This is a genomic window from Pseudophaeobacter leonis, from assembly GCF_002087335.1.
GTDB classification, from domain to species: domain Bacteria; phylum Pseudomonadota; class Alphaproteobacteria; order Rhodobacterales; family Rhodobacteraceae; genus Pseudophaeobacter; species Pseudophaeobacter leonis.
The window spans coordinates 1-57,671 of sequence record NZ_MWVJ01000008.1; the positions used below are offsets into that span (position 1 = coordinate 1).

Sequence of the window (57,671 nt, forward strand, 5' to 3'; positions counted from 1 at the left end):
CTGGTCCCTGGGTGTTTTTCTCCATGACCTGCCCGGCCAGCCATGCTAGGCGGGGCTATGAGCCGTATACCCTCCAAGGCCGAGATCCTCGATTGGATCAGTGCCCACCCGACCCAAACCGCGAAACGTGACATTGCCAAAGCTTTTGGCATCAAGGGCGCTGACCGCATTGATCTCAAGCGCCTGCTCAAAGAGCTGGAGGCCGAAGGTCATCTGCAAAAGCGCAACAAGACCTATCGCGACCCCGAGCAATTGCCGCCCGTCACCCTGTTGCAAATCAAAGCGCCTGACGACAATGGCGACCTGTATGCAGAGCCGATGGAATGGCACGGTGAGGGGGTTGAGCCTGTCGTTCTGTTGGTCACCGCAGCGGGCGGGCCTGCGTTGGGTCAGGGCGATCGCATTCTGGCCCGGCTCAGCAAGGTTGAGGGCACGGATCACCACTATGAAGCCCGCCTTATCCGACGCATTGGCGTCAATCCCAAGCGGGTGATCGGCATTTTCCGCAAGGGGGCCGAGGGCGGCCGCATTGTTCCTATCGACAAGTCCTCTTCCAACGAGTGGACCGTGGCGGCAGATGTGATGCAGGGCGCCCGCGATGGCGAGTTGGTCGAGGCAGAACAGGCTGGCCCCAAGGGCCGCATGGGCCTGCCACGTGCCCGGATTGTGGCCCGTCTCGGGGATCCCAGCGCGCCAAAGGCGGTGTCGCTGATTGCGATCCACCAGCACGGCATCCCGGACGCGTTCCCAGATAAGGTGGTCGCCGAGGCAAATGCCGCCAAACCCATGGGCCTTACGGGCCGCGAAGATCTGCGCGAGATGCCCCTGATCACCATCGATCCGGCGGACGCGCGCGACCATGATGACGCCTGCTATGCCGAAGCCGATTCCGATCCCAAAAACCCCGGTGGCCATATCATCTGGGTCGCCATCGCCGATGTCGCCGCCTATGTGACCCCCGGCAGCGCGCTGGACCGCGAAGCGCGCAAACGCGGTAATTCCTCTTATTTCCCCGACCGGGTGGTGCCAATGCTGCCGGACCGGCTGTCTGGCGATCTGTGCTCTTGGCACGAGGGCGTGCCGCGTCCCTGTCTGGCCGTTTGCATGCAGATCGACGCTGCGGGCAACAAAATCTCGCACCGCTTTGTGCGGGCTCTGATGCAGTCTGACGCCTCGCTGCATTACGCCGAGGTGCAGGACGCCATGGACGGGCAGCTAACAGAGCGCACCGAGCGCTTTTTGGAGCCGGTGATCAAACCGCTCTATGCCGCCTATGAGGCCCTAAAGCAGGCCCGCGCCGAACGCGAGCCGCTGGACCTGGATCTGCCTGAGCGCAAAATCATCCTGAGCGACAGTGGCGAGGTCACTTCGGTGGCCTTCCGCGACCGGCTGGATGCGCATCGCCTGATCGAAGAATTCATGATTCTCGCCAATGTGTCAGCCGCAGAAACCCTGATCAAAAAGCTCTCGCCACTGTTGTTCCGGGTTCACGAAGAACCCGCCCCACAAAAGCTGGAAGCGCTGCGCGAAACCGCCCTGGCCGCCGGGTTGCCACTTGCCAAGGGACAGGTACTGCAGACCAGGCACCTCAATGCGCTGCTCAATAGCGCGGCGGGGACCGATGACGCCGAGCTGATCAATATCTCCGCCCTGCGCTCGATGCAGCAGGCTTATTATACGCCAGAGAACTTTGGCCACTTTGGCCTCGCGCTGCGCAACTATGCGCATTTCACCTCGCCCATCCGGCGCTACGCCGACCTCATCGTGCACCGCTCACTGGTCTCGGCCCATGGCTGGGGCGATGATGGGTTGTCACCGGCTGAGATTGACGGGTTGGACGAGACTGCCACCCATATTTCCGAGACCGAGCGCCGTTCGATGATCGCAGAACGCGACACCACGGATCGCTATCTAGCGGCCTATCTGTCGGAACGGGTTGGCAATGAATTCACCGGACGCATAAGCGGCATTGCGCGCTTTGGTGCCTTTGTGAAGATGGATGAAACCGGCGCTGACGGTCTGGTTCCGGTACGCACCATTGGCCGCGAGTATTTCAATTTCGACGCCGATGCCGGAGCGCTGATTGGTGTCGACACCGGCCTCACCCTCTCGATTGGGCAACGGGTTACCGTACGCCTCACCCAGGCCGCGCCAGTCACCGGCGGGCTGGAGCTGGAACTGTTGGCGATTGAGGGCGAAGGCCTGCCAAAAGGCCGCAGTGGCAGCGGTCGGCGCAGCCCAGCCGGGCGCCATATCAAGCGCAAGAGCAGCAAATCCAAGCACAAGGCCGCCAAGGTGAAACGCAAGGTAGAGCGTAAACGTTAGCCCTGACACTGGGACCATCAGACACTGGGACCATCAAAGAAACTGACTACTCGCATAAAAAAGGCCCCGAAAATCCTCGGGGCCTTTTCTTTATGATCTCAGGCAGCGCCTTAGCTGGGGCTCATACCGCGCAGACGTTCCGAGCGGCGCCGCAGCATCTCAACCGTTGCCAGCAGCATGATCGAAATCGCCACCAAGAGGGTCGCCACCGCCAGAATGGTGGGTGAAATCTGCTCACGCAGGCCGATGAACATCTGCCAGGACAGCGTCTTTTGGCCGGCAGAGCCAACAAACAGCACCACCACCACCTCATCGAACGAGGTGATAAAGGCAAACAGACCGCCGGAAATCACGCCCGGCAGGATCAGCGGCATCTGAATGCGGAAGAAGGTGGTCACGGGGTCAGCCCCCATATTGGCCGCAGCACGCGTCAGCGAGCGGTCAAATCCCACAAGCGTTGCGGTCACAGTGATGATCACAAAGGGGATACCCAATGCCGCATGCGCCAGAACCACACCAAAATAGGTGCCCTGCAGACCAATCCGGCTATAGAAAAAGTACATACCGGCGGCCGAGATGATCAGCGGCACGATCATGGGCGAGATCAGAATCGCCATGATTGCGCGGCGGAAGGGCACATGTGGCTGGCTAAGACCGATTGCCGCCAGGGTGCCAAAGGTCACCGAGACCAGCGTCGCCATCGGCGCGATCTTCAGCGAGTTCCACATAGAGCTCTGCCAGGAGTCATTGCTGAAGAAATCGCGGTAGTGCTTTAGCGAAAACCCTTCAGGATCGAGCCGCAGCATTTCCGGCGTGAAGGTAAAGAAGTCCTGCGCATTAAAGCTCAGAGGGATGATGACGATGATCGGCGCAATCAGGAAGAAAAAGATCAACCCGCAGATTACCCGAAAAGAGTAGTACCAAACCCGTTGGCCGGTTGTCGCATATGGAGGAAGTGCACTCATTGTCGGTTACCCCAGCTTCACGTTGTCGATGCCGACAATCTTGTCATAGACCCAGTACAGCAGCAGAACCACCACCAGCAAAATTGCTCCCAGTGCGGCGCCCAGCCCCCAGTTGCCCGATGTCGAGATGTGATAGGCGATCAGGTTAGAGATAAAGGTGCCCTTGGTGCCACCAACCAGCGCGGGGGTGATGTAGTAGCCCACAGCAAGGATGAAGCAGAGAATGGATCCCGCGCCAATACCTGGAATTGACTGCGGGAAGTAGACCCGCCAGAAGGCCGTCCAGTTGGTGGCGCCCAGCGATTTTGCCGCCCGCAGATAGGTTGGCTGAATTGTCTGCATCACCGAATACATCGGCAAGATCATAAAGGGCAGCAGGATATGGGTCATCGCAATGATGGTGCCCAGCTCGTTGTTGATCAGCACAAGTCGGTTGTCGTCCGCCACAAGACCAATCCAGACCAACACGTCATTGATGACACCCTGCTGTTGCAGCAGGATTTTCCAGGACGAGGTTCGCACCAGCAGCGAGGTCCAGAAAGGCAAAAGCACCAGGATCATCAGCAGGTTGGCGGTTCGGGTCGGAAGATTGGCCAGCAACCAGGCAACCGGATAGCCAAGCAGGATACAGCTGAACATGATGATCAGGGACATCCGCATGGTCCGGATCAGCATGGTATTGTAGATGCGCTCGGTCTCGGGGCGCACCTCGACACCGTCGGAGCCCAGTTTCAGATCCACCGCGTTGAGGAAATAGCCCATGGTTCGAAGGCCGGAATAGGTTTTGATGGTCCGCCAGAGCTCAATATCGGCCCAGCCATCGTTGAGCTCAATCAGGCGCTCCTTGTAGGGGCCTTCATTCTCAACGTCCCATTTTTTGATTTTACGGCCAGATTTACGAAAAACCGAGGAAATTCCGGGATTCTCATAGTTCAGGCGTTTTGCAACTTTGGTGTGGCCCTTGGCCTCGGCCGCGGCCTTCAGATCAACGGCCAGGGCGGCGAAAACCGCCTCATCGGGCAGCTCCGGCGAGGCCGGATCCCAACTCTCGAGCGCCTTTACAGTCTGCGGCAGAACCTCCTGAACGATGCGATTGTCCACCGAACGGAACAGCATGTCGCCAACCGGCAGGATGAAGGTCACAAGAATAAGCAAGAGCAAGGGTGCGATCAGCATCAGTGCCCGGATCTTCTGCATCCGCAGTGCCTTTGCGAGGCTACGCTTCAGAGGCGTGCCATCAGCGGCCAGCACTGGGCCGTTTTGGGTGGTATCACTCATGGTGGGGGTCCCCGTCGGGTCTTTTTGTTTGTGGAGAAGGGGCCCGGCACTGGGGCCGGGCCCTTTCCCAGTCTCACAACGAGGTCAGATTACTTGACCAACCAGGCCTGGAACTTTCCGTCCAGATCGTCACGGTTGTCTGCCCACCACTCATAGTCATAGGTGTGCACGTTAGCCGAGTTTGCAGGATCGGTAGGCATATGGGGTGCCATGTCGATGCCCAGCTCAGCGTGCTTACCAACCAGAGGCGCCGAAGAGGCACGGGCCGGGCCGTAAGAGATGTAGGCCGCCTGATCCGCAAGACGCTGCGTGTCGGTTGCGAACTTCAGGAAGTCCATGACGCGGGCTTTGCGGTCAGCAGGCAGACCGGCGGGAACGATCCAGCCGTCCAGGTCAAAGGACTGCATGTCCCAGAGCATACCAATCGGCTGGTTCTGCTCGGCAATGGCCGAGAACAGACGGCCGTTGTAGGTCGAAACCCATGATAACTTCGCCATCGGCCAGCAGCTGGGGTGTTTCCGCACCAGCAGACCACCAGACAACGCTTTCCTTGATGGTGTCGAGCTTGGCCAGGGCCTGCGCTACACCTTCGTCGGTGCCCAGAACGTCATAGATGTCGTCCTTGGCAACGCCGTCGCAATACAGAGCCCACTCAAGGTTGTCGATTGGACGCTTTTGCAGCGCACGTTTGCCGGGGAACTTTGCCAGGTCAAACACGTCACAAACGGTGGTCGGCGCTTCGGCGCCAACCAGGTCGGTGCGGTAGCCAAAGGTGGTCGAGTAAACGATCTGTGGCACAAAGCAGTCGGAAACCAACAGGTTGCCAAAGTCGTCGGAGGCCGAGGTGCCATCGGGGGCTGCGGCCAGATCTGCGTCATGGTCGATTTCATCGGCCAGACCTTCGTCGCACAGGCGCATGGCGTCAGAGGCAACCGCGTCAACCAGATCCCAGGTTACATTGCCGGTTTCGTTCATGGCGCGCAGTTTCGCAACAGCTTCGCCCGAGCTTTCGTCCCAGATGACCTTCAGGCCAGGGTTCGCCGCAATATAGGGCTCAACATAGGCTTTGTGCTGGCTGGCCTGATAGGCACCGCCCCAGGACACCAGGGTCAGTTCGTTAGACATGTCTTCGGCAAAGGCCGCAGGCGCGCAAAGCGCCGTGGTCATCGCCAATGCTGACAGTTTTGTCATCTTCATGAGGGTTCACTCCTTGTTATACAATCGTTCGGAAACTTTTGTCCCCCCGGTCATGATCGCCAGAGGTTATGCTTATGTGCCGCCCGGATCAGGCGTCCGGATCAGGCGTCCAGGGCGTGGCAGTCACTGGGCAGCCAGCCGATTTCAATCTGCTGACCGGGCTTCAGACGCTCCTGATCGGGGGCATTTCGTGTCTTGATGACGAATTCTTCATTGCCAGCAACCCGCAGACGGGTGCGGAAGATATCGCCCATGTAGATGAATTCGAGCACTTCGGCCTTCAGGGTGTGGACCCCCTCAGCAAGACGCTCTTTGTTGTATTCAACGCGCTCGGGACGAATGGACACGCGGGTGCGCTCGCCGGGTTTGCTGACGTTGACCGGCCGACAGTCGATCAGCTCTCCGCCGTCCAGCTGGACCAGAGCAACACCATTGTTGATCTCTTTGACGGTGCCGTCGAGGGTGTTATTTGCACCGATGAACTGCGCCACAAAGCTGTTTTGTGGTTCTTCATACAGCTTGTCTGGCGGCGCCAGCTGCTGAATGCGGCCATCTTCAAACACCGCAACGCGGTCCGACATGGTCAGGGCTTCTGTCTCGTCGTGGGTCACATAGACCACGGTGATGCCCAGACGATGCGCCAGGTGGGTGATTTCGAACTGCATCTTTTCGCGCAGCTGCTTGTCCAGCGCGCCAAGGGGTTCATCCATCAAAACCAGTTCAGGTTCAAACACCAGTGCGCGGGCCAAAGCAATACGCTGCTGCTGACCACCAGAAAGCTGCGAGGGACGACGGCCGCCAAAGGCGCCCATTTCCACCATATCCAGCGCCCGCTTCACCTTTGCCTCACGATCCGACTTGCCAATCTTGCGGACCTCCAACGGGAAGGAAAGGTTCTCGGCGATCGTCATATGCGGAAACAAAGCGTAGTTCTGAAACACCATGCCGATGCCGCGTTTGTGCGGTGGGATGTTGTTGATCGAGGTGCCACCAAGACGGATATCGCCATGGGTTGCAGTCTCAAATCCGGCCAACATCATCAGGCAGGTTGTTTTGCCAGAACCCGAGGGGCCCAACATGGTGAGGAATTCACCCTTGGGCATAGTGAGGTTCAAATCTTTTACGACAAGGTTCTCACCATCGTAACTCTTCTGCACGCGTTCGAATTCCACGAACGCGTCGGCGTTTGACGCATCAGCCAAATCAGGCTCCCCGTTTGTATAATCGGCAGATTGGTTCTGCGCTTCTTCTTTAATGTAAGCACACCCTTGGTGCGGTATGCAACCGGATCATCAGAATAGGTATTTTAACCAGCTTAGGATCATATAGTAGCTGACTTAGACTGTCTGCGACACCCCCGATCAGATTTGCGACAGATTTAGCGGTTTTCGCTGCTGTTGCGACAGGCAAACCTTAATCAGCACAAATTGGAGGCGAAATGCAAAGACGCCCCGCACCTGACAGGCGCGAGGCGAAATTTCCGCTCAGCAAAAAAATGCGGCGCGATCCGTCCCGTTCATGAGAAATTACGCGCTGTGCAGCAAATCCTGCTCCTGCAGAATCGCGTAGCATTCATCCAGCGACTTGCGCGCGCGCGCGATCAACACATCAATGTCTGCGGGTTCAATCACCAGCGGAGGCGAGATGATCATCCGGTCTCCCACGTGGCGCATGATCAGATTGTTGGCAAAGCAGCGCTCGCGGCAGATATAGCCGATGGTGCCACCAGCGGCGGCAAACGCTGCACGGGTGGCCTTGTTGGGGGTCAGGGCAATCGAGCCCATCATACCAACAATTCTGGCTTCCCCAACCAGCGGATGATCCGCGAGGGCCTCCCATTTCTCTTTCAGATAGGGGCCAGCCACGTTTTGAACATGGCCAACAACGTCTTCTTCTTCCAGAATACGCAAGGTTCTCCAAGGCGACAGCCGAGGCCACGGGATGGCCGGAATAGGTGTAGCCATGGTTGAACTCATCCGAACCAATCACCGCGGCGACCTCGTCAGATACAATGGATCCGCCGATGGGCGCATAGCCCGAGGAAAGGCCTTTGGCGATGGTCATGATGTCAGGTCGAATGCCTACGGTTTCAGAGCCAAACCAGTTGCCGGTCCGGCCAAATCCGCAGATGACCTCATCGGCGATCAACAGGATTTCATACTTATCGCAGATGCGCTGGATTTCCGGCCAATAGGTGGCTGGCGGCACGATGACACCCCCGGCGCCCTGCACCGGCTCTGCGATAAAGGCGGCAACGCGATCTTCGCCCAGCTCCAGAATGGCCGCTTCCAGCTCCTGCGCCCGCGCCAGACCAAAGTCATCCTCAGGGGTGTCGCCGCCCTCAGCCCACCAATGGGGCTGGTTGATGTGGTGAATATCCGGGATCGGCAAGCCACCCTGCTCGTGCATCGCGCTCATGCCGCCCAATGAGCCACTGCCAACAGTTGATCCGTGATAGGCGTTCTTACGGCTGATAAGAATGGATTTTGTCGGCTTGCCCTTCAGCGCCCAATAGTGCCGCACCATGCGGATATTGGTGTCATTTGCCTCAGAGCCGGACCCGGCAAAGAACACATGGTTCAGATCGCCCGGCGCCAGTTCAGCGATTTTGGCCGCCAGCGCGATGGCCGGGGCGTGGCTGGTCTGAAAGAAGGTGTTGTAATAGGGCAGCTCGCGCATCTGACGCGCCGCGACATCGGCCAGCTCATCACGGCCATAGCCGATATTGACGCACCAAAGCCCGGCCATCGCATCGAGGATCTCGTTGCCTTCGCTGTCGGTCAGCGTAACGCCGCTGGCGCGGGTGATGATACGCGTGCCCTTTTCGGCCAACTCACCATTGGCGGTAAAAGGATGCATATGGTGGGCGGCGTCCAGAGCCTGCAATTCGGCCGTGGGCATGTGATTGGTGATCGCGTTCATCGGGCTGACTCCATCCGTAAGAGGTTGCCATCAGAATATGATCAAATTTCGCCTTGTCAATCGAATCAGTTGGCGCGGCCCAGGCCCTGGCTCACCTGTTCCATGCCCTGTGCCACGTCTTTTTCCATCGCCAGCGCAACTTTTTCTGGCTGCCTTTGTCGCATGGCCTCAAGGATGTCTTTATGGCGGTCCGGAAAGCTCTGGGTGCCGAAGCGGCCGCGACCCACCCGCAGGGAGGGGCCAAAGCGCAGCCAGAGACGATCAGCAAGGTCCGCCATGATCGGCGCATTTGCACAGGCATACAGCCCAGAGTGGAAGCTGTAGTTCTGCACCAGATAGCCCGCAACATCGCCGGCAGATATCGCCTGATCCAGGGCCGTATCTATCGCCTCAAGCTGGTCAATCTGATCATCCGTGATATGCAGAGCGGCCCGGCGGGCCAGCTCGGACTCTATTGTTTTCCTGACAAAACCCAGCTCATCAATGTCTTCAGAGCGCAGCAGCGGCACCGAGACACGGCGGTTGCCCTGAAACACCAAAGCCCCATCTGAAATCAGCCGGCGAATGGCCTCACGCACCGGCGTCATGCCAGCATTCAGCGCCTCTGTCAGACCCTGTATTGTGACCGCTTGCCCTGGCGCCAACTCTCCAAAAAGTATCTGCGCCCGCAGCTGTTGATAGACGGTTTCATGGGCGGGCAATTTGGCTCCCTCACCTGGGGCTCCCTGAGTTGCTGAATTGGTCACCGACACTGGGGCTTTTCCTCCTAATTTTTGGGCAGCTTGCACGAAGTTCTGCCCGGTGGAAACATAAACAGTATTGCCGAACGAGGCAAAACTTGATCAAATCCAGCATAGCCGGGCTGACACCGGTACCCACAGGGAGATATTCATGACACTCAAAATGATGACAACCACCGCCATCGTCGCCTTGCTCGGCTCCGCCGCCATGGCAGAAGAAGTGCGCGTCTACAACTGGTCCGACTATATTGACGAAGAGCTGCTGGCAAAGTTCGAAGCGGAAACCGGCATCAAATTGATCTATGACGTATTCGACAGCAACGAGCTTTTGGAAACAAAAATGCTTGCGGGTGGCTCGGGTTATGACGTTGTTGTTCCCACCGGCTCGTTCCTGGCGCGCCAGATTCAGGCCGGCTCGTTCCAAAAGCTGGACATGGAAAAGCTGCCCAATATCACGAATATGTGGGACGCCATCGAAGCGCGCACCAGCCTGTATGATCCCGGCAACGAGTATTCGGTCAACTACATGTGGGGCACCACCGGCATCGGCAGCAATGCCGCCAAGGTTCACGAAGTGCTGGGCGAAGATGCGCCGCTCGACTCGCTGGATCTGGTTTTCAACCCCGCCAATATGGAAAAGCTGGCCGCCTGCGGTGTCTACTTCCTTGACGCCCCCGACGAGATGATCCCCGCCGCGCTGAAGTATATCGGTGAAGATCCCAACAGCATGGATCCCGACGTGGTCGCCAAGGCAGAACCGGTTCTCTCTGCCGTGCGCCCCTACATCAAAAAGTTCCACAGCTCTGAATATATCAACGCGCTGGCAAACGGTGACATCTGCGTCGCCTTTGGCTGGTCCGGTGACATTCTGCAGGCGCGTGATCGCGCAGCAGAGGCCGAAAATGGTGTGGAAATCGAATATAACGCCCCAAAAGAAGGCGCGCTGATGTGGTTTGACCAGATGGCCATTCCTGTTGATGCTCCCAACCCCGAGGCGGCGCATAAGTTCCTGAACTTCATCATGGATGCAGGCAATATGGCTGCGGCCTCCAACTATGTCTATTACGCCAATGGGAACCTTGCCAGCCAGGAGATGCTGGAAGAGGACGTGATTGGGGATCCGGCGATCTACCCAGACGCCGAAACGCTCAAAAACCTTTATATCAAAGAGGGTTACCCGATCAAAGTTCAGCGTAAAGCCACCCGTATGTGGACCAAGATCAAATCTGGCACCTAAACTCCAGGGACCTGATCCGGCAGGGTGCTGTGTTGCGCCCTGCCTCTACCTATTTGCACCAAACTCTCTGACAAAGCGCGGCCATAAAAGTTGCGCCAGTTGGACCCTGCGGGGGAAGCAGCTTGACCATTCCTGTATTCGAACCCTGGAACGATCCCGAGGCCAAGCCCTTGATCCAGTTCCAGAATGTCTCCAAACGATTTGGTGACTTCACGGCGATCGACGATTTGACCATCGGCATCTATGAAAAAGAGTTCTTTGCGCTTTTGGGCCCGTCGGGCTGTGGCAAAACCACCATGATGCGGATGCTCGCCGGGTTTGAAACCCCCACAGAAGGCGCGATCTTTCTCGCCGGTCAGGACATGGCCCCGGTGCCGCCCAACAAGCGCGCCACCAATATGATGTTTCAGTCCTACGCGCTTTTCCCGCATCTCAGCATCTGGGAAAACATCGCCTTTGGCCTGAAACGCGAAGCCATGCCAAAAAACGACATCTCTGATCGTGTCGACGAAATGCTGCGCCTCACCCGGCTGGAGAAATTTGCCCGCCGCAAGCCGCACCAGATATCGGGTGGTCAGCGTCAGCGGGTTGCGCTGGCGCGGTCTCTGGCCAAAAAACCCAAACTTCTTTTGCTGGATGAACCTCTTGGCGCGCTTGATAAAAAGCTACGTCAGGACACGCAATTTGAGCTGATGGACATTCAGGAAAAGACCGGCACCACCTTTGTCATTGTGACCCACGACCAGGAAGAAGCGATGACCGTCGCCAGCCGCGTCGCGGTCATGGACAACGGCAAGATCATTCAGGTCGCGACCCCTGACCGCATCTACGAGACGCCCAATTCGGTCTATGTCGCGGATTTCATCGGCGAAGTGAACATCATTGACGGCATCGCCACACCTACCGGTGAAGACCGCTATTCCATCGCCTGGAAAGAAGGTCAGGCGCCGCTCAATGTGACCTCCGCCACCGCCTTCTCGGACGGGCAGAAATGCCATCTTGCCATCCGCCCCGAGAAAGTCACCATCAACGCTGAAGAACCCAGCGGTGTGGACAATGTTGTGCAGGGCAAGATCCTCGATATCGCCTATCTGGGCAATATTTCCACCTACCACGTTGAGCTGCCCTCGGGCGCGGTGATCAAGGCGCAAAGCGCCAACACCCGCCGCATCTCACGTCGCGCCTTCACTTGGGAATACACTGTCTGGCTGTCCTGGACCGCCACGGCAGGCGTTCTCTTGGCGACCTGATGCGCCGCTTTACCCTCATTGCTGTACCGTATCTCTGGCTTTTGGCGCTGTTCCTGGTGCCCTTTATCATTGTGTTGAAAATCTCGCTGTCGGATGTGGCGCTGGCGCGCCCGCCCTATGCACCGCATTTTGACTGGGCCACCGGCATCTGGGCCTTTCTCTCCGAGCTGGATTTTGAAAATTTCGTCTGGCTCTCCGAGGATGATCTCTACTGGAAGGCCTATCTCAGCTCGCTGAAGATCGCCTTTGTCTCAACAGTGCTGACGCTGCTGGTTGGATACCCGATGGCCTATGCCATGGCGCGCGCCCCCGAAGAGTGGCGCGCAACCCTAATGATGCTGGTGATCCTGCCGTTCTGGACCAGCTTTCTGATCCGGGTCTATGCTTGGATGGGGATCCTATCAAACGAAGGCTTCCTCAATCAGTTCCTGCTGTGGACCGGGATCATTTCCGAGCCCCTCACCATCCTCACCCCCAACACCGCCGTCTATATCGGCATCGTCTACACCTACCTGCCCTTTATGATCCTGCCGATCTATGCGGCCCTGGAACGGCTGGACGATTCGCTGATTGAGGCCGCCGAGGATCTGGGCTGTTCGCGCCTGACTGCCTTTTGGCTGGTGACAATTCCGCTGTCCAAAACCGGCATCGTAGCCGGGTGTTTTCTGGTGTTTATTCCGGTGCTGGGCGAGTTTGTCATTCCCTCGCTGCTGGGCGGCTCTGATACGCTGATGATCGGTAAGGTGCTGTGGGAAGAGTTCTTCTCCAACCGCGACTGGCCCGTCGCCTCGGCTGTTGCCGTGGTTCTGTTGCTGCTGCTGATCATTCCCATCGTACTGTTCCAGCGCAATCAGCAAAAACAGCAGGAGGCAGAACAATGAAGCGCCTGAGCTGGTTCAACACCGTATCCCTGACGCTTGGCTTTGCCTTTCTCTATGTGCCGATGATCATTCTGGTGATCTTTAGCTTCAACGAGAGCAAACTGGTCACCGTTTGGGCGGGCTTTTCGACCAAATGGTATGGCGAGCTGATGCAGAATGAGGCCTTTCTCAATGCGGCCTGGGTGACGATCAAGGTGGCGGTGGTCTCGTCGACCATTGCCACGGTGCTGGGCACCATGGCCGCCTATGTGCTGGTGCGCGGCGGACGGTTCATGGGACGCACCCTGTTTTCCGGCATGATTTACGCACCGCTGGTAATGCCCGAAGTCATCACCGGCCTGTCGCTGCTGCTGCTGTTCATCGGCATGGGTCTTGATCGTGGAATCCTGACCATCGTGCTGGCCCATACCACCTTTTCAATGTGTTATGTCTCGGTGGTTGTCTCCTCCAGATTGGTCACCTTTGACCGGTCACTGGAAGAGACTGCACTGGATCTGGGCTGCTCTCCGGCCGAGGCCTTTCGCCTCGTCACCCTGCCCATCATTGCCCCTGCGGTGATTTCCGGCTGGCTCCTGGCCTTTACCCTGTCGCTGGATGATCTGGTGATCGCCTCCTTCACCTCGGGCCCTGCCGCCACCACCCTGCCGATCAAGATCTACTCGGCAGTACGGCTTGGCGTTTCCCCTGAAATCAACGCCCTGTCCACCATTATGATCGCCATTGTCACCCTTGGCGTGATCACCGCCTCGCTGGTGACAAAACGTCAGATGGTGCGGCAAAAGCGCGACGAACAAGCCGCGGAGCGCACCTGATGCGGCGAATTTATTCCAACTACGCCTATGGGCCTGGCCCACGCGACAATTGCTGGTGGGACGAGACTATTCCAGCCCCGGTTTGGGACAGTCAGACCGGCGAGATCCGGGTGGATGTCACCGTGGTTGGCGGTGGCTTCACCGGGCTGTCAGCGGCGCTGCATCTCGCTGAGGCTGGCGCGTCAGTGGCGGTGCTCGAGGCCGAACGCCCGGCTGGGGCGCGTCAGGCCGCAATGGCGGCTTTTGTTGTCTGGGTGGCTCGAAACTCTCGGCCAAGGCCATGCTGCGCAAATATGGCCCCGAGGCCACCGAAATCTACGAGGAGGGCGAAGCGGCGGCTGTCGACCTGGTGGCGGGGCTTCTTGCCAACATGAGATTGACGCGGACACCCATTCAAAGGGCGAAACCCTGATGGCCCACAGTCCGCGCGCCCTGCAAAAGATGCAGCATGAGGCCGATGACATCGCCCGCGATGGCGGCACGCCGCTGCTATTGACCAAAGACCAGCTTGCCGCTGAAGGGCTGAACGGAGAATTCTACGGCGCGCTCACCACGCCGGTGGGCTTTGGCCTGAACCCGCGCAAATATCTTTTTGGTCTGGCGCGGGCTGCTAGTGCTGCGGGCGTGCAGCTGTTTCAGAACAGCCCAGCGCAAAAGATCACAGCCGAGGGCAGCCATCACATCATCACCACGCCAGCGGGCACCCTGCGCAGTGATCAGGTGATCATTGCCACCAATGGCTATTCCTCCGATGATCTGCCCGACTGGTTGTCTGCGCGCTATATGCCGACGCAATCCACCGCCATGGTGACGCGGCCCCTGCGCGACGAAGAGCTGCAGGCGCAGGGCTGGTTCAGTGATCAAATGGCCTATGACAGCCGCAATATGCTGCATTATTTCCGCTTGATGCCCGACCGGCGCTTCCTTTTTGGCATGCGCGGCGGGCTGCTGTCATCGCCGCGCGTCGAACAGGGTATTCGCCGGAAACTGCGCCGAGACTTTGAAAGACTGTTCCCCGCCTGGAAGAATGTTGAGACCACCCATAGCTGGTCTGGCATGGTTTGCCTGTCGCGCAATCTCGTGCCTTTTGTCGGCCCCCTCCCCGATAATCCGGGAATGCTTGCCGGCCTTTGCTATCATGGCAATGGCGTCGCTATGGGCAGCTATTCCGGACGACTGCTGGCCGATCTGGCACAGGGTAAGACGCCGGACCTGCCCTATTCGCCGGTGATGCAGGGTCTCAGCCGGTTTCCCTTTGGCCGCGCACGCCGGATGGTGATGCCGCCGGCCTATGCTCTTTTGGGTATGATGGACTGATCCAGCGCGGCACGTTCCAGCGACAGTGCCACCCGATCACGCGGCTCGCCGTGCTGACTACGCCACAGGCAATAGGCCGCCATACGCCAATGAAACCAGGGCTTTAGCGCCAGGTAGCGGCCAACCATACGGGGATCCGGATAGGCCGCCAGAAACCCCTCTTGTTCTGGTTTTGACAGCGGCGCGCCACGATAAAGATATTGCATCGCAGGCGACAGAAACAGCGCCAGATCCTCGCTTGGATCCCCCAATTGCGGACATTGCCAATCAATCAGGGTCAGGGTTCCATCATGGGCCAGCAGGTTTCCCGGCACCGGATCGCCGTGAATCAGCGCCAGCTGCTGCAGCGGCGGCACCTGCCCAAAGGGCCGCAATGCCCTGATCTGTGCCACATCAGCGGTTTGCAGGCGGCACTGCGCCAGAATCGCGAGGGTCTGTCGTTCCAGGGCCGCGCTGCCATTGACACCTTTTGGCACGCCTGAGAATGCGGGCTGGTCGTGCAACCGACCCAAAAGCCGCGCGACATGCGCCGTGTCGCGCTGCCAGGGGGCACCGGTGATATGGCCGTAGGCCAGCCAGCTCTGCCCCTCAAAAAGACCCGAAGCACGCAGAACCGGCACCATGCCGGTCCCTGCGAGCGCCGACAGCGCCGAGGCCTCAAGCGCCGGGTCATTGGCAAACAGCGGAGTGTGCCCGGCTGGCAGATAGAGTTTTATCACCAGATCGCCACACTGCCAGACGCGGTTGGACCGCCCCCCCTGCAACGGCAATGGCGCGGGGACATCCAGCCCCCGCGCCCGCAGCGATTGAAAGAATCGCAAATCAAAGTCTCTGTCCAGGCCTTGCAGGGCGGCGCACTCCGGTCTGTGCCCCCGCGCATCTGGCAAGTAGCAATTCTAATGCGGCACTGCCCTTAGACTCAGACCTGTGTTTCGCCTGGATCCCGCAGCGCCGTCACGCTGGTTGCCAAGATTGCAGCGCCGGTCTCGTTGATCAAGACCACATCGTTCCCCTGCATCCGGGTTTCGCGGACAGATGTATACACTTCTGCCTGCTCCTCCATGGCAACTTCACCATCCACCTTGCTTTCTACGACAAAACTATAGGCGCCAGCTGGAGCTATATCGCCAGCATAGTTGGTGCCATCCCAATCATAGGGATCCGCAGAAACCGGCAGCGTGATGCGATTAATTTCATCGCCAGCCGCATTGCTGACCACCAAAGTGACCTCATCCGCCGAGGAGGCAGGGTTGGGGGCTACATTGATTGGGTTGGTACCATCAAAGGTGGCTGAGGTTGCTGCGCGCACTTCCATACCAACCCAGCCGGTCAGAGCCGCCATATTGCCAAGGCCAAGCTGACCCAGAGCCGTGCCCAGGTTGTCATTGGTCAGAACCTGTTGTTCGACCATGGAGAATTCCGCCAGCTGCGAGGCATACTCGGTATTGTCCATCGGCTCTGTTGGGTCCTGATATTTGGCCTGAGCCGTCAACAGCTTGATGAATGTGTCAAAATCCGATGTCAGCTTTGTACCGGTGCCGGAGGCTGTAGTCGGCGTTGTGTTTGTCGCTACCGGATAGGCAGCAGATACTTCGGTTGTCATCTGTTAGACCCTCATGTCCACGCCGGCATTACCCATCCGGAGCTGCTGTGTTGGTGTGTCTGCGACGGGTGCCGCAGCCATTTCATCTGATTGTGCCAACGGGGATCCACCTGCTGCGGACTGTCCATCGCCGTCGCTGCTGGCCTGACCATCTGACGCTCCGCCACCGCTGAACTCAAAGGATACATTGTCAAAACCCATCCTGCGGAACTCATCCGCCAGCTCATTGATATGACGGCGCATCAAGTCCCCGGTTTCCGGGCGCTCGGTCTGGATAACCACCGTGATACCGGTGTCGCTGGTGGTCACCCGCATCTTGACCCGGCCCAGCTCCTCTGGGTTCAGCGCAACTTCGACATTACGCTCCCCCTTGGCAACGAGAGCCTGGGCAAGCTGTGCTGCAATCAGGCGCGGAGTCTCGGGACGGTGTACAGTTCCTGGCTGCAGCACGGCTTCGGTCAGCAATTGCGACAGCCCGGGCATTTCAGGACCGGACTCTGCCGCCATCAAAAGCGCATCACCCTGGGCCGCAGCAGCAGAAGCATCTGCGACAAGGGCCTGGGCGGCAAAGGCCTGCTGAACGGCACTAACCTGTGCGGCTGCGGCGGTTTTGGCCACCGTTGCGGCCTGGGCAGCTGAGCCGATTCCTGTGCCCTTACCTGTGGTTGACGCCTGTGCTTCACGCGCTTCGCTCTCGCGCCCCTGCGCCCGACGGCCAGGTTCGACCGTAGCACCTGCCCGGGGTTGCCCGGCAGCGGCCATCAGGGCCTCTCCCGTTGGGGTCGTCTTGGCAGTCACGTCGCGCAGAGCTGCCTCGACGCTACTCTCCGCAGTCGCCTGGCCGCTTTGAGCCGCCTTGGCGGATTCGGCCCCACTGATCATAGCGCTCTCAGCTGCCTTTGCAGACAGGCTGACATCCCCGGCGGCAGTCGCTTTGGCGCCGCCCGCTCGCGGTTGATTGGCATCCAGCGAACGCTGAGACGCAAGGCTGCCGTTTGCCTGAGTCTCAACGCGTGGCGCAGACTCTTCAGACATTTCCGCACTTCGCGGCGAGGTCGGCTCAAGCGCAGGGTTGGCAGCACCGGCCTGTGTCGACACCGCCGAAGGATTAGCAGAGGCCAGGACCTGAGCCGACTGGCCGACTGCGTTTCCGGCCATGCCTTTGGACCCGGTGATTTCTGCGGCGCTGCGGCGGTTTTCAACACCTGTGTTCACTAGATCATCTGCCGAAGGTCGAACAGACTGCTGCGCGGTGTCGCTCTTGCCGACCTCAGGGGTCACTGAGTCCTTTGCCGCAACGGTCAGGGATTTTGCATCTTCAGGCACAGCCGCCAATTTGGCAGCATTACCCGTAGCACCGGTCTTGGCTTGCTCAGCCTCTGCGGCCAGTTTGGCATCACCAGCTGCGGCTATAGCGCCGGTTTTCCCATCACTGGCCTGCTCACTGGCCTGGGCACTGGCCTGCGCACTGGCTTTCTCACCGGCCTGGGCACTGGCTTTCTCACTGGCCTGCGCTGAAACAGACAGAGCCGCAGTCGCGTCCTGCGTAAGCGCTTCTGTAGAGTCTAGGGCAATCTGAGAATCTGTCTCCTCTTGGGTGTCCGCGCTCACTGCGGCCAAAACAGGCAGATCACCCTCACTCTGATCGCTCTCAACGCCAGCAGCTACCGCATCCGTGTCAGGAACAACCGCACCGTCAAGCACCGCCTCCCCCTTACCAGTCTTGGTGTCAGAAGCAGTCCTGGGCTGGTCGGCACTGGACTTGTCTTGATCAGCCCGCTTTGGGCCATCATCCACGTCCCGCCGCTCTGCCGCCTTTTCGGGCTGCTTATTGGGCTCTTTTTGAGAAACTGATTTTATCCCGTCGCGTCTCGCTTGATCCCTGAGGTGATCGGAAAAGCTACGGCTGCCGTGTTGGCGCATCGGGCTTTCAGTCGCCTTAACGCTGGGCGGGTCTGCTGCGTTCGAACGCGCCTGACCAAAGAGTATATTTGTTAGCATGGGATTCCAGACATTCTATCTCGATGCCTCAACATCTACCCCAAAGCAGTTACGGTAATTTTAACCGCTTTTGAGGCAATCTCAGAAAAATCAAGCAAATCTGAGATAAAACTGAAGGAAGGTGCAGAATGCCCAATCTCTCGACAACTCATCCGGCGGCAACAGCCCCACCCAGCCTGAAACAAAAGACTCAGGATGATGCGATTCGCAACGCCGCGAACCAGCTAGAGGCTTCCTTTTTAACGGAAATGTTGAAATCCGCCGGTCTTGGAAAAAGCCGCGAAGGCCTCGGTAGTGGCGGCGAGGGAGAGGATCAGTTCAGCAGCTTTCTGATCCGCGCGCAGGCCGAACAAATCACCGAAGCCGGCGGCATTGGCCTCGCCGAATCACTTTATCATTCACTGAAGGAGTCTTCTCATGACTAATCAGAACCCACAGAGCCTTATAAACGAGCTGGATGAAATTCTCGACCAGGAGCGCAGCGCACTGGTGCGCGGTGAACTGGATCAGATCGAGACTCTGCTCAGCCGCAAGGAAGCCATCATCCAAAATCTCAACACTATAGAGAACCTCGAGCGGGAAGCGCTGAGTAAGGTGCAGTCAAAAGTCTCGCGCAATCAGGAACTGCTGAACAGCGCGATGGAAGGCATCCGCAGCGTTGCAACCCGTATGGCGGAACTGCGCCGGGTGAAGAAAGGCCTCGATGTATATGACAGCGCCGGACGCAAGGCCCGCTATGGCACCACTATGGGTCAACGCCTGGAGAAACGTAGCTGAACCGTTTGAAATTTAATGAAAATTCTACGGAATGCGATTCCGGCCGTTAGGACTCTCTTAGTAACTTTCGTCGCAATGTCTCCATGCATCTCATCACTGAGGTGGCGCGAAGGCCGGTAGGCTGAACGCACTGTCAGAAAGACGCTAAAATGCCCTTCGGGGCAGGGAAAAAGTAGAGACCAAAGTGTCTCGATCGCTAAAGGAATAATACGCTATGACCAGCATTCTGACAAACAGTGGCGCAATGGTTGCTCTCCAGACTCTGTCTTCGGTGAACAACAGCCTGGAAACAACTCAGAGCGAAGTTTCTACCGGTAAAAAAGTCGGTAGCGCCAAAGACAACGCTGCTGTCTGGGCCATTTCCAAGACCATGGAATCTGACATTGCAGGCTTCACTGCCATTCAGGACAGCCTGAGCGTTGGCGAAGCAACCGTCGCTGTTGCCTCTGCCGGTGCAGAACAGATCGTTTCTGTTCTGAAAGACATGAAAGAACTTGCTGTTTCCGCGCAGTCGGAAAACGTTGACCACGACACTATCGACGCGGACATGCTGAAGAAGGTTGCCCAGATCGAATCGATCATCGCAGCGTCGCAGTTCAACGGTGCAAACCTGTTGGCAAGCGATGTTGACGGTGCCGGTGGTACCAGCCTCGGTGTTCTCGCCTCGTTGGACCGCGTCGGTCCCACAGGTACACCTACTCCGGTTGAGATCACTGTTGATACGGTTGACTTTGAAAGCTCCATCGACGTTGCATCGTTGACCACAATCACAGATGCGGACACGGCCGCAACTGCGCTGGGTGAAATCGAAGCCTATCTGCAGTCTGCCATCTCTGGCGCGGCACAGCTTGGTGCGGACGCCTCGCGTCTGAAAGACCAGGGTGATTTTGTGTCGAAACTGACCGACGCGATGAAACTGGGTGTCTCGGCGATGACCGACACTGATATGGAATCTGCATCCGCCCGACTTAAGGCGCTTCAGACCCAGCAGCAGCTGGCCATTCAGTCTCTGAGCATCGCGAACAGCGCGCCAGAAACTCTGCAGCAGCTCTTCCGTTAAACCGCTTAACCCGGGGCGTGTGACCCATGCCCCGGGTCTCTTCTCAGAGAATCTGAAGAAATAATACGTTAGGAAAACACGTGAATGCACTTCTGAAAGCGAAGAGTGCCTATTCGGCGGCAAAGGCCCCGACGCGAACAGTCAAAGATCTGGAATTCGATGCCATTGCACGCATCACTCGACAAATGATTACAGCCGCTAAAGCGAAACCTTATGATTTCAAAGCGATGGTCTCTGCTTTGCATGACAATCGTAAAATGTGGATCCTCTTTGCCGCTGACGTCGCCAGCGAAACCAATGAGCTGCCGACAGACTTGAAAGAACAGATTATATCTCTCGCTGCATTCACGAAGGAATACACCGGTCAGGTCATGTCGCGTGAAGCGAACGTCAGGCCCCTGGTGGATATCAACACAGCCATCATGCGTGGCCTTCGCAGCGGAGCAACATAAAATGAGTGGACTGGTTCTAAAACTTGCCCCTAAAGAACGCGTCCTTGTCAATGGCGCTGTCATTGAAAACGGGGACCGCCGCAGCCGTCTGTCAATTGTGACACCGGATGCAAATATCCTGCGTCTGCGTGACGCAATCCATCCCGAAGAGGCAAATACGCCTGTACGCCGCGTCTGCTATGCGGCCCAGCTTGTACTGACCGGTGATACGGATCCCGAAGATAGCCGTATGCAAATGCTGCGCAATCTCGAAGAGCTCAGCCAGGTCTTTGTCGACTCTGACAGCCGCGCCAGCCTGGCCGAGGCCACGGATGCCCTGCTCAGCAACAACCATTATCGGTGTCTCAAGGCTCTGCGTAGCCTGCTGCCGCGGGAGGATCGTCTGTTAGCGGTACGCCCCTCATGAGCTTTGGGCCGGTTCTTCTGTCATCGGGAATCGCTGGCTGGTCCTTTTTGCAGTCGACCTATGACGAACAGTTCGACAACTTCAAGAATGACGCAATTTTGAAGCGCGAAAACGACTATTTCACCGAGAATATCGGGAATGTCACCTCCGCTGAGGATCTGGTCAATGATCGCCGCCTGCTGGAAGTCGCCCTGAAAGCCTTTGGGCTGGACGACCAGTCGACTACAAGGCGTTGGTTCAGAAGGTTCTTGAGGAAGGCACGACCGCCGAAGACAATCTGGCTTCCAAGCTGGACGACAGTCGCTGGGTCGATTTTTCCAAGGCCTTTGGGTTTGGTGGTGGGGAGACCCGCACCAACACCGACCCGGTTGCCATGGCTGCTATCGTCGCCGACAACGAAGCCCAGTCTTTTGAGGTTGCCGTTGGTGAGCAGGACGAAAGCATGCGGATTGCCCTCTATGCGCTGCGTGAAATGCAAGGGTCATTATTCCTGACGATGTCGACGAAGAAGGCCCAACCATCGAGGCCCAATGGTTCAATATCATTGGCCAGCCTCAGTTGGCGAAAATGATGCAGGTGACACTCAACCTGCCTGAATCGCTGAACCTGATTGATATTGACCAGCAGGTCCTTGTCTACAGAGAGGCTGCCCAGCGCTATTTGGGCACAGATGATCTCACGAAGCTGTCCAGCCAGGAAGACATGGACAAGCTGGCGGTCACCTATCTGGCCCGGGCCGAAGTTGCAGCCGTCAGCAACAACTATTCCTCAGCTGCCACGGCGCTGACGCTCTTGCAGGCCTAGTCACCACAGACCAGGGTTTCCGGAGCGGGACCAGGATACCAGACACCCTACAAAAAGGCGCTGCCAGATCTCCTGGTCAGCGCCTTTTGTGTGTCCTCGCCTGCCCGGTTGCTACAGCGGCTCTGGTTGAACAGAGCAAACCCATAGCGCGGCTCTGGGCTTGTCTGTTTCCATCTCACCAGTTTCCATCTCACCAGTTTTCGTGTGACCTGTTTTCATGTCACCACAGCCGCCCTTGGGACCTATCGGCCACTGGTGGCGCGCCGCAACATCGGTTGCAATCGGCCAAAGCTGTTGTCGACACCGTTAGGATCTTCCTTGCCAAAAAACGCATCCAGTTCTGGCCAGATCTTTACGGCCTTGTCGAGCACGGCATCATTGCCTTCGGAGTAAAGACCAGCACGGATCATCACTTCGGATTGCTCATAGGAGCCCAGGAATCTGCGCACTTCCAGAATCGTCTCGTTCTCCTCTGGCGTGGCTGCGGCTGGCAGGCTCCGCGAAACAGAACGCGACACATCAATGGCCGGAAACCGGCCGCGCTCGGCAATTTCCCGGTTGAGCACAATATGCCCATCCAGAACGCCGCGCAGAATATCGGCAATTGGCTCGTCCATGTCAGAGCCTGCCACAAGCACGCTGAACACCGCCGTGATGTCGCCCTGCCCCTCAGAGCCGGGACCAGCCCGTTCGCACAACCCGGTGATGAGCGGCGTCACCGACGGTGGGAAGCTCCTGAGCGCCGGTGCTTCTCCCGAGGCGGCGGAAATTTCACGGTGGGCCTCGGCAAACCGGGTGACCGAGTCAGCCATGAACAGAACATTTTTACCCTGATCGCGGAAATGCTCGGCAATGGTCATTGCCGCCCAGGCACTACGGCGGCGTACAAGCGCCGATTGATCCGAGGTGGCCGCGACAACGACGGCCCGTTTCATGCCTTCAGGCCCCAAAACGTCTTGCACAAAGTGATTCACTTCGCGGCCACGTTCGCCAATCAGCGCCATGACCACCACATCAGCTTCCATAAATTCGGCCAATTTTGCCAACAAAGTCGATTTACCAACACCCGAGCCCGCAAAAAGACCAATACGCTGGCCCTGAACAATAGGGAGAATCGTATTGAAAACCGAAAGTCCGGTACTGAGACGGGCGCCCATATGACGCCGGCCGGCGGCTTTTGGAGGCGGCGCCATAAGATCCCTGGCCGTCTCGCCGCGCAGCAATGGCTTGCCATCCAGCGGCTCTCCAAAGGGGTCAACGACCCGGCCAATCCAATTATTTCCCGGGGCAAAATCAGGCGCAGGATGCAGTGTTACGCGATCCCCCATCGCCACCCGATCAGGAGCGCGATCCGGCAACATGCTGATTTTATTATTATTAATCTTGAGAACCTCGCCATGAAGCTCATCATTGGGGCCGCGACTCAAAACCAGCCGGTCACCGATTCGCGCCTCGCGTTCCAGGCCTGCGATTTCGATTTCGCCGCTGGATATTCCGCTCACACGGCCCATTGAGGTTGCCAGTTTCTTACCGGCTATCTGTTCAGTCAAAGCTTTCAGCTCTGCGATCATGGCCTGAGGCCTCCATCTAGTTCCTGAAACAATTTCTAAAGGAATCAGGGTTAAGCCTTGATTGAAATTGATCGAGGGAGAAGCCCCGGTGTTTACGGAACTGAACGTTTTTAAAATCGCATACTCAATGGCCACCCATGCCGGGAAGCGCCAGGCGCTGGTGTCTCAGAACATCGCGAATGCGGATACTCCTGGCTATCACGCCAAGGACATCAAACCTTTTCAGGAGGACTATGCCGCTGGGCCACGCCCTGGCGACATGGTGGCCTCTCGTGGCTCACACCTGAATGGTAACAAAGGCTCTCAAATGGATTGGGCCGTTACCTCATCGGATGCGGGTGCCGACCCCAATGACAACTCTGTCTCTATCGAAACGGAAATCCTCAATGGGGTTGAGGTAAAGCGCCAGCACGACCGTGCTCTGGCCATCTACAAATCATCAATGAATATCCTGCGCACCAGCATTGGCCGCAGCTAGAGGGACATGATCCATGAGTGAATTTGCAAATTCCCTGAGTGTGACTGCCAGCGGCCTGAAAGCCCAGGCGACCCGGCTGCGTCACGTTTCTGAAAACATCTCTAACGCCGATACCCCCGGCTATCGTCGCAAAAGCGTCCCGTTCGAGGCCACGCGCGATCTGGAAAATGACGTTGAGCGGGTCAAAACCGGTCGCGTCACGCTGGACCGCAGTGACCTGGAAAGCATCTATGACCCCTCTCACCCTCTGTCAGACGAGACCGGTCACTATGATGGCTCTAACGTTGATCTGATGATCGAGATCGCCGACGCCCGTGAGGCCCAGCGCAGCTACGATGCCAACCTGAAAATGTTTGAACAAGCCCGCGGTATGTCATCCTCGTTGATGAACCTGCTGAGAAAATAACCCCGCAAGAGGAGATCCAGAATGGATATTCGCGCAATTACATCCGCCGCCAGTGGCTATACCGCCGCCCGCCCCGCAACCAAGGTTGATCCCGAGTTCCACGGCACCAGTGCCACCGAACAGGCCCGGGCCAGCTTTGAGAGGCTTTGCCAATACCCTGCAGGTCGGTGAACAAACCGCTGTCCAGTCGATGACCGCCAACGGTGATCCGCATGCTCTGGTCCAGGCGCTGGCGCAGACCGAGCTGGCTGTCGAGACGGCTGTCACCGTGCGCAACAAGGTGGTCGAAGCCTACCAGGAAATCCTGCGGATGCCGATCTAAGCCAATGATGAACGAAGGCCAATTCTACGACACACTGCGACAGGCTCTCTGGGCTGGGGTGGTCATGGCGTCGCCAATCCTGGCCGTCGCCCTGACTGTCGGTCTCGCCATTGGCCTGTTCCAGGCCCTGACATCCGTTCAGGAAATGACCCTGACCTTTGTGCCAAAGCTCGCGGCCATTGTTCTCGTGTTCTGGATGTCCATGGGGTTCATGACCCAAACACTTGTGGCCTTTTTTAACGGCCATATCATTCCTTTGATTGCAGGAGTTTCCTGATGGAAGCCGCAGGCTACGCAACCCTCTCCCGCCAGACCGGTCTGATGCGCGAAATGCGTGTGGTGGCAAACAATATCGCCAACTCCGCCACCACCGGCTATCGTTCTGAAGGGCTGATTTTTTCGGAATACGTCCAGACCGCCCCCGGGCAAGAATCGCTCTCGATGGCGCGGGCAAATATCTTCAATACATCGATGGAGCAGGGCCAGCTGACCCAGACTGGCGGCAATTTTGACTTTGCGATCGAGGGCGATGCCTATTTCATGATCGAAACCCCTCAGGGTGAACGACTGACCCGGTCCGGTGCCTTTTCCCCAAATGCTGCGGGTGACCTCGTCACCATGGACGGTCTGCGGGTGCTGGATGCGGGCCGGGCGCCCGTCTTCATTCCAGGCACTGCAGAATCCGTGCTTGTAGGGGCAGATGGCACCATCACTGCCGACGGCAATACCATCGGCCAAATCGGTCTTTTCCAGCCGGTCGACGCACATACCATGATGCGTGAAGACGGCGTGATGTTCCGCGTTGAAGGCGAAATCGAAGATTCCGAAACTGGCAGTATGGTGCAGGGATTTCTCGAAGGATCCAACGTGAATGCGATTGGCCAGGTGACCCGCATGATTGAAATTCAGCGCGCCTATGAAATGGGCCAGAGTTTTCTGGATACCGAAGACAAGCGCATCCGTGAAGCCATTAAAAACCTGATCAAGTCGTAGGAGAAAACTGATGCGTGCCCTAAAAATCGCTGCAACTGGTATGAGCGCACAGCAACTGCGTGTGGAAACCATTGCGAACAACCTCGCCAATATGAACACCACTGCCTACAATCCACGGCGTGCTGAGTTCGCCGATCTGCACTACCAGCAGGTCACCCGTGCCGGCACCGTAAATGCCTCTGACGGCACCATCTTGCCAACGGGTGTTCAGGTGGGCCTGGGTGTCCGCCCTGCGGCCATTTCAGTGCACCTGCAACAGGGCGCCATGGAGCAAACCAACAGCGATCTTGATGTCGCGATTGAGGCAAGGGCTATCTGGAAATCACGCTGCCGTCGGGTCAATCCGGCTACACGCGGGATGGCTCTCTGAAGCGGTCTGCCGAAGGGTTGATCGTGACCTCAGATGGTTTTGCAGTCGCACCGGACGTCACCATTCCTGATGACGCCCGCAGTATCTCGATCAACGCCGAGGGTGAAATCTACGCCTATTTTGACGAGGCGGCCGAAGGTCAGCTGCTGGGGCAGTTCAGCCTGGCAAGCTTCACCAACCCCAAAGGGCTAGAGGCCATTGGCGGCAATCTCTTTACCGAGACCGAAGCCTCAGGCCCCCCGAATGTGTCAACCGCCGGCGAAGACGGGCTTGGCACTTTCCGCCAGGGCTATCTGGAAGGCAGCTCTGTTGATTCCGTACGCGAGGTCACCGAACTGATCGAGGCGCAGCGGGGCTATGAAATGAACTCCAAAGTCATCTCTGCCGTCGACCAGATGATGTCAGCAACGACACAGATCCGCTAATGAAACAGGTTCTCGCCATCCTCATCGCATTGAGCGCGCAGCCCATCTGGGCCGATATTCTTGTCCCGCTGCGCACCATTCGGGTCAACGAAATTATCCTCGCCTCGGACCTGACCTTTAAACCGGTCGAGGTGGCGGGCGCACTGTCTGATGCAAACGAGGTGGTGGGAATGGAAGCCCGTGTGCCGCTGTACCCCGGTCGCGCCATGCGCCCCAGCGATATCGGACCACCCGCCATTGTCGATCGCAACGACCTTGTCATGCTCTCCTTTCACCGTGGGGCTCTCACCATCATGGCAGAGGGACGCGCACTGGGACGTGGGTCTGAAGGGAATGGATCAAGGTCATGAATTTGGCATCAAGGAGCACTGTGACCGGGCGTGTAAACGCAAATGGGTCAGTAGAGGTAAGATAATGAAAAAGAAAACAATTGCCACCAAACTTGCGCTCGTCGGCCTGGTCTTTCTTGGGGCCTGCGCACGCATGGACCATCTGGGCAAAGCGCCCAGCCTCACGCCTGCTGCTGAAACCCCGGAACATGTCGCCATGCTTTGGCAGGGCCTTCCGACCGAAATTCAGAACCAGCGGGCCGTCGATGGGGCGTCGCTCTGGAGCGGATCGCAAAACTCACTTCTGGGGGATCGTCGCGCGATAAACAAAGGCGATATTCTCACCGTTGTTATCCAGATAGATGAGGAAGCCGAGATCTCCAATGACACCACCCGCACGCGCTCTAGTGCAGAAAGTCTGGGTGTCCCACATCTGTTGGGCCTGCCGCAGCGTCTGGACGAACACCTGCCTGAAGGCGCCTCTTCTGCCACCGCGGTCGACCTGACCGGATCCAGCAGCTCCAAGGGCAACGGCTCTGTTAAGCGTAGCGAAAAACTGGAACTGCGCGTGGCTGCCACGATTGTGGATGTGCTGCCTAATGGTGTGCTCGCGATCAGCGGCAACCAGGAAGTCAGAGTGAACTTTGAACTGCGCGAACTTCTGGTCTCCGGCTACGTACGTCCCCAGGACATCAGCCGCCAGAACGAAATCACCTATGACAAAATCGCCTCAGCCCGGGTTTCCTATGGCGGACGTGGACAGATTACCGACGTGCAACAACCGCGATACGGCCAGCAAGTGCTGGACGCGATCCTACCATTTTGAGGTGACCCATGATCGCTAAATTACTTCCAGTCATATTGTTGATTATCGGAACTGGAGCAGGGATCGGTGCTGGCATCATGCTGGCACCCGCCCCCGCACCAGAGGTCGCCAAAAGCTCTGGCGATGACATGAGCGACGATATTGATCATTCAGAAGACGAGGAAGCCTCTCAAGACGAGGGAGAGGTCGACATGGACTCGCTTGGTCCGAACCCGAACCGGGAATACATCAAAATCCCCAACCAGTTCGTTGTTCCGGTGGTTGAACGTGACAGCCTGTCGTCGCTTGTGGTGATCTCGCTCAGTCTCGAAGCAAAAACCGGTTTGAGTGAAAAAATCCACCTTTATGAGCCCAAACTCCGCGATGCCTTTCTGCAGGTGCTGTTTGATCATGCCAACATGGGTGGTTTCCGGGGCGCCTTTACCCGGTCTGATGTGCTCAACCCTTTGCGCACAGCCCTGCGCGAAGCAGCCCAGCGTGAACTGGGCAAAAGCGTCTACGATGTTCTGATCGTCGAGATTTCGCGTCAGGACGTCTGAGCGCGCCCCAAATACCGCCCGCTGTTGCCAAAGAGCGGGCTCATACAACACAACGCCAGGGTCTGACATGTTCAGATGCTGGCGTTGTGGTTTTAAAACAGTCAACGCGCGGGGGCCTGCCCCGACCTCAAAATCCCGGGCCTGTTTGACTGAGTGGTCTGTTTACATGACTGGACTGGTTGACCGGGTGGACTGTCACGCGCGCCTGAAAGACCTGGCGCGGAATTCGCCAGAGCAGGCAGCCCCGGACAGAGCCCTGCTAAATCCGCGCCGCCATAGTCTGCACCAAAAAAACTGGCACCAAAAACAGTCTGGCACCAAAAAACTCAAAACAAAAAAGGAGGTGGTTTCCCACCCCCTCCTAAACCGCATCTGAGCGGGATGTCCGGTTCAGAATTGCAGCAGTTGCTCTTCTAAAGACTTGGCCCGGGCTGTCTTTATCCGGAGCTTCTCGGTCTGCGCCATCTCCCCCACGGCCGTTTTGCGACCAAAGGTCTTACGCAAACGGTCCATCGCCATCAGTTTGCGGGCTGTGACCTGCGCCAACTGCATGTTGAGATTTCGCCGCGCGCCGGTGTGCCAGCCCTGCCAAAGCAAATCCGCACCCAAGGCCTTCATCGGGATATCCTTGTCCACGTCCTGACGCGCACTGGAGACCTGCTCCTCCAGCTTGGACAACTGCCCCCGCAGGCGTGCTTCGTGATCCAGGATCGGTTTGATCTTGGCATGTTCCCTCAGATACTGCGCCTCTGTTACCGCAGCCATCTGCTGTAGCATTGCCATTTTCTGTTTCATCAGATCCCTCCTTTGGCCCGCAGGCGCCTCTCTTCGGCAAACCGGATCGCGGCCGCCACCGGCGCAAAATGCTCTTCTTCAACTTCCTCACCAATCCCGATCGTCGCATAGAGCGCCCGCGCGGTTGGCGGGTCACTATGGATCGGGATCGCATTCTCATTGGCAATGCGCCGGATGGTTGCAGCCACCTCATCGACACCTTTGGCGACACAGATCGGCGCAGTTCCAGCGCCACCTTCCCACTTTAGCGCCACCGCGTAGTGGGTCGGGTTAACAATCACAACGCTCGCCTCCGGCACCGATGCCATCATCTGGCCCATGGCGATTTCCATCGCTTTCTGACGGCGCTTGCCCTTCATATGTGGGTCACCCTCAGATTCCTTGTTTTCGTCCTCGATCTCTTTGCGCGACATCATGTTTTTGCGGCGGTGTTGTCATGTTGGAAAATCGCATCCACCACCCCGATCATCATCGAGATCAGCATAGCAATCACCATGAATTCCATGCCCAGCTCAGCCAGCATTTGAATCACGGAAAATGCGCCGGTCGCCGCCGAGGCAATCATCTCGGGCATCCGGTAGTTGAGATAGACACCAAGACACATTGAATAAAGGATCAGCTTGACGGTGCTTTTGCCGAATTCAAACAGTCCGGCCCGGCCAAACTTGTTCTTGGCATTCGAGACGATCGATATGCGCGACATTTTGGGCTCAAGCTTGGTTGGTGCGAAAACCATTGCCTTTTGCCCGATGATCGACAGCAAAACCAACACAAAGGGGATCATGAACAACGGGAGCAGCGGCCTGACGAGCGCGGCAATCATACCGCCTGTGGGCGGTGTCGCATTGTCCGAGAACATCTGTTTTGCGAGCCGCTCTGGCTGATCTATTATCGACATCAAAACCGTGCCGACCCCGGTTACAATTTCATGACCCGACGCATAAAAAGCGATCACCATCCCCATATAGGCCGCAGCGACCGAAAGGTCCGTCGATTTGGCAACTTCACCCTTGTCACGGGCCTTTTTCAGCTTTGTTTCCGTTGGCTCATATGACTTATCTGAGTCGTCGTCGCTCATTGCAGCCGGCCTCCGGGGTTGGAGAAGAAGGTCATCAGCTCACGCATCCAAACGTCCAGGATCATCGGGCTTGCGACCATCAGGATAAACAAGCCGCCAAAGGTGATCACCGGCGCACCAATAAAAACCACCATCAGCTGCGGCATGGCGCGGTTGATCACGCCAAGGGTCAGGTTGTAGATCACCGACATGATGAGAAAAGGCGCGGCCAGGGTGAAGGCCATGTAAAAGGTCTTGGCAAAACGGTTAACACCCCATTCAGAGAACACCCCAGGCTCTGGATACTCTCCTACCGGAAAGATCTGATAGGAATAGATCAGGAATTCCGCCACCCGCACATGCAGCCCCATCATCACCGCCAGGGCCAGGCCGGAAATCAGCAGAACCCCGCCAATGGCCGGGAGAGAATCGGCGCCGATATTGCCCAAAACCTGCGAGAGTGACGTGGTTTGTGCGGCAATGGTCCCTGCTATCTGTAATCCCATGATGAACAGCCGCACGCTCATCCCCAAAGCCAGACCAATCACCGCTTCGCTGGCGGCCAGACTGGCAAAGTGCAGCGGAGTCTCCGGTTCCGGGAACCGCGACAGCGCGGGCGCCACGACAAAGGTGAAAGCAACCGCAATCGCCACCTTTATCTGCATCGGAACATATTGCTCGCCAAACGCGGGCAGCACCGCGGCCATCGCCCCCACCCGCAAAAAGACAATGGCAAAATGCCAGAAACTCGCCCCAAGAAAAGCCTGCAGCTCTGGAGGAATTTCCAACAGGTTCATGCGGCAACCATTCCCACCAGCGCCGGGCGCGCTTCCAGGCCAATTTCCTCGAAGGACAGGAGCGGATTGGTAAGGCCGCGTGACTTTAGAATGGTCCGCAGATAGCGACGGCGGCGGGTCGAGGTCACCACAGCGGCATGGACGCCCTGTTCGGTCACCAGGTTGAGACGATCACTCAGACCCTCTGCCAGGCGATTGAACATATCCGGTGGCAGGGCAACATCAAGGTTACCACCGCTCACATCCACCTGATACGTCGAGAAGGTATCTTCCCATTCCGGTGCCAATTGAATGAGCGGGATGGTGCCATCCGCACGCTTCATCTCTGCCACCAGCTGGAAGCCAAGACGCTGACGCACATGCTCACAGATAATTTCTGGCTGGGTGGAGTGAATGCGGGCTTCTGCAATGCCTTCGAGGATCAGCGGGATGTTCCGGATCGAGACCCGCTCCTCCAGCAACAGACGCAGCACAGAGTGCAGTGTATCCAGCGGCACCTTGTCCGGCACCAGATCATCCAGAAGTTTGCGGTTGGCCTCGGCGCGGAAGGGGTCGGAAAGTTCTGTCATTTCATTGAGCAGCCGGAGCAGGGATTTAAAGGTCAGCAAGCGGGCAAAGTTCTGCTTGATGACTTCCAGCAGATGCGTCGCCAGAATTTCCGGAGGGGTAACCACGGTGGCCCCGGCCAAAACAGCATCTTGCTGTTGCGCCGCGCCAATCCAACGCGCAGGTGCGCCATAGACCGGCTCTGTCACATCTGTGCCGGGGGGGAGTGCTTCGTGATTGTCAGGCATCAGCGCCAGAACCATGTCCGGATGCAGCGTACCGCGGACCTGTTCGACGCCCTGAACCTTGACGACATAGGTGCCCCGTTCCAGATCCGCCTGATCCGTGAGACGGATTTCGGGCAGGATCAGACCAAAGCTGGTCGCAATGTGAGTCCGCATATTGGCGATACGCGCGTCCAGGCCAGTGCCGGCATCCAGAACCATGCTCACCAGATCAGGCGCAAATTCCAGGTGCAGATCGTCGAGATCCAGAATATCCCCCAGCGCCTTGGTTGGCGTTGGATTGGCGGTTTCTTCCATCTCGTCCTCGACCTCGGCGTCTTGCTTAGAATTGAGGTTCACCTGGATCCGATAGGCAGCAAAACCCAGAACTGCGCCCCCAATCATGAAAGGCAGAAAGGGAAGGCCTGGCACCAGCGCAAACAACAACATCAACACAGCAACCGTGACCAAGGGCAGCGGGGTGCTTGCCAAACTGATCCTTCAGGGCAATATCTGTCGCCCCTGTGGCACCACCACGGGCCAGAAGCAAAGCCGCAGCAATCGAAATGATCACCGATGGGATCTGCGAGACAAGCCCGTCCCCAACCGTCAGGATCGCATAGGTTTCAAAGGCCGCTGAGACTGGCATTCCCTGCACCAGAACCCCCATCGCCAGACCCATGACCAGGTTCAACAGGGTAATGAGCAGACCGGCAATCGCGTCGCCTTTGACAAATTTCGAGGCCCCGTCCAGCGAGCCAAAGAAGGTGGTCTCCTTCTGATCATTCTCGCGACGTGCCTTGGCCGTGGCGTGGTCAATGGCGCCAGCCGCCATGTCGGCATCAATCGCCATCTGTTTGCCCGGCATACCATCAAGCGCAAAACGTGCGCCCACTTCGGCCATCCGGGCGGCACCCTTGTTGATCACCATGAAGTTCACGATCAGCAGAACCCCAAAGGTCACCAGTCCCAAAAAGACGCTGCCGCCCATGACGAACTGGGCAAACCCCTGAATAACATCACCAGCCGCATCGGTCCCGGTATGCCCCTGGTGAATGATCAATTTGGTTGATGAGATGTTCAGCGACAACCGCAGCATCAGCGAGGCCAGCAGAATCGTCGGGAACGACGAGAAATCCAACGGTTTCTCGATGAACAATGTGATGGTGAAGATCAGAATCGCCAGTCCAAAAGAAACGGCAAGACCCACGTCCAGTACCCAGGCTGGCATCGGCAAGATCATCATCACAATGATCGCCATCAGGGCCAGCGCCAAAAGCACGGTCGGGCTAAAAAGCTGTTGAGCTGTAAGTTTAGGCACAATGTTTCTCTTGTTCTGGAGCATTCAGGCTGCTGTTTTTGGCAAAGCATGGAGAGATGCACAAAAGTCCCCCACTGTGCGTGAGGTGATCGGGCAAGGCCGATCGCGCCGGAAAAAAGGCTGGGGAGTAAGACCCCGGCTGAGCCTTTGCAAAAGCCAGGGTAAAGGCCTTTGTAAAAGGCAGGGCAAAATGCTGGGCAAAAGCCGGGTCAAAAGGTTGGGCAAAGGCCGCGCCGGCCCTGTTCGGGGCCAAAAATCCCCGCATCAATGCGTGCCTTAGCGCCTTTAGCGCCTGCAGCCATAAGGCCAGGGCGCTGTATTCATAGGGCATCGACCACCGCATGCGCGGGTCTGTCATTCTGATATCTATCGGCATTCTGCCTGTCCAATCGCGGATTCTTCCAAAATCCAAATTAGGTTCAGACAGTTGACAAAGGGTTATCATTAACCACAAAGGCCGCCCGGAATGGGGCGGCCCTGAGACGATCAGATCAGAGAGACTCTGCCCTCCGCGCTGCGGGGTTATTCCGCAGCTGCATTCTCTGTTGGCGTAACGCGGCTCAACAAGTCTGCGATATTGCCACGTGTGCCAATACTGCTCTCGACCAGAGCCCGCGCATGGGCCAGCGGAGACAGGCCTTCGGGATCCTTGCTTGTCTTGGAGATCTCGCTGGTCACAGTCGCGACCTGGCCAAAGGGAGCATCCTCTGCCGGGACCCTTGTCTCGATCGCATCCAGATTCTCGGAATGCCAGAACCCACGCGCTGCCGCATTCATATCTTCTTCGACCAGCATATATTCCCCGGAGCGACTGAACTCACCATTGCGCCACAGCGCTTCGGCACGCATCCGGTTGGCGCGCGAGCCTTCCAGTCCCATCAGCTCAACAAGCGCGTTATGGGGCTTGCCCAGCGCCAAAGCTGTCTCGGCCATCATCAGGCGGCGCTCTTTGTTTTCAGGCTCCAGCGCAAGCTTTTGCAACAGAGATTGTGCCTGTTCGGCAAACCCCAGATCCAACAGACGCCGCGCCATGATTTCCGCAACAGCAGCCGCTTCGGCTGAGCTGGACTGCCGTGCAAAGGCAAGACCATAGTGCAGGAAAGTAACGTCATCCGCCCGTTCGGTCAGCAGGGTCATCAGGGGTTCCATCACATCGGCCCGAGCGGCGGGGCCCTCATGTTTGGAAATTTGTGGCAACTCTTCCAAAGCCTGGGCAAATTGTCCTGTCAGGGCCAGAGACACCACTCCGGCCCTGAGCAGACGCATGCCCAACTCGTTTTCCCGGCTTTCCAGCTCATAAGATGCAGTCAGCTCCGGCACATCCGGCGAAATCGCCTTGCGTTCCTTGTAGCTGAGGTTGATCAGATCAATCAAAGCAGAGGGCGCGCTCTCGGTACGTTCAGCCACCTCTTCGGTCAGCTTTTCGGCAACCAGCTCGGTATCGCCTTCCAACTCGGCAATAGCCGCCTCTGCAAGATGAATTTCGGGAACATATTCCATGCCAGTCCGGAGACCGACCGCAAAATTGCCTCGGCAACGTGCAGGTCTCCGGCCTTGGCAAACAAGGAGCTGAGCTGGGGGCCAAAATTCACCCGCAAGTGCACAGGCAATTTTGCAAAGGTCTGCTGGATCGCATCTGTATTAGCAGTTTTACGAATGTTGTCATCCGCCAGCGCCGCCCAAAACGCAGCAGCGCCATCACAGCCCTGCTGTCCCGAAAATGGGTGGTTTATCCCAAGAGACTCACCGTCCAGAAGGTCAGCCATCGCCAGCAGCATGGCCTGCTTTTTCGAAGGAACAGGGTCTGCGGGCAGCATTGTCAGCATTGCGCGCGCCTCTGCACCAAATCCGAAATAGAGATATAGCTTTGCAAGCGCGCGTACGCTGGCTGGGTTAATATCGTCAAATTCACGCACCAGGGCGGCCCGCATCGGACCAAGCTGATCCGCGAAAGGCTCGTCACTTCCCCAGCTGTGGATTGCCAGCCTGCGATCGGGCAGACAGTGGTCATTGGTGGAATCTTTGGGATTTCTCTCTGCAACCAGCCCCGTCTCGCGGTCAATGGCCGAGGTCACCGAGATATTATCAAGCGGGTTCAGGGGCCGGTCAGACCGTCCCAACAGCTCCAGCGCCCGGCCACCCTCGGATTCGGGCCTGTCCGCCAAAGCGATGTCCACCAGGCCCTGGTTTGCAGCCCGGCCAATCTGCTGTAGCAGGCGGCTCTCGGACGCATTTACCGTCGCGGCGCGGGAGGTCTCTTCCAGGTCGATCAAAAGATTTACTTCGGGCAAATCCGCAGGGGCGGCATCCGCCTCGTTTGAGGCCAGATCGGTCGTGACCTCTGGCTCCTCTGTCTGGGGTTGGTTCAACCCAAGCTCTGCATCCAGTCCGGCCGCCAGAACCGCAGAGCCACGCGATCCAACCGGCTCAGGTTCTACCATTCTGGCAGAACCGGCTGCAATTTCATTTGTTGTCTCGGCTGGCGGCTCGGGCTCCGCTGGCTGACGCGCTGTATCAGCCGAGCCAGGCGTGACGACCGACTTTAGATTCAGCGCAAAGCGGGCATCTGCAATGGCTCCCTGCGACAGGTTGAACCGGTAGCCTGCCGGGGACGGCGGCGTGCGTGCAGGCTCCACCGGTTGACCCAGCGACAAGCTGCCAAGACTGGCCTGCACTGGCGCTCCATTCCCATCGGCAATATCAAGAACCAGATAGCCATCTCTTTGCAGATATGAGCTGATCTCGCAGTCACAGCCAAGCTCCAGCCGCAAAGGCTGGCCTGCGCCATTTTGTGACAGCGCCTGCAGACGATCCCGCGGGATCAGGTCAAACACCCGCGAGGTATCAAATACCGCAGCAGGCGAATTAATTTTCAGGCTTGCGGCACGCCCCGATTGGTCAAGCGCACTGGACGCCATCGGGCAGGCGCATGACCAGGCGTGAGAAGCCATCGTGTTCCCCGGAACGGGTCACAATAGTCTGGGCCTGGGCTGAGCCTGCCGCCATTCCGAGGGCGGCTATCGCAAATGCGCGCGAAATCATGCTGCGTCCTGTTTTACCGATCTGAGGGCTTCTGCCAGTTCAGAGAAGCCAGGGCGAATATGCGAAGGTGTATTCTGGCGGCCAACGTCGATGCAGATGGCGGCCGCATGGTTGTGAAGGTTCGCAACCAGAACTTCGCGGATGAGTTTATAGAAGTGAGAGTCTTCTTCGGTGATGGTTTTCACCTTGTCGGCAAAAGGTCCCACCAGGCCATAGGCCAGAAAAATCCCCAGGAATGTCCCGACAAGCGCGCCACCAATCATCTTACCCAGAACCTCTGGTGGCTGGTCGATTGAGGCCATGGTCTTGATAACACCCATAACAGCCGCAACAATCCCCAGCGCCGGAAGGCCATCCGCCATCACCTGCAGAGCATGGCTGGAGTGCATGGCATGGTGGTGATTGGCCTCCATGCGTTTCTCCAGCACCTCTTCCACCTGATGCGGGTCGTCATAGTTCATCGACGCCGAGCGCATGGTGTCACAAATCAGGTTCACCGCCTCGCTGTCCGCCAGGATTTTGGGATACTTGTTGAAGACGGTCGAGTTCTCAGGGTCCTCGATGTGCTGTTCCACCTCAACCGGGTTGGCCCGGGCAATGCGGATCAGCGAGAACAACAGGCAAAGCAGATCCCGGTAGTCATCGGACTTCCATTTGGCGCCTTTGAACACCTTTCCGAGATCCTTGATAGCATGCTTGATGCTACTCATGTCGTTGCTGATCATGAAGGTACCCACGGCCGCGCCACCGATAATCATCATCTCAAATGGAAGCGCTTTAAGAATAATACCCATCTTGCCACCAGCAAGAATGTAACCGCCGAAAACCATGACAAAAATTACGACGATGCCAGCTAAACCGATCATGCGGCCACTCCAAATCTAATTTCTTTATATGAGCTTAGGCGAGTCGGATTAAGAAAGCCTGAGCACCAGAGCTCAAGTTATTCCTTGGGGACGTCGCTGTTGCGGCCAGCCATGACAACACTGATTGTATAGGCAGCTTCAGGGCTCAGCCCGGCCATGATTCCCGCCGCAGCCTCTGGGCGCATACGGCCCAGAAAACCGGCTGCAAAATTCGGATCCATCTCTTCAAAAAGAGCTGCCGATTCTTTTGGCTTCATCCGCTCATAAACCGTGGTCAGGCGCTCAACATCAGCCGCTGTGGCACCATCCGCCAGGGCGAGGGTCGAACGCAGCTCGTCCTCTGCAAGCTCCAGAGCCGCAAGTTTGCGGTCAATCGCCTCATCTGCGAGTCCCAGGGCCTTCATACGGTCTTCGATTTCAGCCTCGCGCAGAGCAAGAGCCGCTTCGCGTTCCTTAAAGGCCGCCAGCATCGCCTGCAATTCAGCCGAAGAGGGCATGCTTTTGCTTTTCAGCGATCCATCCGCAGTGGCCGTTTCGGCTTTTTGGTCGTTGATATTTGAAACTTCCCGCGCGATCGCCGGACCTGCTTCCATACCCAGGCGCACCAGCGCGGACCCCATCAGTAGCAGAGACAGCATCATCAAGGTGCTGCTGCGGCTGCGTCCGGACTTATCTACCTTGGCTTTCTTGCTCATCACGCCACCCGGTCTTTGTCACGGTTGTGACGGACAAACATTACACCCGCAGATTTGCCTGGCTCTTCCGCCGGTGCCTCAGCGGCAACTTCGGTTTCATAGGCCACTGCCAGGGCATCGCTTTCTTCCGTCTCAGCAGTCACAGCCCGTGCGGGTTGCTGCGCCGGAACATTTGTCTCGGGTACAACGTCATGCATCGAGGCCATCATGAGCTCCAGCCGTTGCGCCACCGATTCGGCGCGACCGGTGAGCTGATCCAGCGCCTGGCTGGATCCCTCTGAGACTTGCCGCGCTTTGGCAAAAGATTTGTTCAAGTCATCTACTTGCGAGGAAAGCACTGCGACGGCTCCGCCGACGCCCTTTTCCAGATCATTGAAACGTTTGAGCCGGCGCGACAGCACCAGGCAATAAAATCCGGCCCCGAGGGCCCCCGCTGCAAGCAGGATATCAGCTATAAGGTCCATCCCGTTCTCCTAGTTCAGTACGAATTCCATGATCAGCAAATCTCGTACACGCCCCTGTCCGGTGGCTATGTTGATTCGCCGCAGCATCTGTGCGCGCAGTTTTGGCAGTGCCATCGGATCAGACAGATCCTCCAGCTCCAAAGCGCGAAGATAGCTATTCAGTACATCGACTACACGGGGGAGGACTTTTTCGACCTCGGCCTGGTGGATCAGATCCACCTCTAACTGTGCGCTGAACCTCAAGTGTTTTGTTGCGCCGCCTTTGCGCAGCGTAATCACAATGGGTTCCATCTCGATGAAGGCAAGCTTGGCGATATCCTCCGCCGTCTCACCACTATCTACGCCTTCTGGCGCCTCTACTTCCGCATGAGTCTCTTTGGGCTCTGCGGGTTGACCAAAAGGAAGAAGCCCTGACTGTACTGCAAAGAATCCGCCGCCGCCGCCTGCTACTGCAAGGACGACCCCAATGATGAGGGGCAGTTTGCTTTTTTTACCCGGTGCGTCTTCTTCCGCATTCACTACAGCGTCTGTCATGGCTTTCCCTAAAACGTCGTGCAAAGCCTTCATAACCCGTGAGGAACTAACCGAATGTTAAGGCCCGTCAGTCAAAAAGGCATCACGCCGGACAGAATGCCGGTGCGACGGAGGTTAAATTGCAGCAGATCAAGAATGTCTGGACTGGTTTGGATACGCGTAAGCAGCTTATTGTGGTTGGTGCCACTGTAGCCGTTATTGCGAGTGTGCTTGCGATGTCCCACGTGGCGAGCAAGCCAACCATGAGATTGCTCTATGCCGGGCTGGAAAGCGGCTCAGCAGGAGATGTAGTTCGGTCCCTAGAACAGACCGGCACACAGTATGAAGTGCGCGGCGGCTCTATATATGTGCCGTCGAACCGCCGGGATGAGCTGCGGATGACGCTCGCAAGCGAAGGTCTGCCTGCAAATGGCGGCAAAGGCTACGAGCTGCTCGATTCGCTCACCGGTTTTGGCACCACATCACAAATGTTTGACGCGGCTTACTGGCGCGCCAAAGAAGGAGAGCTGGCCCGGACCATCGTCGCCAGCCCCCATATCAGCCAGGCCCGTGTCCATATTGCCAATACCGGCACCAGTCCCTTTCAACGCACTATAGATCCAACAGCCTCCGTATCTGTGGTGCCTCTGGGAGCGCCAATTACACCGGCACAGGCCAATGCGATTCGCTTTTTGATTGCATCCGCTGTGACAGGCCTTGCGGTCGACAATGTCGCTGTAATCGACGCCAATGGCTCTCTTATCGGGTCTCCTGAAGCCGCCGCTGCAGCGGGCGCAGGCACCGATGACCGTTCACAGTCGATTCGCGAGCGTGTTATGCGCCTGGTCGAAGCCCGCGTGGGTCACGGCAATGCCGTCGTAGAAGTCAGCGTTGATGTTGTCACCGACACCGAATCGATCCGTGAAAAATTCGTGGATCCGGAAAGCCGTGTCGCGATCAGCACAGATGTTGAAGAACGTGCCGATGTCTCAAGCAACCAATCCGGCGAGGTCACCGTGGCCTCTAATATCCCGGATGGTGATGCGGCCTCGGGTCAGGGGTCAAACAACAACACCTCTGCCACCCGGGAACGGATTAACTATGAAATCTCGGAAACCGAGAAAGAAATCATTCGCGGGCCAGGTGCGATCAAACGGCTGACAATCGCCGTGCTGATCAATGGAACCACCGTCAACAACGAGGCCGGCGAAGCAGTATTTGAGGCCCGCCCCGAAGAAGAACTGGGCGCGCTGCGGGAACTGATCTCGGCTGCCATCGGATTTGATGAAAGCAGGGGCGATGTCATCACCCTGAAATCGATGGAACTGCCCAGCATCGAGCCCGCAGGCACGGAAGCCTCCTCGTCTTTCTTTGACAACATCTACTTTGATGCCATGGGAATTATCCAGATGGCCGCTCTTGCCCTCGTGACCCTGATTCTCGGTCTCTTTGTGGTGCGGCCGATTCTGCTCGGGAAAAACGGAGCGGTTCCCGCTCTTGCTGGTCCTGACATGGGTGACATGGGTGGTCTTCCCGATTTGCCCGCCATGGGCACGGCCCCCGGCATGGGTGAATTCATGATGAACTCGGATATGGGCGCAAACCTTGCCCTGGATGGCGAAATTCAGGATGGCGGCGGCTTTGGCGGCATGGGCGACATGGGTGGCATGGGCGATATGGGTGGCATGGGAGGCCTCCCGGCACTTGGCGGTGGCGGCGAGAACCCGGTCGACCGTCTGCGTGAAATGATTGGTGAACGCCAGGAAGAAACTGTCCAGATCCTGCGCGGTTGGCTGGAAGAAAATGAGGAGAGGGTCTAATGGGAATTACGCACCTTCTGGAAGATTTTGGCCACGTCACCATCGTCCCCTCCGCGCAGCCTGAGATCTCGGAGGAACACGTCGAAGAAGAACGCCTGGTCTCCTTTGAAAAGGGCTATAGCGCCGGCTGGGATGATGCGGTGACCGCTAAAGACAAGGAAGCCGTCCAGATTTCAGCAACTTTGGCAAGCTCGCTGGAGGATCTGAATTTCACCTATAAAGAGGCCCAGTCACAGCTGATCGAATCACTGGACCCCATGTTCAAGGTTCTGACCAGTGCGGTCCTGACAGACACAATGGCCGCAAGCTTTGGCCACCACATTGTCGATCAGATGACCGATATGGCCAAGTTTCAAACCGATCAACCGATGAGTATCTTTGTCTCTCCGGGAGAAGGTGCCGGTGTTCGGGCCCTGTTGCCCGAAGCCTTTGCCACCCCGGTTCAGGTTCAGGAAGACGAGAGCCTGTCACCCGGTCAAGCCTATCTGCGCGTCGGATCCTCCGAACGCGAAATCAACAGTTCAGCTCTGATTGAATCCATTCACGATTCAATTGACGCTTTCACCTATCACGTCAGAGAGGACAGCCAGTATGGATGACCAAAAGGATCTCAACATGAAAGCCACCGACGCCAGCAATCCGTTTGTTTCTGTCCCCGTCGAAGTGGTGGTCTCTGTTGGCAAAGCCCGCCCGCTGATCCGCGATCTTGTTGCTTTGGGCGAGAATGCCATTCTGGCCCTGGACAAACGTGTCGATGATCCCGTCGACCTTTACGTGGGTGACCGGTTGGTTGCCCGTGGTCAGCTTGAAGAAATGGAAGGCGATCAGGCCGGTCAACTGGCAGTGCGCCTGACCGAAATTGCTGATTTGCAAAACGGCCTGGGATGACACGCACCGCCATCACACTCACGATCCTTGTCTCCTGCGCAGCCCTGATGCTGCCGCAGGCGGCAATGGCGCAGGATCTGAGCCTGTCGCTGGGGGATGGGCAATCCATCTCGGCCCGGTCAATTCAGCTCATTTTGCTCCTCACGGTGCTCAGCCTGGCCCCTGGCCTGCTGATCATGATCACCTGCTTTCCCTTTCTGGTCACTGTGCTGTCAATCCTGCGTCAGGGTCTTGGCCTGCAGCAGGCACCGCCAAACATGATGATGATCAGCCTGGCGCTGTTTCTGACCTATTTTGTGATGGAGCCCGTCTTTACCGAGGCCTGGCAGACCGGCATCAGCCCGCTCATCGAAGAGCAGGTCGACATAGAAACCGGCATAATGCGCAGTTTAGAGCCTTTTCGTGGCTTTATGGCCAATCGCCTGGATCCCGATACCTTTTATGCGATTGCCCATTTGCGCCCGGAACTGGAGGCCATTGACCCCACGCCGGAAGCACCGCTTTCGGTGCTGGTCCCCAGCTTTCTGCTGTCCGAGATCTCGCGTGCCTTTCAGATTGGCTTTCTGGTGTTTCTCCCCTTCCTCGTCATCGACCTGGTTGTCGCGGCCGTTCTGATGTCGATGGGGATGATGATGGTGCCGCCTGCTGTGGTGGCCCTGCCCTTTAAGCTGGCCTTCTTTGTGGTCGCTGATGGCTGGAGCCTGATCGCAACCGCCCTGGTGCGCAGCTATTATCCCTAGCCGTTAAAACAAGACATAAATCCCGCGCTTCGCTCTGCGGCGCATATCTATTCAAAAGCCCCCTGATCCATTGGGTCCGGGGGCTTTTTGTTGTGGAAATTTCCGGCGCGCCTCGCCTGTCGCAATGGCAGTGTCCAAGGCTCTGCAATGTTGATTTTACATGCTGAGAAAGCGCTCTGGCATAAAGGGGATGTCAGTGTCGCCGGGTTTGGCACCGGCGGCTGTCAGCATGGCATGAACTTGCCCGCGGTGAAGGGTTTGATGGTTGAAAAACTGGATCACAAGAAGGCTGTTTGGCTTGGTAATCTCGCGATCAATTGCGCCCAGGAACCAGGTTAACTCTCCCTGAAACCAATCCGGCGTCACCTCCTGCGCCCATTGCAATATCCGCTGATCAAACAACGCCCGATCTGCGCAGAAGCTTTCCCAATTGTTTATCATCCCGGTGGTTGTGGTATTTTCACCTTCTGGTGCTGGGGTCCCGGCAAACCGGCTCATCCAGAGCATGTCGCCCCAGAACAGATGCGAAAGTGTCTTCTGGATTGAGCCAAAGAAAGCGCCTCGATCCTTCTCGCGCTCTGATTGAGAAAGACCGTCAGCCGCTGAAAGCAGATTCTCATTTTGCCAGAGGTTATATCTGGCCATCGTCAGAGCGTAGTCCTTGTTCGGCATGGCAAATCCCCTGAGAATAGAGTCTATGTAAAGGGAACGCCAAAATTTCCGCAGAGGCAAGGAGAGCTTAACGCCGCATAGATCTCCGCGCCAAATCGGCGACAAAAAACCCCGGAAAGCCAATGGCCGTCCGGGGTTTCATTTTTGCTAACAGGCGGCTGAGTACACGCCAGAACGCCGGTTTGTCACGGTATCACCGCACGACGAATTCCGCATGCAACGCCCCTGCAGCCTTCAGGCTTTTGAGGATATCAATCATATCGCGCGGCGACACACCCAGCGCGTTGAGACCTGCAACAACTTCGGAGAGCGATGTCGTCTCGCGCACCTCTGCCAGCTGGATGCCATCTTCCTCGTCGATAGCGGCCACAGTGCGGGGCACCACAACCGTTTCGCCATTTCCAAACGGGCTGGGCTGCGACACCAGCGGCGCTTCTTCGATCCGCAATGTCAGATTGCCCTGGGCCACAGCAACACGTGAGATTCGCACATCGCTGCCCATCACAATGGTTCCGGAGCGCTGATCAACCACCACACGCGCCTTGCGCTGCGGTTCCACCAGCAGGTTTTCCATCCGCCCCAGCGCATGCGCCGTTGATCGGGCATTGGTCCGGTTGATGTCGATTTCAACCGTGCCGGAATCGCGCATCAACGCGACTGTGCGACCAAACTCAGCATTGATAACGCGTTCGATCCGCTCGGCTGTGGTGAAATCTGGTTCCCGCAAAGCCAGACGCATGCTGGTGAGAGAGGCAAGGTCAAATTCGATCTCGCGCTCAACCCGCGCACCGGAGGGAATTCCGCCCGAGGTTGGCACCCCCTGCGTCACGGTAGCGCCGTCCCCTTCGGCCACCGCACCACCCGCAAGGATGGTGCCCTGAGCCACGGCGTAAATCTGTCCGTCTGCCGCATTCAACGGCGTCATGATCAGGGTGCCGCCCAGCAGGCTTTTGGAATCCCCAATGGCAGAGACTGTGACATCCACAGTTCCGCCAACCCGGGCAAAGGGAGGAAGCGTTGCGGTCACAAAGACCGCCGCCACGTTCTTTGGTCTGAACTGTTCGCCGGTCACGTTGACCCCAAGGCGTTCCAGGATATTGGTCATGATTTCTTCGGTAAAGGGAGAGTTTCGCAACCCATCCCCAGTGCCGTTGAGACCAACCACCAACCCGTAGCCAACAAGATCATTGCCGCGCACCCCGTCGAATTCGACCAGATCCTTAAGGCGGATTGCATTGGCCTGCGCCAATGTGGGCAGCAACAGGCAGGCGATCAACATGCGTAGAAATTTCATCATCACATAAACTTCACTAGGCTGAGCTGGGCACTGCGGGCGGTCACAGTATAGAGAACTTCCAGCTGTGTTTCAGTCGACTTCAGCTTTGAGGAAACCTCGTATTGATCCGCCAGGACAATGTCGTTGTACGCAAGGCTCAGGCTGGTCATCCTGGCCTGGTTACGGGTGCTCACCCGTTCCAGCTGCGCTTCCATAAAGCCGATATCGGCCTGAACAGTGATCAGCCGGTTTGTGCTGTCGGCCAGCTCGTTGCCTGCCGCGCGTGCCAGGTCTTTCTGTGTGCCAACAGACAGCCCCAGGGATGCTTGATCAACCAATGCCAGAATTGCAAAGCTCTGCAATGAGCTTTTCAAATCCGGATCATCAGCCCGCAAACTAAGCGAAACACTGTCGCCGTCTCCAACTTCGACCGGCGAAATATTCGTTGTCGAACCATTGTACATTGCGGTATCAAAACCGGCAGGATCGGCAAACCAGTCCTTCACCGCCTGGATGATATCATCGGCATCTGTAAGGCCCGAAACCTCGCCCAGCAGCTCGGTCATCAGCGTATCCGCATCATTTAGCGGTGATGTTCCGGTTGCAGTGCCGGCAAATAGACTGCGTCCCCCGGCCCAGCCGTTGAAAGAGCTAATAGCGCTATCCAACTGGCGATCTGCCTCGGAGGAAAATCGGATTGCATCCGTTCCGGTCATGGTCGCTGAGACCGAAAAGATATCATCACGCATTTTCTGCGTGTTGTCCTGCACCCGGGACAGATTGTCCTGAATGCTGAGCGCAAACAGTTTGGTCTCATCGGTTGCGATCATCTGACTGTTGATGCGGTTCAAATTGTTTTCGATATCGGCCAGAAAGGAGAAATCGCCCCCCAATTCCTCTGTCAGGTTCGCCTTCTTGCCAGTGGAAACCTCTTGCGACAGTGTCGCAAGATTCAACTTCAACTCTGCATTCCGGTTGCGTAGAAAACTATGTGTGGTCAGATCGCCATAGGATTTATAGATCATTCATTACATCCTCAGAAGAGTGTCCATCATTTCATTGATGGTCGACAGCATTTTGGCATTTGCCGCATAGGCGTTCTCGATGAGCATCATATTCTGCAGCTCAGCGTCGGAATCCACCCCAAGGGCCAGCTCCGCCTTGGCCATCTCGGTGTAGCTGGTCGCCGCATAGCTCAACGTGTTGTTGGCGCTGTCGCTATCGCGGGCAAACCGGGACATCACAGAGGCGCTGAGCGTATTCAGATCTGCGGAAATCGTCCCCAGCTTGATCGTCGAAACTGTCCGGTTCTCAGCAATTGCGTTGGAATAGCCAATCAGCAGGCTGGCATCTCCCGGGTCGCCCAATGTGGCCGCATAGAGACCATCACGGAACCGCCAGGTTTCTGCCTGCCCGTCCAGAGCAACCAGATCGTTAAGCTCAAGCCGCGCCGACAGTCCAACGGTATCGACAGGGTCAAAAGCACCGCCACCGTCGGTAAAGATCCCGGCATCCGTCAGGCCAATGGTGGCATCCAAAGCCGGATCCTGAAAACGCTCAACCAGATCTCTTGCCATAGCATCCAGATCATTCTGCGCCTCAACGGCGACATTGTCGCGAATATCAAACGCTGCCACCAGGGTGCCGCCCCGCAGAGGTCCGGTGACCGAGGTATCCATCTCGCGGCCATTAATTTCCAGACCCGATAGCAGGCCATTCGCCTGGGTCATCTGCGGCTCGATACTGCGTTTCGCATCAAAGCTCAGCTCTGCAGCCTTGCCATCCAGCAGGGCGACGCCCCCAACTGTATAGAGCGCAACCCGGCCCTGATCCCGTTGCACGACGTTCACTGGGATCGCGGCATTTACCGCGTCGATGAGGAGGTCACGCTGGTCCTCCATCGCAGTGGTTGTCGCGCCTGCGGCCTGGGTGACAACAATGCGGGCATTGAGCCTTTCAAGCTCTTTCAGCTGATTGTTCAGATCGTCCACCTGAACATCAATAGACGTTTCAGCAGCCACCCTCTGTTTGTTCAGCCCTGCAGCCGCTTCGGTGATCGACTGAATAACCAGATCCGCCTTCACCGAAAGATCATGCAGCCGTTCGGTAGAATCTGGTCGCGAGGTCACCTCCACCAGAGCGGCGTCAAAATTCGAGATCTGCGCAGAAATCGAGGTGCTGTCATCCACCGTGCCGACAAAGCCGGACATGATGGCAAAGAAGTCCGCATAGACTCCTGATTTTGCATGTGCGGCCTCGGCTTTGCGCGTCGTGGATTGCAGCGCCGGGTCAACATTGCGTTCAACATCGCCAATTCTGACCCCGGGCGTATGTTGCCCGGAGCTCAGGTTCAGCATTTGAGAAGAGTAGCCAGGCGTCAACGCATTGGCCAGGTTCTCCGAGGTTACTTGGGATAGCCGCGCACTCGCGGTTAGCCCGGTCATCGCGGAGTTTAGGGCACTTGAGATAGTCATGTCAGGCTGCTCTTTCTAAGCCGGTGTCAAAGTATCAGCGGTGCTTACCGCTTGATATTCGTGGTTTCCTGAAGCATCTCATCGACGGTCTGGATCACCTTGGCGTTGGAGGAATAGGCACGCTGTGTCTTGATCATATCCGTCAGTTCGGTCGCCACATCGGTTGCTGATTCCTCTTGTGCATTGGAAACGACTTCGCCGGTTGGGCCTTCACCTGCATCCCAGAGGAAGTAGGATCCACTGTCTGACGAGGGCAGATAGGTCTGGTTATCCAATGATTTCAGACCGTTCAGATTCGGCACATCCACCAGGGGAATTTTATAGATAACGCGGGTGGCACCAGAATCGTAGTTGGCCCGGACGTAGCCCTGCGGGTCAACCTCGACGCCAACCATGGTCCCCACTTCGGAACCGTTTTTGGTGATAGAGGCCGGGGCAAAGGTGTCTGAAAGCTGGGTCAGGCCGTCACTGTCGTCAAGCATGCCAACAGCGATCTCCATTGGACCACCATCTACCGTCACCACCACACTGCCGGTGGCGGCATCATAGGCACCGCCAGTGATCGCCGTCACCGAGGCCAGCGTGCCCCCTGCTGTACGACTGTCATTAAAGGTCACGGTGTATTCACCAATCACGGCTCCGGCAGAGGCGCTGTCGGTGATTGTCATGGTCCACTCATTCGACGAGCCGAGTGCAGGAACTGTCGGCGTGAAGGAAATCCCAAGCGTTTGCGAGCTGCCAAGGTTGTCATAGTATTCAACCGTCAGATTTTGATCCGTCCCGGCCGCTCCAGCCTCGGTCGCCGTTGCCGGCAGGTTCACGCCCAGTCCCACTGCGGTGGTTGGAGTCCCTGACAGCTGGTTCATGTTGTACTGCACCGGCTCCAGGCCCTGGGCCGTATCACGGGGACCGTCTGACACGGTACCATCGGCATTTGCAGGCCATCCCAACAGAACCAGACCAGATGTCGTCGTCAGGTAGCCTTCGTCATTGGTACGGAAAGAACCTGTGGTGGTCATCATCATGGTCGGAGAGCCATTGCCGCTCTCGACTTCGGTCAGGCTTGCCACTGGCAGCATCCCACGCCCGCTGACGGCCAGGTCAGTCGCGTTGTTGGTGCCAACCAGAGCGCCGCGCTGATCAATCAGCCGCATGTTGGACGTTGCAACGCCGCCTGCGGTATACTTACCCCCGGAGGCGCCAACGACGATGGATTGAAAATCCGTCTGGACTCTCTTGTAACCCTTGGTCGAGGAATTCGAGATATTGTCCGAAATTGCGGCCAACGAACTCGCGTTTGCACTCAATCCGGCTACGCCGGCATTCAGAGCGGAAGAAATTGTCATGTTGCGCCTTTCTGCTGCAATAAGTCGTTCTGGAACAACAGATAGCGCATCAGCACTTAACGGGCGGCTAACAGATAAAATGCAATCCATCCAACACCGCCCGCGGGCAACTATAGTGGGGTATCACTCTCGCAAAAGGATGATTTCTACGCGGTTATTGCGCATCGCCATGGGATTCTTCACAGCCAGTTTGCGATCTGCATGCCCGGTGACACGGTGGATTCGGCTGGCCTTCATGCCACCCGATTCGAGCAGCGAGCGGGCTACGTTGGCGCGGGCATGGGACACCTCCCACACCGGGTTCTGTGCCAGAACAACAGGGTGCGACTGAATGTGGCCGCCAATGGCTATATTGTTGGTCACGCTTGTGCTGACCCGTGCCACCATGCGCACCAGATCCCGGAACAGCGGCGTTGGCTCTGCTCCGCCTCTGGAAAAGAGGGCTACACCGTCGGTCTCAAAAAGCTCGATGATCAGGCCTTCGTCGGTGACACGCGTGATGATATGGCGCGACATCTCCACTGAGACCATACTCTCGCCACCCCGCCCCTTGAGCGAATCTTCGACAGCGCGGAAGGTGACATCTTCTGCGCTCTCCTCATCGTCGCTGACACCCGTTTCACCCTGCGACTTTTGCGCATCCATCGGATTGATATCGGTCGCCCCGGTACCTGATTGTGGCTGAATATCTTCGGTGAACATGCTGTCGCCCTGGAAGGCGCCATTGCCCCCGCCTGAGATACGGCTCAGAGGGATGGACCGCGAACAGTAGTCCGCCCGACCTTTGCGTTGCTTTTCAGTTGTTGCGTTCAACAGCCACATCAACAAGAAGAACGCCATCATGGCAGTCACAAAGTCCGCATAGGCAACCTTCCAGGCCCCCCCATGGTGGCCACCGCCACTAATGACTTTTTTCTTCTTGATGATAGTCGGCGCCATTCCGTTTTGTGCGCTCATATCCACCACCACTATGTTTCACCCACATTTGGGATAACAGGTGGGACATTAACTGGCCCCTAACAGATAAATTTGCCGGCAGTTAAGACTTCTAACCAGAGGATACCGGGCCAGATTTGCCATCAACGGGTCCAGATTGCAGCCAAAACACAGCAAAAAACCCCTGCCCCCGGAACCAGATTCCCGGGAGCAGGGGTCGTTATCAGGCCTCCAGCAGGATTGTTCCGAACGATTCGCGCAGCTTGTTCTTCAGCACCTTGCCGGTTCCGCCCAAGGGCAGTTCAGTGACAAAAACCACCTTGTCAGGGATTTGCCAGCTCGCCACGCGGCCCTCAAAATGGGCCAGAAGATCTGCTTCGGTCAGACCCTCGTCGGATTTGATGGCAATCAGCACCGGACGTTCGTCCCATTTGGGGTGCTGGGCTGCAATGGCTGCGGCCTGCGCCACCTTGGGATGCGACATGGCGATATCTTCCAGCTCAACCGTCGAGATCCACTCACCGCCGGATTTGATGATATCTTTCGAGCGATCCCGGATAATCATATAGCCGTCCGCATCAATGGTGGCGACGTCACCTGTATCAAACCAGCCATCCATGGTCAGCGCTGAGCTGTCGTGGCCAAAGTAGGTGTCGATAATCCACTGGCCACGGATTTGCAGCTCTCCCTGTACAACGCCATCATTGGGCAGCACATGTCCCGCCTCATCCACAAGGCGCAGCTCGACACCGTAGGGCGGACGCCCCTGGCCTTCGCGCAGGCTGCCTTTTTCAGTGTCCGACAGGTCTTCGTGCTTTTGCAGCAGGTTGTTGATGGTGCCCAGCGGGCTGGTCTCGGTCATGCCCCAGGCATGGATCAGCTCCACACCGTATTTGTCGCGGAAGGCGGGAATCATCACCGTCGGCAGGGCAGAGCCGCCAACCACGGTGCGCGTCAGGCTCTCGGCCATGCTGCCGGTTTTTTCCAGCGCCTGCAGCAGCCCCATCCAGATGGTTGGCACGCCCAGCGCCAGCGTCACCTTTTCGCCGTCAATCAGTTTGACGAGGCTTTCGCCATCAAGCTTAGCACCGGGCAGAACCAGTTTGGCCCCGACACCGGCGGCAATATAAGGCACACCCCAGGCATTGACGTGGAACATGGGCACCACGGCCATGACGGTATCCCTGGCAGAAATCGCCAGACCGTCGGGCTGGTTGCCGCCCAGCGAGTGCAACACGGTGGTGCGATGGGTGTATTGCACGCCCTTGGGATTGCCGGTGGTGCCAGAGGTGTAGCACAGGCTCGACGGCATGTTTTCGTCCAGCTCTGGCCAGCTGTAGTCGTCGCCTTCGGCCGCGACCAGCTCGTCGTAGAACAGAATGCCCGGTACCGCCTCTGCGGCGGCCGCGTCACGCGGTCCCATCAGAACGATATGCTTCAGCGTTTTCAGATGCGGTTTCAGCTGCCCGACGGCGGCGACAAAGGTGGCATCAATAAACAGCACCTGTTCGGCGGCATGGTTGATGAGAGAGATCAGCTGTTCCGGCTTCAGGCGCGGATTGATCGTGTGACAGATCATGCCGGCGCCTGCGACGCCAAAATAGATCTCCAGATGGCGCTGGTTGTTCCAGGCGATGGTGCCGCAGCGCTCTCCCTGCGCCACCCCAAGCCGTTCCAGAGCTGCCGCCAGTTTGCGCGCGTTGCGCTCAACTTCACCCCAACTGGAATGCACCACTTCGCCGGAGGTCTCGACCGAAGTCACCGTGGTTGCGCCGTGGTAGCGGCCCGCATGCTCAATCAGCGAACTGATGGTCAGCGGTTTGTGCATCATCTTGCCAAGCATATCAGCCTGTCTCCTCAAACTTCATTCAGCGGCGCGGGCCGCGCTTGCACGGATCATATCCGCAGCCTTTTCCGCAATCATGATGGTGGGCGCATTGGTGTTGCCGCCGATCAGCCGGGGCATCACGGAAGCATCGACAACACGCAGCCCCTCCATGCCGCGTACATTCAAGTCCGGGTCTACCACAGCCATATCGTCCTGGCCCATCTTACAGGTTCCCACCGGATGATAGATGGTATCCGAGCGCGCCCGGATGTGCTGCTCCAACGCTGCGTCATCCGGCTCCTCCGCGATAAAGAGTTCTTTGTGGATATACCCCGCAAGCGGCGCAGTCTGCATGATCTGCCGCATCTTGCGCGCGCCCTTGATCAGAGTCGCCAGATCTTCGGGATCCGACAGAAACTGCGGATCAATCCGTGGCGCAGCCATCGGGTCGGGCGAATTTAGCCCAACCGAGCCGCGCGATTTGGGCCGCAGCACGCAGACATGACAGCTGAACCCATGACCCAGATGCAAGTTGCGGGCGTGGTCATCGACAATCGAGATGACAAAATGCAGCTGCACATCGGCGCGCTCAAGATGGCTTGCGGTCTTTAGAAAGGCAGCCCCCTCGGCAAAGGGCGTAGCGATCATGCCCTTGCCGGTTTTGCGCCAATTGGCGATGTGTTTCAGCAGCGACAGGCTGCCCGGCAGTGAGATGCCAAAATTGTCGCGGTCCTTGCTTTTATAAGAAAGAGTGAAATCCAGATGATCCTGCAGGTTCTGCCCAACGCCAGGTAGCTCATGCACCATGTCGATGCCATGAGGTTCGATATCCTCGCGTCGGCCCACGCCCGACAGCTGCAACAGCTGCGGCGAATTAAACGCCCCGCCACAAAGCACCACCTCGCGCCGCGCCATGACCTGTTTGTCACTGCCCGCCTGCCGGTAGGCCACACCAGTGGCGCGCTTGCCGTCAAACAGCACCTTTGTGGCATGGGCCTTGGTGAGCACGGTCAGGTTTTTGCGCGCCATCACCGGGTGCAGATAAGCAGCCGCCGCCGAACACCGCTCGCCGTTTTTATCCGCCCTATGAAACTGGGTGACCTGGTATTCGCCAATCCCCTCGTTGTCACCGGCGTTGAAATCGGCAACCTCGCGGATTTGCAGCGCTTTGCCCGCCTCAATAAAGGCGCGGGTGATCGGGCGGGGAGATTTTTGGTTGCTGACCTGCAGCGGGCCGTCGGCGCCATGGGCATCATCACCGCCGCGCACGTTGTTTTCAGACCGCTTGAAATAGGGCAGCACCGCCTCCCAGTTCCAGCCGGTACAGCCAAGATCAGCCCATTCATCATAGTCGCCAGCATGGCCCCGAATGTAGAGCATGGCATTGATCGCGCTGGAGCCGCCCAGTGTTTTGCCGCGCGGCTGATACCCCTTGCGTCCGTTCAACCCGGGTTGCGGCACCGTCTCAAAGGCCCAGTTGTTGATTTTTGGCCGCCCCGGCACCATCGCCACAACCGCCGCAGGGGCGCGCACCAAAGGCCATCGCCCTGGCCACCCGCCTCGATCAGGCAGACGGTGATTTCCGGATCTTCGCTGAGACGTGACGCCAAAGTAGAGCCTGCGGACCCGCCCCCGACAATGACATAATCGAATTGCATCATTCCTACTCAGCCCCCTCCCAGAGACGCCAATCTGTGACGTCAATCTGTGACGCCAGAAGACCCAAACCATGGGCGCCTGTCCAGTTTCACATAGCGTAACATATCTTCAGGGGTCGGCGGAACGGCGATGCATTACGTCCGAGCTGGCCGGCGGGCAATTCCGTCGCAACACAGCCTCTGGATCGAAGGGTATCCCAGAACTCACAGGTGGCGCGGCGCAACTGTCCCGCGCCACCTGTGCAGGTGCCTACCGGGGTTTGGCGTCCTGATCATCTTCGGCCTCATCCATGGCCAGCTCATCCTCAGCTGGCTCTACAGGAGAGACCTCCAGGATCTCATCCGCCTCAGATGTGTCCGGCTCCATCACGGCAGCAGCAGGCGCCGCGCTCGCTCCGGTAATCAGCGGCAGCATATGCACACCGGTGGCACTGGCCAGTTCAGGTGTTTCGGGCCGTTGCCAGCTGAGCGTGTCAAAGCTGGTGCAATGCTCGCAGACCGGCGCCCAATCCGCGTGAATATGGTTGCAGTTACTGCACACCCACTGCGGACCTCGCGGCGCACTCAGCGCCCGGGCCAGCCAGGCCTGCGTCACCGCATTATCTGCGCCCTCGCCCTTTTCAATGGCGGCCATCAGCGTCAGGGCCCGCGCATCAGGGGCACGCTCCACCAGATCACCCAGCGCGCGACGCGCCTCGGGGAAATCCACAGGACGATGTTCAGCTCGGCCATGACCAGCCGGGTTTCATCGTCCTGTGGTTTCAATCGCGCCAGTTGCTCAAAGCGCTTTACCCGTTGGGCTGGCGTCTCATCCGGCTCCACCTCGGCAAAGACATGCGCAAGGTCCGGGTGCGGTTGCGCCTCCCAGGCCTTTTTCAACACCTTGATCGCATTGCGTTTCTTACCCTGTTCCAGATAGGCGCGGGCCGCCATTGCAGCCGCTGGCACCAGATCAGGCGAGAGCCTATTGGCCTCGATCGCCTGTTCGCGCTGCTCTACCGTGGCCTCCTGGTCAACAATCGCCTGTGAGGCAGACAGCGCCAGCACCGCATCGCGGCGCCTGAACACATCGCGCGGCAGCGAGCCTGATTTCAGCTTGGCCGACAGTGTCTTGCGCGCACCGGCCCAATCCTCGGCCTGGGCCTGAAGCTGCAGCAGGGTATCCTGCACCTCTTCGTGTTTGGGTCGCAAAGCCAGCGCCTTTTCGGCCAGTTGCAACGCAGTCTCCTTGTCGCCTTCCGAGAGCTTTTGCTTCATGATGCCGCGCACCCCGACAAAGCGGGTATTCTGGTTGCCCAGCAAACGTTTGTAGGCTTCAGCCGCCTTTTTGGTATCGCCTGCCATCTCGGCCGCCTGCGCGGTCAGCAGATCGGTGAGTTCCGGTTTTTCAAGGTAGCGCGCGGCACGCGACGCCTTGGCCAGCGCCAGACGTCCCTCGCCCGAGGCCAGGGCCATCAGCCCCTCTGACAGGGCTTGATAGCCCTTTTGCTCGCGCCCCTTGTCGAAATAACGCGAAATCGCGGTCTCATCACCATTGAGGAATTTGAGCGTCGCAATCAGCAGCGACAGCAGTTTGAAAAACACCCAGACCAGCAAGACCAGTACGGCCAGCGCCAGAACGGATTGCAGCGCACCAAGGGTATATTCCACCCCAGCGACAGTGATTTGCACACCACCAGAGGTCTCCATCAGAATGCCGGCGCCAAAAGCAAGCAGCGCAATAATGGCGACAAAGACGAGAATTTTCAGCAATGACCAGAGCATGGCAGCTTCCTTATTTTGCGTTCAGGCTTTGGGCCAATTGATCAACAGCGGCGGGGGCAGCCAGACGGGCGCGGGCAGAGGCCTGCCAGTCAGCAAGCGCTGCGCGCGCCGCCTCTGGCAGTGTATCCAGCTCTTGCAAAGCGAGGTCCAGATCCCCGGAATGGATCGCTGCCTCCGCGCGGGACAACACAGCATCGGCCCCGTCGCCCTGTTGCGGGCTGGTCGAGCGGGCGGCGAGGTGGCGGTTGACATAGTCCATCAGACCACCGCTGCCCTTTGTTTCATCCCTGGCCAGCGCCAGCGCCTCACGGGCGGCCGGGGTAAAGGCCTCGCGCAGCCCGTCCAGGGTAACAACGCCGGTCTCGGCAGTGCCCGAGAGCGCTGCGGGCACCTCAACCTGTTGCGCCTGCAGCTCTGAGACCGCTGACAGATAGGCGCCCCCGGTATCCAAAGAGACGCGGATCTTCGCCAGCGCGGTCTGCGCGGCAGCAATGCGTGCGGCCTCAACGCTTGACAGTTCCATCTCGCGCGCCTCGGCCAGCATGCCTTCGACCTCAGCCCGCTGCGCCGCCAGCTTCTCTTGCAGCTTGCTCAGCTCATTTTCAAAGGCAGCAACCACCTCAGGCGAGGCGGCCTCAGTAATCGGGCGCGCTTCTATTTGATCAAGCCGCGCAGTCAAGGCTGCGAGTTTGGCAGCCGCGTCCGGGTCGGCAGGCTGGACCGCACTGAGGCTGGTCACGGCCTCTTCGACAGTGGTGAGACGTTGATCCAGCGGCGCGATGTCCGGCAGTTTTATCTCACCCAGCTGTGCCTGCAGCGCTGCTATCTGGGATTTCAGGGCAGATTGCTCGACCTCAAAAGCTGTCATGTCAACCGCAGTGGCCCCCTGCAGGCTGGCGGGCAACACCGAATTGAGCAGACCACCCTGGCCAACAACAAAGCCCAACACAGCGGCGACAGCGCCGCCCAATAGGGCCGCACCAAATCCACCGCGTTTTTCTATGATACGTTCAATTTCGCGAGGTAGATCAGGTTCGGACACTGCCTCTTCAGACACGCGTTCTGCAGTCTGGAGCTCAGGTTCAACAGCACTTTCCTCGGTCTCGGTCTCGGTCTCGGTCTCGGTCTCGTAAGACAAAACGTCGTCGAGCTCCTCCACGTCAACCGCCTCACGCGCCACCTGGTCCTCAGCCGTCAAGGAAGCCGTCTCTGAGGTCTGCGCCTCGCCTGCCCCGAGGTCCTGCGCGCCACTCTCTTGTCTGGTCACGTCATCCGCAGTCTTCTTGTCAGCCACTCCGGCCTCCCCTCGATTCTCAAATCACCAAACTCAGCACACTATCCCGCGAGCCTACTGCGCCGGGTTGTCACCCTCAAGGTGCGCCAACCGAACTGCGGCATCACGCACCATTTCAGCCATGCTGATAGCATCCGGAGCCTTACTGACCCGCAAGTCCTTGTAGTTCAAGCCCTTCAGCTCAGCCGCTACCGACTCGCTTAGCGCAATCAGAGTTAAATTCACTTGATCTAGCCCCAGGCTGGCGAAATGCCGCGCAGTGCGGGGTGAAAAATGCGGCACGATCACATTACTTTGCGCGGAAATCTCCCGTATCACCTCAGGGCTCAGTGGTAAAAGCTGCTGCTCGTAGATCACCTGACCCTTGCAGGGCAGGCCCAAAGCGGTCAGCTGATTGGCAACACCGCCACGGGTATGGCGCCCATGCAAATGCAACAGGGGTGAGAGCGGTGGTGCGGCACGCAGGCGGGTCAGCAGCGCGGCGGCAGTAGCGCCACAAAATTGCGCCTGCCAGCCGGCCTCTTTTGCCGCCTCTGTCGTGCGCTGGCCCACACAATAGGCGGGCAAAGACCCAGGGGCATGACCTGCCGCCGTGACCCCATTTGCTGAGGTAAAGATCACGCCCTGATACCCCTCATATGAGATTTGATCCCCCAGGGGGCAAATCTGCATCAAAGGCGCGTGCAGCACCTGAAGACCGGCCTGCAAGTCCTGTGGCAACTGCGAGACAAACCGCGCGGAGGCCTCTTGCGGTCGCGTCAGCAACAGCGCCACAGGATTGCGGTTAAGGACCTTGGCGTCGCGCATGCTTTGGGCTCCCGGGATTGTTTGCGTCTCGCATAGGTGCTAGCTCCAGCAGCAATCTGATGCAACGGGTAGACCATGACACAAAGCCTGACACTTTTGGGGCTGGAAAGCAGCTGTGACGATACCGCCGCCGCCGTGGTGCGGCAAGTGCCGGGTCAGCGGGCCGAGGTGCTCTCGTCCATCGTCTTTGGCCAAACAGAGCTGCACAGCGCCTTTGGCGGCGTGGTGCCCGAAATCGCCGCCCGCGCCCATGCCGAGAAACTGGACCTCTGCGTCATTGATGCGCTGGCCGCGGCCGGGCTTGGCCTGCAGGATCTGGATGCCATTGCGGTCACGGCCGGCCCCGGTTTGATTGGCGGTGTCATGTCTGGTGTGATGTGCGCCAAGGGTCTATGCGCGGCCACTGGGCTACCGCTGGTTGGGGTCAACCACCTGGCGGGCCACGCCCTGACACCGCGCCTGACCGATGATGTGGCCTACCCTTATCTGATGCTGCTGGTCTCGGGCGGCCATTGCCAATATCTGATTGCCCGCGGCCCCGAAGTTTTCACCCGCCTGGGGGGCACAATTGATGATGCCCCCGGGGAGGCGTTTGACAAAACAGCCGGCCTGCTGGGCCTGCCGCAACCCGGTGGCCCCTCGGTGCAGGCCGAGGCTGAGGCAGGTGACCCCAAGCGGTTCCGCTTTCCACGGCCTTTGATCCAGCGCGAGGATTGCAATCTGTCTTTTTCGGGATTGAAAACCGCCCTGATGCGGATGCGCGACCAGATCGTGGCTGAAAAATCCGGGCTGACGCGTCAGGATCGCGCCGATCTTTGCGCCGGCTTTCAGGCCGCTGTTGCCGATGTTCTGGCCTCTAAAACACGTCGCGCGCTGGCGCTCTATATGACAGAGGCCCCCGCACCGCCTACGCTTGCCGTGGCAGGTGGTGTCGCGGCAAATACCGCCATTCGGGCCGCATTAGAGACAGTTTGCGCCGAGCTGAACACAGATTTTGTGGCACCCCCACTGGCCCTGTGCACCGATAATGCCGCCATGATTGCCTATGCCGGGCTGGAGCGGTATCAGGCCGGCGCCCGCGACGGGATGGATCTGACTGCACGGCCCCGCTGGCCGCTGGACCAAAGCAGCCCCGCCATGCTGGGGTCAGGTCGCAAAGGAGCCAAGGCATGAGCATCGCAGTTCTGGGCGCGGGCGCCTTTGGCACCGCCCTCGCGATCTCTCTGGCCAAGGAAACGCCTGTCACCCTATGGGCGCGCGACGCGGATCACGTCGCCAAGATGCAGGCCCAGCGCTGCAACGCAAGCCGGCTGCCGGGCGTGCCACTGCCCGCTGGCCTGTCCTTGACCAATGACTTTGCTGCAGCCACCACAGCGGAGATTTTGCTGCTGGCTGTGCCGATGCAAAAACTGCGCGCGGTGCTCGAAACACATCAGGCAGCGCTGCAGGGCAAAACGCTGGTGGCCTGCTGCAAGGGCATTGAGCTGGAAACAGGACTGGGTCCAATTGCCGTGATGCGCGAAGTGCTGCCAGAGGCCCGCACAGCCCTGCTGACCGGCCCC

At 58.0% G+C, this 57,671-nt stretch carries 47 protein-coding genes and 12 pseudogenes (1 of these 59 running past the window's edge); 28 read left to right on the forward strand and 31 right to left on the reverse strand.

All coding sequences use genetic code 11. The features are described 5' to 3' along the window. Positions 1-57 precede the first annotated feature (57 nt). Positions 58-2,325, forward strand: a complete 2,268-nt coding sequence (gene rnr / locus B4968_RS03525; RefSeq protein WP_083096667.1) for a ribonuclease R — start codon at positions 58-60, stop codon at positions 2,323-2,325. A 110-nt stretch (positions 2,326-2,435) separates the two neighbouring features. Here the strand turns inward: rnr and B4968_RS23985 are convergent. From B4968_RS23985 to B4968_RS03550, 6 genes and pseudogenes are all read right to left on the reverse strand, one after another. Next, positions 2,436-3,281, reverse strand: a pseudogene (locus B4968_RS23985) (ABC transporter permease); the annotation flags it as partial. A 15-nt stretch (positions 3,282-3,296) separates the two neighbouring features. Continuing rightward, positions 3,297-4,568: an ABC transporter permease gene (locus tag B4968_RS23990; RefSeq protein WP_241525530.1), complete on the reverse strand. Its 1,272-nt coding sequence runs from the start codon at positions 4,566-4,568 to the stop codon at positions 3,297-3,299. Positions 4,569-4,657: 89 nt separating this feature from the next. Further along, positions 4,658-5,765 (reverse strand): annotated as a pseudogene (locus tag B4968_RS03535) (extracellular solute-binding protein). A 101-nt stretch (positions 5,766-5,866) separates the two neighbouring features. Beyond that, complete coding sequence (locus tag B4968_RS03540; RefSeq protein WP_083096669.1) at positions 5,867-6,967, reverse strand: ABC transporter ATP-binding protein; 1,101 nt, start codon at positions 6,965-6,967, stop codon at positions 5,867-5,869. Positions 6,968-7,291: 324 nt separating this feature from the next. Beyond that, positions 7,292-8,687 (reverse strand): annotated as a pseudogene (locus B4968_RS03545) (aspartate aminotransferase family protein). A gap of 65 nt (positions 8,688-8,752) precedes the next feature. Further along, complete coding sequence (locus B4968_RS03550; protein ID WP_241525531.1) at positions 8,753-9,439, reverse strand: GntR family transcriptional regulator; 687 nt, start codon at positions 9,437-9,439, stop codon at positions 8,753-8,755. 139 nt (positions 9,440-9,578) lie between these two features. Here B4968_RS03550 and B4968_RS03555 point away from each other — a divergent pair, with 139 nt between their 5' ends. The 5 genes and pseudogenes from B4968_RS03555 (at position 9,579) to B4968_RS03575 (ending at position 14,924) form a co-directional block, all read left to right on the forward strand. Then, on the forward strand, positions 9,579-10,664 hold the full coding sequence (locus B4968_RS03555; protein ID WP_083096877.1) for a polyamine ABC transporter substrate-binding protein: 1,086 nt from the start codon (positions 9,579-9,581) through the stop codon (positions 10,662-10,664). Positions 10,665-10,786: 122 nt separating this feature from the next. After that, the gene (locus B4968_RS03560) at positions 10,787-11,914 is read left to right on the forward strand and encodes an ABC transporter ATP-binding protein (RefSeq protein WP_083096673.1); all 1,128 of its coding nucleotides are present in this window, start codon (positions 10,787-10,789) and stop codon (positions 11,912-11,914) included. Then, positions 11,914-12,795, forward strand: a complete 882-nt coding sequence (locus B4968_RS03565) for an ABC transporter permease subunit (RefSeq protein ID WP_083096675.1) — start codon at positions 11,914-11,916, stop codon at positions 12,793-12,795. Before B4968_RS03560 ends, B4968_RS03565 begins: the two co-directional genes overlap by 1 nt. After that, on the forward strand, positions 12,792-13,607 hold the full coding sequence (locus B4968_RS03570; protein ID WP_083096677.1) for an ABC transporter permease: 816 nt from the start codon (positions 12,792-12,794) through the stop codon (positions 13,605-13,607). Before B4968_RS03565 ends, B4968_RS03570 begins: the two co-directional genes overlap by 4 nt. Further along, positions 13,607-14,924, forward strand: a pseudogene (locus tag B4968_RS03575) (NAD(P)/FAD-dependent oxidoreductase). The gene B4968_RS03570 and the pseudogene B4968_RS03575 overlap by 1 nt, the downstream one beginning before the upstream one ends. On the opposite strand, the gene B4968_RS03580 reads toward B4968_RS03575, so the two are convergent. The 3 genes from B4968_RS03580 to fliK form a co-directional block, all read right to left on the reverse strand. Continuing rightward, positions 14,897-15,745: a phosphotransferase gene (locus B4968_RS03580; protein ID WP_241525532.1), complete on the reverse strand. Its 849-nt coding sequence runs from the start codon at positions 15,743-15,745 to the stop codon at positions 14,897-14,899. The pseudogene B4968_RS03575 and the gene B4968_RS03580 overlap by 28 nt on opposite strands. A 98-nt stretch (positions 15,746-15,843) precedes the next feature. After that, complete coding sequence (locus tag B4968_RS03585) at positions 15,844-16,527, reverse strand: flagellar hook capping FlgD N-terminal domain-containing protein (RefSeq protein ID WP_083096679.1); 684 nt, start codon at positions 16,525-16,527, stop codon at positions 15,844-15,846. Between the two features lie 3 nt (positions 16,528-16,530). Next, the gene (gene fliK / locus B4968_RS03590) at positions 16,531-18,528 is read right to left on the reverse strand and encodes a flagellar hook-length control protein FliK (RefSeq protein ID WP_083096687.1); all 1,998 of its coding nucleotides are present in this window, start codon (positions 18,526-18,528) and stop codon (positions 16,531-16,533) included. Positions 18,529-18,656: 128 nt separating this feature from the next. Here fliK and B4968_RS03595 point away from each other — a divergent pair, with 128 nt between their 5' ends. The 7 genes from B4968_RS03595 (at position 18,657) to B4968_RS25065 (ending at position 22,027) form a co-directional block, all read left to right on the forward strand. After that, positions 18,657-18,953, forward strand: coding sequence for a rod-binding protein (locus tag B4968_RS03595; RefSeq protein WP_083096695.1), 297 nt, complete (start codon positions 18,657-18,659; stop codon positions 18,951-18,953). After that, complete coding sequence (locus B4968_RS03600; protein ID WP_083096697.1) at positions 18,946-19,305, forward strand: flagellar export chaperone FlgN; 360 nt, start codon at positions 18,946-18,948, stop codon at positions 19,303-19,305. Before B4968_RS03595 ends, B4968_RS03600 begins: the two co-directional genes overlap by 8 nt. Before the next feature lie 214 nt (positions 19,306-19,519). After that, entirely contained in the window at positions 19,520-20,365 is an 846-nt protein-coding gene (locus B4968_RS03605; RefSeq protein WP_083096698.1) for a flagellin N-terminal helical domain-containing protein, read from the forward strand. Between the two features lie 80 nt (positions 20,366-20,445). Then, complete coding sequence (gene flaF / locus B4968_RS03610; RefSeq protein WP_083096700.1) at positions 20,446-20,817, forward strand: flagellar biosynthesis regulator FlaF; 372 nt, start codon at positions 20,446-20,448, stop codon at positions 20,815-20,817. 1 nt (position 20,818) lies between these two features. Beyond that, the gene (gene flbT, locus B4968_RS03615) at positions 20,819-21,223 is read left to right on the forward strand and encodes a flagellar biosynthesis repressor FlbT (RefSeq protein WP_083096701.1); all 405 of its coding nucleotides are present in this window, start codon (positions 20,819-20,821) and stop codon (positions 21,221-21,223) included. A gap of 232 nt (positions 21,224-21,455) precedes the next feature. Next, complete coding sequence (locus tag B4968_RS25060) at positions 21,456-21,794, forward strand: DUF1217 domain-containing protein (protein ID WP_277620910.1); 339 nt, start codon at positions 21,456-21,458, stop codon at positions 21,792-21,794. Beyond that, positions 21,791-22,027, forward strand: coding sequence for a hypothetical protein (locus tag B4968_RS25065; protein ID WP_277620911.1), 237 nt, complete (start codon positions 21,791-21,793; stop codon positions 22,025-22,027). Before B4968_RS25060 ends, B4968_RS25065 begins: the two co-directional genes overlap by 4 nt. A 242-nt stretch (positions 22,028-22,269) precedes the next feature. Here B4968_RS25065 and B4968_RS03625 read toward each other — a convergent pair whose 3' ends face one another. Next, entirely contained in the window at positions 22,270-23,598 is a 1,329-nt protein-coding gene (locus tag B4968_RS03625; protein WP_083096702.1) for a FliI/YscN family ATPase, read from the reverse strand. Between the two features lie 88 nt (positions 23,599-23,686). Between B4968_RS03625 and B4968_RS03630 the strand changes: the two genes are divergently transcribed. From B4968_RS03630 to B4968_RS03670, 9 genes and pseudogenes are all read left to right on the forward strand, one after another. Next, complete coding sequence (locus B4968_RS03630; protein WP_083096884.1) at positions 23,687-24,076, forward strand: FlgB family protein; 390 nt, start codon at positions 23,687-23,689, stop codon at positions 24,074-24,076. Positions 24,077-24,089: 13 nt separating this feature from the next. Continuing rightward, positions 24,090-24,482 carry a flagellar basal body rod protein FlgC gene (flgC, locus tag B4968_RS03635; protein ID WP_083096707.1) on the forward strand — a complete coding sequence of 131 codons (393 nt, stop codon included), beginning with the start codon at positions 24,090-24,092 and terminating at the stop codon, positions 24,480-24,482. 21 nt (positions 24,483-24,503) lie between these two features. After that, positions 24,504-24,804 (forward strand): annotated as a pseudogene (gene fliE / locus B4968_RS03640) (flagellar hook-basal body complex protein FliE). A 4-nt stretch (positions 24,805-24,808) separates the two neighbouring features. Beyond that, positions 24,809-25,081 carry a flagellar biosynthetic protein FliQ gene (locus tag B4968_RS03645; RefSeq protein WP_083096709.1) on the forward strand — a complete coding sequence of 91 codons (273 nt, stop codon included), beginning with the start codon at positions 24,809-24,811 and terminating at the stop codon, positions 25,079-25,081. Beyond that, entirely contained in the window at positions 25,081-25,797 is a 717-nt protein-coding gene (locus B4968_RS03650) for a flagellar hook-basal body complex protein (protein WP_083096711.1), read from the forward strand. The genes B4968_RS03645 and B4968_RS03650 overlap by 1 nt, the downstream gene beginning before the upstream one ends. Positions 25,798-25,807: 10 nt before the next feature. Then, positions 25,808-26,592, forward strand: a pseudogene (gene flgG, locus B4968_RS03655) (flagellar basal-body rod protein FlgG). Beyond that, positions 26,592-27,007, forward strand: a pseudogene (gene flgA / locus B4968_RS03660) (flagellar basal body P-ring formation chaperone FlgA). Before flgG ends, flgA begins: the two co-directional pseudogenes overlap by 1 nt. Further along, entirely contained in the window at positions 27,007-27,747 is a 741-nt protein-coding gene (gene flgH / locus B4968_RS03665) for a flagellar basal body L-ring protein FlgH (RefSeq protein ID WP_083096714.1), read from the forward strand. The pseudogene flgA and the gene flgH overlap by 1 nt, the downstream one beginning before the upstream one ends. An 8-nt stretch (positions 27,748-27,755) precedes the next feature. Beyond that, positions 27,756-28,286 (forward strand): flagellar basal body-associated FliL family protein, encoded by a 531-nt coding sequence (locus B4968_RS03670; protein ID WP_083096719.1) that lies wholly within the window; start codon positions 27,756-27,758, stop codon positions 28,284-28,286. 390 nt (positions 28,287-28,676) lie between these two features. Here the strand turns inward: B4968_RS03670 and B4968_RS03680 are convergent, their stop codons facing one another. The 10 genes and pseudogenes from B4968_RS03680 to B4968_RS03725 form a co-directional block, all read right to left on the reverse strand. Further along, positions 28,677-29,081, reverse strand: a complete 405-nt coding sequence (locus B4968_RS03680; RefSeq protein WP_083096721.1) for a hypothetical protein — start codon at positions 29,079-29,081, stop codon at positions 28,677-28,679. After that, positions 29,081-30,159: pseudogene (locus tag B4968_RS03685) on the reverse strand (EscU/YscU/HrcU family type III secretion system export apparatus switch protein). The gene B4968_RS03680 and the pseudogene B4968_RS03685 overlap by 1 nt, the downstream one beginning before the upstream one ends. Further along, the gene (locus tag B4968_RS03690; RefSeq protein WP_083096722.1) at positions 30,156-30,935 is read right to left on the reverse strand and encodes a flagellar biosynthetic protein FliR; all 780 of its coding nucleotides are present in this window, start codon (positions 30,933-30,935) and stop codon (positions 30,156-30,158) included. Before B4968_RS03690 ends, B4968_RS03685 begins: the two are co-directional and overlap by 4 nt. Beyond that, positions 30,932-32,966: pseudogene (gene flhA, locus B4968_RS03695) on the reverse strand (flagellar biosynthesis protein FlhA). The gene B4968_RS03690 and the pseudogene flhA overlap by 4 nt, the downstream one beginning before the upstream one ends. A gap of 582 nt (positions 32,967-33,548) precedes the next feature. Then, positions 33,549-34,526 carry a hypothetical protein gene (locus B4968_RS25525; RefSeq protein WP_338153195.1) on the reverse strand — a complete coding sequence of 326 codons (978 nt, stop codon included), beginning with the start codon at positions 34,524-34,526 and terminating at the stop codon, positions 33,549-33,551. After that, positions 34,442-35,977, reverse strand: a complete 1,536-nt coding sequence (locus B4968_RS25530) for a hypothetical protein (RefSeq protein WP_338153196.1) — start codon at positions 35,975-35,977, stop codon at positions 34,442-34,444. The genes B4968_RS25525 and B4968_RS25530 overlap by 85 nt, the downstream gene beginning before the upstream one ends. An 87-nt stretch (positions 35,978-36,064) precedes the next feature. Further along, complete coding sequence (motA, locus tag B4968_RS03710; RefSeq protein WP_083096724.1) at positions 36,065-36,934, reverse strand: flagellar motor stator protein MotA; 870 nt, start codon at positions 36,932-36,934, stop codon at positions 36,065-36,067. Positions 36,935-37,011: 77 nt separating this feature from the next. Further along, positions 37,012-37,629 carry a MotE family protein gene (locus tag B4968_RS03715; RefSeq protein WP_083096726.1) on the reverse strand — a complete coding sequence of 206 codons (618 nt, stop codon included), beginning with the start codon at positions 37,627-37,629 and terminating at the stop codon, positions 37,012-37,014. Next, on the reverse strand, positions 37,629-38,093 hold the full coding sequence (locus tag B4968_RS03720) for a hypothetical protein (protein WP_083096727.1): 465 nt from the start codon (positions 38,091-38,093) through the stop codon (positions 37,629-37,631). Before B4968_RS03720 ends, B4968_RS03715 begins: the two co-directional genes overlap by 1 nt. Before the next feature lie 9 nt (positions 38,094-38,102). Beyond that, a complete protein-coding gene (locus tag B4968_RS03725; protein ID WP_083096886.1) occupies positions 38,103-38,627 on the reverse strand; it encodes a flagellar basal body-associated FliL family protein in 525 nt (174 codons plus the stop codon). A 119-nt stretch (positions 38,628-38,746) separates the two neighbouring features. Between B4968_RS03725 and fliF the strand changes: the two genes are divergently transcribed. From fliF to fliP, 4 genes are read left to right on the forward strand one after another with little or no spacing between them, the layout of a single operon-like run. Then, positions 38,747-40,426: a flagellar basal-body MS-ring/collar protein FliF gene (fliF, locus tag B4968_RS03730; protein ID WP_083096728.1), complete on the forward strand. Its 1,680-nt coding sequence runs from the start codon at positions 38,747-38,749 to the stop codon at positions 40,424-40,426. After that, positions 40,426-41,025: a FliH/SctL family protein gene (locus tag B4968_RS03735; protein WP_083096729.1), complete on the forward strand. Its 600-nt coding sequence runs from the start codon at positions 40,426-40,428 to the stop codon at positions 41,023-41,025. The genes fliF and B4968_RS03735 overlap by 1 nt, the downstream gene beginning before the upstream one ends. Continuing rightward, positions 41,018-41,314, forward strand: a complete 297-nt coding sequence (locus tag B4968_RS03740) for a FliM/FliN family flagellar motor switch protein (protein ID WP_083096730.1) — start codon at positions 41,018-41,020, stop codon at positions 41,312-41,314. Before B4968_RS03735 ends, B4968_RS03740 begins: the two co-directional genes overlap by 8 nt. Further along, a complete protein-coding gene (gene fliP / locus B4968_RS03745; RefSeq protein ID WP_083096731.1) occupies positions 41,311-42,054 on the forward strand; it encodes a flagellar type III secretion system pore protein FliP in 744 nt (247 codons plus the stop codon). Before B4968_RS03740 ends, fliP begins: the two co-directional genes overlap by 4 nt. Positions 42,055-42,210: 156 nt before the next feature. On the opposite strand, the gene B4968_RS03750 is transcribed toward fliP, so the two are convergent. The 11 genes and pseudogenes from B4968_RS03750 to B4968_RS03800 all read right to left on the reverse strand — a co-directional run bounded on the left by B4968_RS03750 (position 42,211) and on the right by B4968_RS03800 (position 56,109). Then, positions 42,211-42,849: a DinB family protein gene (locus B4968_RS03750; RefSeq protein WP_241525533.1), complete on the reverse strand. Its 639-nt coding sequence runs from the start codon at positions 42,847-42,849 to the stop codon at positions 42,211-42,213. Between the two features lie 70 nt (positions 42,850-42,919). Beyond that, positions 42,920-44,023, reverse strand: a complete 1,104-nt coding sequence (locus tag B4968_RS03755; RefSeq protein WP_083096734.1) for a flagellar basal body P-ring protein FlgI — start codon at positions 44,021-44,023, stop codon at positions 42,920-42,922. Beyond that, positions 44,023-45,027: a flagellin family protein gene (locus tag B4968_RS03760; protein WP_083096736.1), complete on the reverse strand. Its 1,005-nt coding sequence runs from the start codon at positions 45,025-45,027 to the stop codon at positions 44,023-44,025. Before B4968_RS03760 ends, B4968_RS03755 begins: the two co-directional genes overlap by 1 nt. Before the next feature lie 3 nt (positions 45,028-45,030). Next, positions 45,031-46,476: a flagellar hook-associated protein FlgK gene (gene flgK / locus B4968_RS03765; RefSeq protein WP_083096737.1), complete on the reverse strand. Its 1,446-nt coding sequence runs from the start codon at positions 46,474-46,476 to the stop codon at positions 45,031-45,033. A gap of 44 nt (positions 46,477-46,520) precedes the next feature. After that, positions 46,521-47,822 carry a flagellar hook protein FlgE gene (locus B4968_RS03770; RefSeq protein ID WP_083096739.1) on the reverse strand — a complete coding sequence of 434 codons (1,302 nt, stop codon included), beginning with the start codon at positions 47,820-47,822 and terminating at the stop codon, positions 46,521-46,523. 123 nt (positions 47,823-47,945) lie between these two features. Next, the gene (locus B4968_RS03775; protein ID WP_083096889.1) at positions 47,946-48,779 is read right to left on the reverse strand and encodes a flagellar motor protein MotB; all 834 of its coding nucleotides are present in this window, start codon (positions 48,777-48,779) and stop codon (positions 47,946-47,948) included. A 202-nt stretch (positions 48,780-48,981) separates the two neighbouring features. Next, the gene (locus B4968_RS03780; RefSeq protein WP_083096741.1) at positions 48,982-50,601 is read right to left on the reverse strand and encodes a long-chain-fatty-acid--CoA ligase; all 1,620 of its coding nucleotides are present in this window, start codon (positions 50,599-50,601) and stop codon (positions 48,982-48,984) included. A gap of 21 nt (positions 50,602-50,622) precedes the next feature. Then, positions 50,623-52,244, reverse strand: a pseudogene (locus tag B4968_RS03785) (GMC family oxidoreductase). A gap of 250 nt (positions 52,245-52,494) precedes the next feature. Continuing rightward, positions 52,495-54,008 (reverse strand): annotated as a pseudogene (locus B4968_RS03790) (heme biosynthesis protein HemY). Positions 54,009-54,018: 10 nt separating this feature from the next. Continuing rightward, positions 54,019-55,302: a COG4223 family protein gene (locus B4968_RS03795; RefSeq protein WP_083096744.1), complete on the reverse strand. Its 1,284-nt coding sequence runs from the start codon at positions 55,300-55,302 to the stop codon at positions 54,019-54,021. Between the two features lie 54 nt (positions 55,303-55,356). Next, complete coding sequence (locus B4968_RS03800; protein WP_083096745.1) at positions 55,357-56,109, reverse strand: uroporphyrinogen-III synthase; 753 nt, start codon at positions 56,107-56,109, stop codon at positions 55,357-55,359. A 75-nt stretch (positions 56,110-56,184) separates the two neighbouring features. Here B4968_RS03800 and tsaD point away from each other — a divergent pair, with 75 nt between their 5' ends. After that, a complete protein-coding gene (gene tsaD, locus B4968_RS03805) occupies positions 56,185-57,282 on the forward strand; it encodes a tRNA (adenosine(37)-N6)-threonylcarbamoyltransferase complex transferase subunit TsaD (RefSeq protein ID WP_083096746.1) in 1,098 nt (365 codons plus the stop codon). Further along, positions 57,279-57,671 (forward strand): annotated as a pseudogene (locus B4968_RS03810) (NAD(P)H-dependent glycerol-3-phosphate dehydrogenase); it runs 569 nt beyond the window's last position. The gene tsaD and the pseudogene B4968_RS03810 overlap by 4 nt, the downstream one beginning before the upstream one ends.

Bases quoted from the DNA above. Each gene is read 5' to 3' on its own strand.
- rnr (WP_083096667.1), top strand. From the start codon at position 58: ATGAGCCGTATACCCTCCAAGGCCGAGATCCTCGATTGGATCAGTGCC.
- B4968_RS23990 (WP_241525530.1), bottom strand. From the start codon at position 4,568: ATGAGTGATACCACCCAAAACGGCCCAGTGCTGGCCGCTGATGGCACG.
- B4968_RS03555 (WP_083096877.1), top strand. From the start codon at position 9,579: ATGACACTCAAAATGATGACAACCACCGCCATCGTCGCCTTGCTCGGC.
- B4968_RS03565 (WP_083096675.1), top strand. From the start codon at position 11,914: ATGCGCCGCTTTACCCTCATTGCTGTACCGTATCTCTGGCTTTTGGCG.
- B4968_RS03570 (WP_083096677.1), top strand. From the start codon at position 12,792: ATGAAGCGCCTGAGCTGGTTCAACACCGTATCCCTGACGCTTGGCTTT.
- B4968_RS03585 (WP_083096679.1), bottom strand. From the start codon at position 16,527: ATGACAACCGAAGTATCTGCTGCCTATCCGGTAGCGACAAACACAACG.
- fliK (WP_083096687.1), bottom strand. From the start codon at position 18,528: ATGCTAACAAATATACTCTTTGGTCAGGCGCGTTCGAACGCAGCAGAC.
- B4968_RS03595 (WP_083096695.1), top strand. From the start codon at position 18,657: ATGCCCAATCTCTCGACAACTCATCCGGCGGCAACAGCCCCACCCAGC.
- B4968_RS03600 (WP_083096697.1), top strand. From the start codon at position 18,946: ATGACTAATCAGAACCCACAGAGCCTTATAAACGAGCTGGATGAAATT.
- B4968_RS03605 (WP_083096698.1), top strand. From the start codon at position 19,520: ATGACCAGCATTCTGACAAACAGTGGCGCAATGGTTGCTCTCCAGACT.
- flbT (WP_083096701.1), top strand. From the start codon at position 20,819: ATGAGTGGACTGGTTCTAAAACTTGCCCCTAAAGAACGCGTCCTTGTC.
- B4968_RS25065 (WP_277620911.1), top strand. From the start codon at position 21,791: ATGATGCAGGTGACACTCAACCTGCCTGAATCGCTGAACCTGATTGAT.
- B4968_RS03625 (WP_083096702.1), bottom strand. From the start codon at position 23,598: ATGATCGCAGAGCTGAAAGCTTTGACTGAACAGATAGCCGGTAAGAAA.
- flgC (WP_083096707.1), top strand. From the start codon at position 24,090: ATGAGTGAATTTGCAAATTCCCTGAGTGTGACTGCCAGCGGCCTGAAA.
- B4968_RS03645 (WP_083096709.1), top strand. From the start codon at position 24,809: ATGATGAACGAAGGCCAATTCTACGACACACTGCGACAGGCTCTCTGG.
- B4968_RS03650 (WP_083096711.1), top strand. From the start codon at position 25,081: ATGGAAGCCGCAGGCTACGCAACCCTCTCCCGCCAGACCGGTCTGATG.
- flgH (WP_083096714.1), top strand. From the start codon at position 27,007: ATGAAAAAGAAAACAATTGCCACCAAACTTGCGCTCGTCGGCCTGGTC.
- B4968_RS03670 (WP_083096719.1), top strand. From the start codon at position 27,756: ATGATCGCTAAATTACTTCCAGTCATATTGTTGATTATCGGAACTGGA.
- B4968_RS03680 (WP_083096721.1), bottom strand. From the start codon at position 29,081: ATGAAACAGAAAATGGCAATGCTACAGCAGATGGCTGCGGTAACAGAG.
- B4968_RS03690 (WP_083096722.1), bottom strand. From the start codon at position 30,935: ATGAACCTGTTGGAAATTCCTCCAGAGCTGCAGGCTTTTCTTGGGGCG.
- B4968_RS25525 (WP_338153195.1), bottom strand. From the start codon at position 34,526: ATGGAATATGTTCCCGAAATTCATCTTGCAGAGGCGGCTATTGCCGAG.
- B4968_RS25530 (WP_338153196.1), bottom strand. From the start codon at position 35,977: ATGGCTTCTCACGCCTGGTCATGCGCCTGCCCGATGGCGTCCAGTGCG.
- motA (WP_083096724.1), bottom strand. From the start codon at position 36,934: ATGATCGGTTTAGCTGGCATCGTCGTAATTTTTGTCATGGTTTTCGGC.
- B4968_RS03715 (WP_083096726.1), bottom strand. From the start codon at position 37,629: ATGAGCAAGAAAGCCAAGGTAGATAAGTCCGGACGCAGCCGCAGCAGC.
- B4968_RS03720 (WP_083096727.1), bottom strand. From the start codon at position 38,093: ATGGACCTTATAGCTGATATCCTGCTTGCAGCGGGGGCCCTCGGGGCC.
- B4968_RS03725 (WP_083096886.1), bottom strand. From the start codon at position 38,627: ATGACAGACGCTGTAGTGAATGCGGAAGAAGACGCACCGGGTAAAAAA.
- B4968_RS03735 (WP_083096729.1), top strand. From the start codon at position 40,426: ATGGGAATTACGCACCTTCTGGAAGATTTTGGCCACGTCACCATCGTC.
- B4968_RS03740 (WP_083096730.1), top strand. From the start codon at position 41,018: ATGGATGACCAAAAGGATCTCAACATGAAAGCCACCGACGCCAGCAAT.
- fliP (WP_083096731.1), top strand. From the start codon at position 41,311: ATGACACGCACCGCCATCACACTCACGATCCTTGTCTCCTGCGCAGCC.
- B4968_RS03755 (WP_083096734.1), bottom strand. From the start codon at position 44,023: ATGATGAAATTTCTACGCATGTTGATCGCCTGCCTGTTGCTGCCCACA.
- B4968_RS03760 (WP_083096736.1), bottom strand. From the start codon at position 45,027: ATGATCTATAAATCCTATGGCGATCTGACCACACATAGTTTTCTACGC.
- flgK (WP_083096737.1), bottom strand. From the start codon at position 46,476: ATGACTATCTCAAGTGCCCTAAACTCCGCGATGACCGGGCTAACCGCG.
- B4968_RS03770 (WP_083096739.1), bottom strand. From the start codon at position 47,822: ATGACAATTTCTTCCGCTCTGAATGCCGGCGTAGCCGGATTGAGTGCA.
- B4968_RS03775 (WP_083096889.1), bottom strand. From the start codon at position 48,779: ATGAGCGCACAAAACGGAATGGCGCCGACTATCATCAAGAAGAAAAAA.
- B4968_RS03780 (WP_083096741.1), bottom strand. From the start codon at position 50,601: ATGCTTGGCAAGATGATGCACAAACCGCTGACCATCAGTTCGCTGATT.
- B4968_RS03800 (WP_083096745.1), bottom strand. From the start codon at position 56,109: ATGCGCGACGCCAAGGTCCTTAACCGCAATCCTGTGGCGCTGTTGCTG.
- tsaD (WP_083096746.1), top strand. From the start codon at position 56,185: ATGACACAAAGCCTGACACTTTTGGGGCTGGAAAGCAGCTGTGACGAT.